The sequence below is a fragment of the Micromonospora globbae genome, from assembly GCF_003610785.1.
Taxonomy (GTDB): domain Bacteria; phylum Actinomycetota; class Actinomycetes; order Mycobacteriales; family Micromonosporaceae; genus Micromonospora; species Micromonospora globbae.
The window spans coordinates 458,961-516,318 of record NZ_RAQQ01000001.1 but is presented as its reverse complement, the minus strand read 5'-3'; the positions used below and the strand labels follow the sequence as shown (position 1 = coordinate 516,318).

Below are 57,358 nucleotides of genomic sequence, written 5' to 3'. Positions count from 1 at the left end.
CAGCACGTCGCGGTACACGCCGGCCTGGTGGTTGGGCTCATCGAAGGCGAACGCGCGGGCGGCGGCCGGATCGGGCAGGTCGAGGATGTGCAGACTGCCGGTGGCCGTGCCGTCGTCGGCCAGGGTCGGCCCGCGGGCGATCATCCCCGCCGCGTACCGGTCCATGTAGGACCAGTGCTCCTCGACCAACTCGTCCCGCAACGCCGCCGAGCCGGGACGGTCGCGGTGGTAGCACAGGAACTCCACGCCCCCAGTCTCGGCCGGTGACGGCGGCCGATGCGTACCGGGTCGCACGCGCCCGGCCGTAATCGGTCGAGGTCCGGGGGCGGCCCGGCTATCCTGCCCGCAACGTTGATCGACAGTTGGGAGCTGAGATGCGCCTCGACATGGTCACGGTCCCCGCTCCGCCGCGAGTGCGCACCGCCCACTGATCGTCCGCCGGCGCCGACCGCCGGCCCAGTGGTGCTCCTCGCCGCGCGGAGCGGTCCCACGACGACCGTTCCCCCTCTTCCCGGCTCGAGGAGCTCTCTTGCGTGCCCTTGCATCCGCGCGTCTGGGCGCGGACTTCACCAGACTCTGGACCGCCGCGGCGGTGTCGAACGTCGGCGACGGCGTCACGCTGGCCGCCGCACCGCTGCTGGTCGCCTCCGTCAGCGACGACCCCGCGCACATCGCCGGCGCGGTCGTCGCCCAGCAGCTGCCCTGGCTGCTGTTCGCCCTGGTCAGCGGTGCGTACGTCGACCGGCTCGACCGGCGCCGGCTGGTCGTGACGGTCAACCTGGTACGCGCCGTCGCCCTGGCCGGACTGGCCGCCGGCGTCGCGACCGGGACCGTCGGCCTCGTCGTCATCTACGCGGTGCTGTTCGTCCTCGGTGTCGGCGAGACCCTCGCGGACACCGCCACCGGCGCCCTTCTCCCGTCGGTGGTCGCCCCCGAGCACCTGCCCCACGCCAACGCCCGGCTCTACGCGGCCTTCACCATCGGCAACCAGTTCGTGGCCAAGCCGCTCGGCGCCTGGCTGTTCGTCGTCTCCGCCGCCGCGCCGTTCGGGTTCGACGCGTTCACCTTCGCCGTGGCGGCGGCCCTGGTGGCGGGCATCCGGCCGGTCGCCGGGGAGCAACCGGGCCTGGGGCCGACCGGCTCTGCCCGGGCGCCTCAGCCGCGGGCCTCGCTGCGCGCCGAGATCGTCGCCGGTGTGCGGTGGCTGTGGCGCCACCGGTTACTGCGGACCCTCGCCGTCAGCATGGGCGCCGGGAACGTGGCGTTCGGCGCCGCGTTCGCGGTGTTCGTCCTGTACTGCCGGCAGCGCCTGGGGCTGTCCGACGTCGGCTACGGCTTCCTGCTGACGGCGTTCGCGGTCGGTGGCCTGGTCGGTACGACGGTCGCCGCCCGGCTCACCCGAGCGCTCGGTGCCGTCGCCGTCCTCCGTGCCGGCCTGGCCATCGAGGCCGTGACGCACGTGGCGCTCGCGATCACCACCACGCCCTGGGTGGCCGCCGCCGTGCTGGTCGTGTTCAGCGTCCACGGCATGGTCTGGGGCGTCACCGTCGCGTCCGTGCGGCAGCGGGTGGTGCCCGAAGGTCTGCGCGGCCGGGTCGGCAGCGTCTTCGGGCTGCTGGACCTCGGCGGTGCGGCGCTGGGCGCGCTGCTCGGCGGTCTGGTCGCCGGCGCCTGGGCGATCACCACTCCGTTCTGGGGCGCCGCCGTGGTGATGGCGGCGGTCACCGTCCTCGCGTGGCGTCCGTTGCGGGCGGCCGCCGCCTGACGGCGCTGTCGGTCGACGACGGCCCGACAAACGGGAGGCGGTCGCTCATTTTCGTACGCATACTGGTCGGCGTGAAGCTTGCTGAGGCTCTTGCGCTGCGCGCGGATGCGGCGCGTCGTGTCGCGCAACTCCGTACCCGCGTCGTCGCCAGCGCGCGTTACCAGGAAGGTGAGGCCCCGGCCGAGGACCCGGCATCCCTGCTCGCCGAGGCGGGGGAGGTGTTCGGTGAGTTGGAGGAGCTGATCCGGCGGATCAACCGGACCAACGCCGCCACCTCGGTCGACGGTGGGAGCCTCACCGACGCGCTCGCCCGGCGCGACGTCCTGCGCCTGCGGCACGCCCTGGTCACGTCCGCCGCGGACGCCGCCGCGGGTGAGGGTCAGCGCGGCTTCCGACAGCTGCGTTCCGAGTTGAAGATGATCCCGGCGCTGCCGGTGGCCGAGCTGCGCCGGCAGGCCGACGACCTCGCCCGGCAGCTCCGAGAGGTGGACACTCTCATCCAGCGGACGAACTGGGAGGTCGACCTGCTGGACTGAGGGCAGGGTGCGGAGCAGGTAACCGACGTGGAGGCGTGCGCGAACCCGAGAGCCGGCGGGTGAAGTCCGGCTCACTCCTGGCGCGCCGGGGGCAGGCGCAGGAGTTCGACTCCCCGACACACGACGCACGCCCAGCACGGCACACAGGTGACGGCGCACAGGGCACGGCACACGACCGGGCGCAGATCCACGACGGCGAGGGCGGGACAGGGGACCTCCGCACCCACATCGAACGGGCTTCGAAGCTCGGCGGACGGCCTCCGGCGCCGGCGCTCGGCGAAGACCGAGCGCCGGCGCCGGCGGTCAGGCGTCGAGGCGGCCGGTGGCGGCGAGCCGCCTGTACCAGTGCGCGCTCTGCTTCCACGTGCGCACCTGCGTGTCGTAGTCGACCCGGATGATGCCGAACCGGCGGTCGTAGCCGTAGCCCCACTCGAAGTTGTCCAGCAGCGACCAGACGAAGTAGCCGCGCACGTCGGCCCCCCGCGCCCGGGCCTCGGCCACCGCGGCGATGTGCCGGCGCAGGTAGTCGACGCGGCGGTCGTCCTGGATCGTCCCGTCGGCCGAGACCACGTCGTCGAAGGCGGCGCCGTTCTCGGTGATCATCAGCGGCTGGGCCGGGTACTCGCGGTGCAGGCGCAGCAGCAGCTCGGTGAACGCCTCGGGGTCGATGTTCCAGCCCATGGCGGTGTGCGGGCCGGGCTGCGGCAGGAAGTCGACGTCCTCGGCCGCGACCCAGGGGCTGGCGTCGGACTTCCCGTGCCCGTCCGCGTCCGAGCGGGGGGACACCCCGTCCCAGGCGCGGACCAGGGTGCTGGAGTAGTAGTTGACGCCGAGCACGTCCAGCGGCACCGCGATGAGCTTCTCGTCCCCGTCGCGGACGAACGACCAGTCGGTGACGGCCGCGGTGTCGGCGAGCAGGTCGGCGGGGTAGGCGCCGTCGAGCATCGGGCCCAGGAACGCGCGGTTCGCCAGCGCGTCGATCCGCCGCACCGCGTCCCGGTCGGCGGCCGAGTCGGACGCGGCCCGGACGACGTGCAGGTTCAGCGTCACCGACAGCTCGGCGGCCGGCGCCAGCTCCCGCACCACGCGGCCGGCCAGGCCGTGGGCGAGGTTCAGGTGGTGGACGGCGGCCAGCGCGGCGGCCGGTTCGGTACGCCCCGGCGCGTGCACGCCGGAGGCGTAGCCGAGGTACGCCGAGCACCACGGCTCGTTGAGCGTGGTCCACGTGTGCACGCGGTCGCCGAGCGCCTCGACGACGCCGGCGGCGTACTCCTGGAAGCGCAGCGCCGTGTCCCGCGACGGCCAGCCGCCGGCGTCCTCCCGCTCCTGCGGCAGGTCCCAGTGGTACAGGGTGGCCACCGGTCGTACGCCGCGTTCCAGCAGGCCGTCCACGAGACGGGAGTAGAAGTCGAGGCCGGCCCGGTTGAACGGCCCGGAGCCGCCCGGCTGCACCCGCGGCCAGGAGATCGAGAACCGGTACGCGCCGAGGCCCAGGGCCGCGACGTGCCCGAGGTCCTCCTGCCAGCGGTGGTAGTGGTCGGCGGCCACGTCACCGGTGTCGCCGTTGAGCGTCCGGCCGGGTGTGTGGCTGTAGGTGTCCCAGATGGACGGCCCCCGGCCGTCCTCGGTGGCCGCGCCCTCGATCTGGTAGGCGGCCGTGGCCGACCCCCAGACGAAGCTCTCCGGAAAGACGTGTTCGGTCACTGTCGTACCCCCTGGACCTCGCAGCGGTGTCCCGCCGACACTCCCGACACCAGCTCGGCGGTGGCCGTGCCACCGTCGAACCGCACCTCGAACTCGGCGCCCGGCCCGCCCCCCGGCGACGGTACGCGGACCCGGGTGCGCTGGCCCTCCGCCGGCGCGTACAGCCGCAGCCGCACACCGTCGGCCCACTCGTAGTCGGGCCGGTCGTCGCGGTCGCCGAACGGGATGACCGCGCCGGGGCGGGCCAGCACCGGCAGGCTGTCGAACTCGTGCTTCTCGGTCACCCAGCCCGGTCCGGTGAGCTGCGCGCCGGTCACCAGGTGGGTCCAGGTGCCGGCCGGCACGTAGAAGGTCACCTCGCCGTCGGCGCTCATCACGGGCGCCACCAGCACGTCGGGGCCGAGCATGTACTGCCGGTCCAGGTACGCCGTGGCCGGGTCGTCCGGGAACTCCAGCAGCATGGGACGCATCATCGGCACGCCGTCGCGGTGCGCCTCCTCGGCGACCGCGGCGAGGTACGGCATGAGGCGCAGCTTGAGCCGGGTGAAGTGGCGCAGCACGTCGACCGCTTCGTCGTCGAACGCCCACGGCACCCGGTAGGAGCCGGAGCCGTGCAGCCGGGAGTGCGACGAGAGCAGCCCGAAGGCGATCCACCGCTTGAACACGGCCGGGTCCGGGGTGCCCTCGAAGCCGCCGATGTCGTGGCTCCAGTAGCCGAAGCCGGAGGCGGCCAGCGACAGTCCGCCGCGCAGCGACTCCGCCATCGCGCTGAACGTCGACTCGCAGTCGCCGCCCCAGTGCACGGGGAACTGCTGGCCGCCGGCGGTGGCCGACCGCGCGAAGACCACGGCCTCGCCCGTGCCGCGTTCGGCCTCCAGCAGTTCGAAGACGGCCCGGTTGTAGAGGTGGGCGTAGTAGTTGTGCATCCGCTGCGGGTCCGAGCCGTCGTGCCAGACCACGTCGGTGGGGATGCGCTCGCCGAAGTCGGTCTTGAAGCAGTCGACGCCCATGTCCAGCAGCGCCTTGAGCTTGCCCGTGTACCAGGCGACGGCGTCCGGGTTGGTGAAGTCCACGAGCGCCATGCCGGCCTGCCACTTGTCCCACTGCCAGACCGACCCGTCGGGCCTGCGCACCAGGTAGCCGTGGCGGCGGCCCTCCTCGAACAGGTACGACCGCTGGGCGACGTACGGGTTGATCCAGACGCACACCTTGAGGCCGCGCTCGTGCAGGCGTCGCAGCATCCCCTCCGGGTCGGGGAAGGTCGCCGGGTCCCACACGAAGTCGACCCAGTGGAACTGCCGCATCCAGAAGCAGTCGAAGTGGAACACCGACAGCGGCAGGTCCCGCTCGGCCATCCCGTCGATGAACTCGGTGACCGTCTTCTCGTCGTACGAGGTGGTGAACGACGTCGACAGCCAGAGCCCGTACGACCAGGCCGGCACGCGGGCGGGCCGGCCGGTCAGCGCCGTGTAGCGGCGCAGCACGTCCTTCGGGGTGGGCCCGTCGACGAGGTAGTAGGTGAGCGTCTGCCCCTCGACGCTGAACTGGGTCTGCGACACCACCTCGGAGCCCACCTCGAACGAGACGTGCTCCGGGTGGTCGACGAACACGCCGTAGCCCCGGTTGCTCAGGTAGAACGGCACGTTCTTGTAGGCCTGCTCGCTGGCGGTGCCGCCGTCGGCGTTCCAGATGTCGACGGTCTGGCCGTTCTTCACGAACGCGCCGAACCGCTCGCCCAGGCCGTAGACCGTCTCGCCGACGCCGAGCGCCAGCCGTTCGTGCACGTACGCCCGGCCGTCGGCGTCGGTGACGACTCCGATGCTGCGTTCGGTGGACGAGGTGAGGACGCGGTCGCCGTGCAGGAAGTCCACCCGCCACCCGTCGATCAGCGAGACCCGGGCGGTCAGTTCGCCGGTGGTCAGTGAGGCGCTGAGGCCGGTGACGTCGACGGTGACGGGGTGGTCGTCGGAGGTGGCCAGGTCGAACGTGGGGCCCTTGCGCACCCCGCCGAGGTGGTGGGCGATCGTGACGCCGACGACGCCGTCGGCGGGGGAGAAGAAGCGCACCGTGACGACCGGGCGGTTGAGGGTGTCGCCCCGACCGGTGAGCCGGCCCGTGGGGGCGTGGACGGTGAGACCGCGCTCGTCCGGCTCGACCGACTCGACCGTGCCGGGGCGCAGCACGGTGACCCCCGGTCGCAGTTGCCAGTACCCGTCGGTGAACTTCACTTCTCGGCTCCTGCCGTGATGCCGCGCGCGAGGGTGCGCTGGAAGATGAGGAAGAAGAGGATGGCCGGGACGAGGCTGATGAGCGAGCCCGCGTTCGTGGTGGGGGCGTCCATCAGCCGGTCGCCCTGCAGCGACGCCAGCGCGACCGGAATGGTCTGCGTGCTGTTGTCGATCAGCATGACCAGCGGGATGAGGAACTCGTTCCAGGTCCAGATGAAGAAGAAGATGAGCAGCACCGCGAGGGTGGGCCGCAGGTTCGGGAAGACGACCCGCCACAGGACCGTCCACCGGCTCGCGCCGTCCAGCGCCGCCGCCTCCAGCAGCGAACGCGGGAACGTGCTGAGCACCGACGCGAGCAGGTAGGTGCCGAACGCGCTCTGGATGACGGTGAAGATGATGATCACCGCGAGGCGCGTGTTGTAGAGGCCGACCTGCTTGGCGGCGTCGTAGAGCGGGTAGATGAGCGCCTCCTGCGGCAGCATGTTCGCCAGCAGGAAGAGCCCGACGATCCAGAGCCGGCCGCGGACCCGGCCGATGCCCAGGGCGTACGCGTTGAGCAGCGACACGACGACGCCGAGCACGGCGACGGAGCCGGCGATGAGCGTCGAGTTCCAGAGCTTCAGCGGGAAGTCGACCTCGCTCCAGTACGTCCGCAGGCCCTTCGTGTAGAACTCCGACGGCCAGCTCAGCGGCCCGCCCGTCGAGTAGTCCCCGGGTGACTTGAACGCGTTGAGCAGCATGAACGCGAACGGCACGAGCATGACGAGCGCGCCGAGGGTGACCAGGGCGAGGACGACCCAGCGGCTCACGCCGCGGTGGTGGCGGTCGCGGGCCGGCCGTGGCCGGCGCGCCGTGCTGCCGGCCGGAGTGAGCGTGACGGCCATGTCAGACCCCCCGGTCCTGGCGCTCGCTGCGGTTCTGCATCCAGATGAAGACCACGGCCACCACGATGATGATCAGGGTGAGCACCGTGGAGATCGCGGAGCCGTAGCCGACCTGGAGCTTCTTGAAGAACGTGTAGTAGGCGAAGTACGACGGCACGTTGGTGGCGTTCTCGGGCCCGCCGCGGGTGAGCGCGAACACCGGGCCGAACACCTTCAACGCGGCGATCGTGCAGGTCAGGGCCACCACGAAGGTCTCCGGCCGGATCTGGGCCAGGGTGATGGCCCGGAACCGGTGGAACCAGCCGGCCCCGTCGACCTCGGCCGCCTCGTACAGTTCCGGGTCGACGCGTTGCAGGGCCGCCATGAAGACGACCACCGGGTAACCGATCTGGACCCAGATCATCACCGCCATGACGCTGGGCAGGGCGGTCTTCGGGTCGCCCAGCCAGTCGTGGCGCAGCGCGCCGAGGCCGACCGCGTCCAGCAGGCCGTTGAACGCGCCGTCCGGCCGCAGGATCCAGCCCCAGACGATGCCGGCCACCACGACCGGCAGCACCTGCGGCAGGTAGAACGCCGCGCGCAGTGCGGCGGCGGTCCGCGGCCGGAACCTCCGCCCGATGACGTCGAAGAGCACGGCGGCGAGCACCAGGCCCACGAGGGTCGGCACCACGACCATCGCGACGATCATGGCGAGCGTGTTCCGGAACGACGTCCAGAACACCTCGTCCTCGAGGAGGTGCCGGTAGTTGTCCAGCCCGATGAAGGTGGGGTCGCCGACGCCGGACCACTTCGTCAGTGAGAAGTAGACGGTGCCCATGAGCGGTGCGCCGATGACGAGCACGAACAGCACGGCGCCGGGCAGCAGGTAGAGCCAGTACCCGGCCCGGCCGCCGCGGCGGCGCGGACGGCGGGTGACGGCTGTCTCGGGTGGCGTGGCGGGCCGTCGCGGGCCGGCCACGGTCTCGGGGAGTGCCATGGGAGATCCTTCCCGGCGGGGTGGACGCGCCGGCGGGGACCGGACGCGTCCACCCTGGGCCGTGTCACTTGCCGGTGATCTCCTTGACGCCGTCGGCGTACGGCTTGGCGATCGCGTCGAGCACCTGGTCGGGCGTCCTGGACCCGTTGATCAGGCCCTGGAACCCGGAGACCAGCACGTCGTAGTAGCCGGGCACCGGCCAGTCCGGGTAGAAGGCCAGGCCGTCCTGCTGGCTGACGGTGTTGAAGTTCTCGATGAGCTTCTTGTCCTTCGGGTCGCTGATCTGCGACGCGTCCGCGGCCACCGGGACGCCGCCGTTGTTGCCGATCAGCGCCTGGACCTCCGGGCGCAGGGTGATGTCGATGAAGTCGTACGCGAGGCTCTTGGCCTTGCTGTTGGCGGGGACCACCCAGAGGTTGCCCGACGAGCCGGCGTGGAGCTTGTTGCCCGGGAACAGGAACGAGTCCCAGTTGAACCTGATCTCGTCCTTGAAGCGGCCGTACCACCAGCTGCCGGAGACGATCATCGGGGCCTTGCCGGAGATGAAGGCGGTGCCCATGTCCTCGGCCTTCAGGCTGGCGGCGTCCTTGGCGACGTAGCCCTTGCGCACCCAGTCGGCGAAGGTCTCCGCGCCGTACTTCAGCGGGTCGGCCTTGAAGTCCACCGGGTTCTTGTAGAGCTGGTAGTCGTCGACGAACGCGCGGTCGGCCTTCGACAGCGCGAGCTGGTAGAAGAGCTGCCCGGCCGGGTACTCGGCGCCCGCCTCCGCCAGCGGGGTGACGCCCTTGCTGACGAAGGTGTCCATGGCCCGGGTCATCTCGTCGAGCGTCGTCGGGACGGTGACGCCGTACTTGTCGAAGAGGTCCTTGTTGTAGTAGACCATCACGAACTCGCCGTAGTTCGGCACGCCGTACCAGTTGCCCGAGCCCATGACGCCCTTGTCGTCGTACCGGGCGGTGGTCTGGAGGCTGGGGCTGAGCTTGTCGCCCCAGCCGCGCTTCTCGGCCTCGTCGGTGAGGTCGGTGAGCAGGCCCTGGGAGGAGAGCAGGCCGGCGGTGGCGTTGCCCTTGTTGTACTCCATGATGTCCGGGCCCTCGGACGAGTTGATGATCATGCCGGCGTTCTGCTGGATCTGCTCGAACGCCTTGCGCTCGAACTGCACCTCGACGCCCGGGTGCTCGTCCTTGAAGATCTGGATCGCCCGGTCCCAGGCGACACCCATGGCGCTGTTCGCGCTCTCGTAGTGCCAGAGCTTGAGGGTCTTGGCGTCGCTACCGTCGCCGCCCTCGTCGCCGCCGCACGCGGCGATCGTGGTCGTCGCGGTCGCGGCCAGCGCGACAGCGGCGACCAGCCTGCGGATTCGCCCCATTGCTATCCTCCTGGTGAGTATCGAGCCGGTACTTACCTGGCCCGTCGTCGCGTGGCAGCGCGGCGGCGGGCCGTTGCGTTCACGTGACCGGCGGGCCGGAGCCGGCCGGGTCGGTGCGGTCGCGCGCCCCGGCGGCCGGGCCGGTCGAGCCCCGGACCTCCAGCGCGCACGGGAGCAGTTGCTGGTGGGTGTCGCCGGCCCCCTCCAGGTGGCGGAGCAGCGCCTCCACGGCGATGCGGCCGAGCGCCGAGCCGGGGGACGTCATGGCGGTCAGGGCCGGGTGGGCCAGCTCGGCCACCTGCGGCGAGGTGACCATCGAGACCACCGAGACGTCGCGGGGCACCGCGTGGCCGCGGGTGGCCAGCTCGCCGAGGATGCCGAAGATGGCGTTCTCGTTCATGGCGAGCACGGCCGTCAGGTCGGGCGCCTGCGCGAGGGCCGCGGTGAGCGCCGCCCGCCCGCCGGCGGCGCTGTCCTCGGCGGGGATCATGATCGGTGCGAGGCCGTGGTCGGCCATGGCCGCCACGAACGCGTCCCGGGTGCGGACGGCGGGCCCGTAGCCGGCGGCGATGGTGGCGGCCGAGTGGTTCACGTAGACGATCCGGCGGTGCCCGAGGCCGACGAGGTGGTCGACGGCCTCCCGGACGGTCTGCTCGAAGTCGATGTCGACGTACGACAGGCCGGTGGTGTCGCCCGTACGCCCGATGAGCACGAGCGGGACGCCGGCCTCCTGGAGGGCGGCGACCCGCCCGTCCTCCACCTGGACCTCCATGAGCACGGCGCCGTCGAGCATGCGCTGGCTTGCGAGCCGGCGCAGGTCGTCGACGTCACCGGCGCCGACGGGAGAGAGCACGAGGTGGTATCCGGCGGCGCTGGCCGCGGCGGCGGCCCCGGTCACGAAGGCGGTCTCGGTGGCCCCGAGGCCCCGCTCGTCCATCGGCATGAGCAGACCGACGATTCGGCTCCGCCGGCTCGCGAGCCCCCGGGCCATCGCGTTGGGCTGGTAGTCCAGCTCGGCCATGGCGGCGAGGACCTTGTCGCGGGTGGCCTGGGAGATGGGCCGGGCGCCGGTGAGCACGTACGAGACGGTGCTGACCGAGACGCGGGCGAGGCGGGCGACGTCGTGCATGGTGGCCACCGCACACCTCCCTCGGCCGGCAGTGGAACCGCTCCCAGGCGGCTGTCGAAACGTTTCGACTAACCGTTTCGACGAACGGTAGGGCACGTGTTACGACGACGTCAATAGGTGTTGTCGAGGTGATGACGTCCGGGGCGTGACGGGTCCGCGTCGCCGGGTCGGGCCGCGTCTCCGGATCGGCAGTCACCCTCGGATCAGCCGTTCCCGGCGGCGACCGCGGGGCGGGGGCGGCCGGTGGCGGGAGTCGACGTCAGGTGGCGGGCGAGGGCCAGGGCCGCGAGGAGCGCCAGGAGCCCGCACACCCCCAGCCACCCGACGTGGTCGTACGCTCGCGCGCCGAGCCAGGAGCCCGCGCTGCCGCCGAGGTAGGCGCAGGTCATGTAGGCGGTGTTGACGCGGCTGCGCGCATCGGGGCGCAGGGCGTAGTTCCGTACCTGGTTGGCGACCATGCCGGACTGCATCCCGACGTCGAGCAGCAACGTGCCCAGCACCAGCGCCGCGAGGCCCACCGCACCGCCGAGACCGGCGAGCGCCAGCACGACGGCCGCGGCGACGACCCCGAGCAGGCACACGAGGTTCACCGCGTCGCTCCCGCGACGGTCCACGACGCGCCCCGCGAGCGGGGTGCACAGCATGGTCCCCGCGTTGACCAGGGCGAGCGTCCCCACGGCCGGCGCGCCCAGGCCGTACGCCGGACCGGTCATGAGCAGTGCGACGGCGGTCCAGACCGCGGAGAACCCCGCGAACACCATCGCCTGGTAGAAGCAGGAGCGGCGCAGGTCCGGTTCGGTACGCAGCACGCGCAGCGACTCGGCGAGCAGCGCCGGGTACCGGTGCCCCGACGGCGGTCGCGTACGGGGCAGGACGCGGGCCATGACCACCGCGATGAGCAGCACGGACACCGCTGCCATCAGGTACGGGGCCCGCCACCCGAACCAGTCGCCGACTGCGCCGGCCACGGTGCGGGACAGCAGCATGCCGCCGATCGAGCCGCTCAGCAGCGTGCCGCTGACCGCGCCACGCCGGTCGTCGGCGACGAGGCCCGCCGCCATCGGGCCGATGATCGGCGCGACCACGGTCGTGACCCCGACGAGAGCGCTCGCCCCGACGAGTGGCGGCAGCGCGGGCGCGCCACTCGCGGCGAGCAGGCCGAACCCGCTGAGACCGAGCAGGACGACGACCAGCCGGCGGTGCGGTAGCCGGTCACCGAGCGGCACCAGCAGGAAGATCCCGGCGGCGTAGCCGAACTGCACAGCGGTCACCACCAGGGCGGCCGAGTCGGCGTCGACGTGCAGACCGGCGCCGACCAGCGGGCTGATCGTCTGGGGGAAGTAGATGTTGCCGACGGCGACCCCGCAGGTGAGGGTGAGCAGCGCCAGCAGCCGGCGGCTCACCGGTGCGCCCCCGGTCCGGGAGGAACGCCCACGGCGGTCCACCGGCCTGGAAGCGACGTGGTGAACCCGGTGCCGCGCGCCGCACCCGTGACGATCGCCGTCGGGGGCCCGCCCGCGTTGCGGGTGGTCGTGTCGATGTGATCGGTCATGCCCCGAAGTCCACGGGACGGGCCGGCGATCCCCAACCGATGTAGCCTGTGCCTAAATGATCAGCTTCCTGCTCGGCGTCGAGGACCTCGCGGACACCCGCTTCGCGATCTCACCGATCCACGAGGCCGTGCTCAGTCTCCGGGTGTTGCGCGAGCCGGGCCTGTACGCGCTGCACCTGCCGTGGCGCCGGTCGGTGGTCGACCGGATCGACGCGTCGACGGCCGACACGCTGCTGTCCCTCGTCGGGCCGGACCGTGCGCTCCCGGACTTCCTCACACCCCGGCCGACCGAGTTCGCCGCGCCGTTCGAGGACGAGTTGGCCGTCGTGCGGCGGACCGCCCCCGACATCGTCCGCCGCGACGTGCGGGCCGCGTACCCGCGCGGGCGGCTGCCGGCCGCCCTCCGTGCGGTGACCGGCGCCGACGACGAGGCGGTGTGCGCGCTCCGCGACGCCATCTGCGACCACCTCCAGCGCTACTGGGAGGCCGCGATCAAGCCGGCCTGGCCGCGCATGCGGCTCGTCCTGGAGGCGGACATGACCTACCGCGCCCGGCAACTGGCCGTCGGAGGCGCCCGCCTGCTCTTCGCCGACATGCACCCGAACCTGTGGTGGCGCGACGGGGTCCTGTACATCGACAAGATGGTCGGCCGGCACCACGTGGCAGCGGCCGGCCGGGGACTGCTCCTGGTGCCGTCGATCTTCTCCCACAAGCCGGCGCCGCCCGTCGGCCGCGACGAGCCGCCGCTGCTCGCGTACCCCTGCCGCGGGGTCGCGACGCTCTGGGCGTCGGCGCCGGCCGCCGACGCGACCGCCCTCACCTCGCTCCTCGGGGCGCCCCGGGCGCGGCTGCTCCACCTCCTCGCCGAGCCGCTCCCCACGGTGGAGATCGCTCGCCGGCTCGCCGTGACGCCCAGCGCCGTCTCGCAGCACCTGCGGGTCCTCCACGCGACGGGCCTGGTCACCCGGGCCCGCGACGGGCGGCACGTGCTGTACCGGCGCAGTCCACTGGGTGACCAGTTGGCCGACCCGTCGGCGGGGCGGTGACCCGGTGGATCAGGATGCACGTGGCCGCCGACGTCGAAGGAGAGCCCGACATGAGTGACCCGGTCCTCGACCTCCGTGGCGTGACGTTCCGCCGCGACGGCAACCAGATCCTCCACGGCATCGACCTGACCGTCCGGGTCGGCGAGCACTGGGCGCTCCTGGGACCGAACGGCGCGGGCAAGAGCACGATCCTCGGCTTCTGCGGAGCGCGGACCCACCCCACGTCCGGCACCGTCGACGTGCTCGGACGCAGGCTGGGACGGGTCGAACTCCAGGAGTTGCGACGCCACATCGGGCACGTCGACCCGCGCCACCCCCTGCGCTCACCGCTCACGGTCACGGAGGTCGTGCTCACCGGGATCACCGGCACCATCGAGGTGCCCCTGCGGTGGGCGCCCACCAGGGAGCAGGCGGACCGGGTGGAGGCGCTCGTCGCCGAGGTCGGGCTGTCCGCGCGCCGCTCCGCCCCGTGGCCCACGCTGTCCCAGGGCGAGCGCGGGCGCGCCCTGATCGCGCGGGCGCTCGCCGCCGACCCGCGACTGCTGCTCCTCGACGAACCCACCACCGGCCTCGACGTCGCCGCCCGGGAACAGCTCCTCGAGACGATCGACGTGCTCGCGCACTCCGCGCCGGAGTTGGCCTCCGTCCTCGTCACACACCACCTGGAGGAGCTTCCGGAGACGACGACGCACGCCCTCCTCGTCTCGGAGGGCCGGACCGTCGCGGCCGGGCCGGTCGACGCCGCCCTGACGACCGAGACCGTCACCCGGGCGTTCGCGCACCCGATCATCGTCGAACGGGAGAACGGCAGGTGGAGCGCCCGAGCCGCCCGCCACCTCCAGACCACCTGACCCACCCGTGTCCCGGCCGGGTCGGAGCGGGCACCGCGGCCCAGGCGGCGCCGGGGGTCAGGGCAGGTCGAACAGGGTGGCGGTGTTGGCCCAGCACACCGCCCGCAGCCAGTCGTCGCCGAGGTCGAGCCGGGCCAGCCCGGCCAGCTGCTCCGCGTACGGGTAGGGGATGTTCGGGAAGTCGCTGCCGAGCAGCACCTTGCCGGCGAGGCCCAGGTCACGCAACCGGGGCAGCTCGTCGGCAGGGAACGGCACGAACCGGTCGAAGAACGACGTGAACGCCATCGTGGTGTCCAGCCGGACGTGCGGGTGGGAGGCGGCGAGGTCGAGGAACGCGCGGTAGTCCGGGGCGCCGAGGTGGGCCACCACCGCGGCCAGCGACGGGTGGCGGGCGAGGAGCGCCGCGAACGGTTCCGGCCCGGTGTGCGCCGTGCCGACGGGAGCGTGCCCGGCGTGCACCACCACCGGTACGCCGGCCTCGGCGAGCAGCCCCCACACGGGATCGAGCGCCGGGTCGGTGGGGGCGAACCCGCCGACCTGGATGTGCACCTTGAACACGCGGGCGCCGGCGTCCAGCGCCTCGGCGACGTACCGGGGAGCCTCCGGCTCGGGGAAGAACGTGGCCGAGGGGAGGCACTCCGGCGTGGTCCGCGCGAAGTCCAGCGTCCACCGGTTGAGGTCGGCGGCCATCCCCGGCCGGTGGGCGTACGCCAGCGCGGTGAACGCCCGCACCCCGAGCCGGCGCAGGTGGGCGACCCGGTCGGCGTCGCTCCACCGGTAGCGGATCGGCCACTCGGTGCCGACCAGCGGCCCGGCCGCGTCGAAGTACGCCCATACCCGGCGCAGCAACCGTGGCGGCAGGAAGTGGGTGTGCACGTCGGCCAGCCCGGGCAGCCCGAGTCCACGCCAGAACGCGGGCACCCCCGCGTCGGCGGCGTCGCCCGGGGACCCGTCGCGCGCGTCTCCGGCCGAGTCCGGAGCCGGCGCGGCGGTCATATCTCGATGTCGAACCGGTTCAGCACCGGACGCGCCACGAGCCCGGCCGCGGCGAGCACCGCCACGACGGTCATCACCGCCCGGAGCACGACCACCTCGGCCTTGCTGCCGGTGCGCAGCGCGATCTTGTTGGGCAGGCCGACCATCGTCCACATCCGACGTTTGATGGGGATCGGCCAGAGGATCGGTACGCCGGCCCTGGTGATCATGTCGCCGAGGATGTGCACGAAACAGCCCACTCCGACGGCCAGGCCGATCATCGGATAGCCGCGCCCGCCCGGCAGGTTCGCGTAGGTGAACCAGGCCGCGGCCAGCGACAGCAGGGTGACGACCACCCAGCCGGCGCGCTCGGCCCACTCGTCGAACAGGCCGCGCAGCGCGAGCCCGATCATGAAGAAGAGGATCCCGATGACGGCCCACTTGCCGTACGCGGTGCAGAGGGCCGTGGTGCCCCAGCCGACCAGCACGGTGAAGGGGATCGTGTGGGTCAGGGTGCGGTGGCCGTTGTTCCGTTTCGGATCCCGGCTCAGCTTCGTGGCGTAGTAGACGCCGAGCGACACCTTCTCCATGACCTCGGCGAAGAAGAGGCTGACCACGCCGAAGGTGCGCGCCACCGTGGCGCCGCCCTGGTTGCGGGTCACCTTGCCGGACAGGTCGAGGTCGGGGAAGAGCGCCCCGCCGGCGCAGACCGCCGTGCCCACGGCCAGCGCGAGCGGCGACTGATGGTAGTCGGCGAACTGGTCCAGCGCCCAGGACCCGGTCAGCCACACCGCCGCGCCGGAGAGCGCGTGCGAGGGACCCATCATGTCGGCTCACCCTCCTCAGGGATCTTGAGCGCCCGAGCGAGATCACTCTAGTCACATCCCGCGCCGGTGCGGAAACCCCCGGACATCCACTGAGGAGGGACTCAGAGCGCCGGTGTGAAGCTCTGCCGGATCATGGGGAAGTATGTCGCGTTGACCTGCCAGTCGAACTCTTTTGTCAACCATGAGACGGTGTACGCGCGGTCGGCCGAGGTGTTCGCGAGCAGCCGTGCGGTGTGGACCCGCTCGCCGGCCGGGTTGAGCCAGGCGCACTCCCAGACCGCCCCACCGTCGAAGATGTCCATGGGGGAGATGTCGACCCGGCGGTAGCCCGGCAGCGCCCCGTCACCGGTCAGCCGCCGCTCCTCGGCCCGCCACCACGCCACCGGGTCGGCGCGGGCGACGCTCGCCTCGACGCTGAGCACCCGGGTGCCGCCCGGTTCCCGGAAGCAGGTGACCGCGTCCTCGGTCCAGTGCAGCCAGGCGATCGGCGCGGCGATCTGGAAGCCGGTCGGATCCGTGTACCACGTCCAGCCCGGCACCAGCCGGAAGCGGGCACCGGGTGGCGGCGGCACCGACGGCACGGGGCTGGCCGCCGCGGGCGGGGCGGCCACACAGGCGAAGGCGGCCGCCGGGCGGGTGGGGCCGACGCCGGCACCCGTCCCCGACGGTTCCCTCTCGGACCGGTCGCGGGCGGCCATCGCCAGTCCCGTGCCGACGGCGGCCAGCAGCGCGGTCGCGGCGGCCGCGACGCCGACCGCGACGCGCTGGCCGCGCCGCGCTCGCGGTCCGGACCGCGCCGGCGCGGCCCGTTCCGCCGCCGGCCCGGCCGGGTCCGGAGCCGCCCGCCGGGTCGGGCCGGGAGCTGGCGGTCGGGTCGGGTCCGGAGCCGCCCGCCGGGTCGGTTCCGGTGTCGCCGTGGCGGCCCTGCGCAGCAGCGGTTCCGCCTCGACGGCGGTCAGCCGCCGCCACGGGTCGCGCTGCAACAGACCGGTGAGGACCGGGCGCAGCGGCCCGGCCCGGCGCATCGGGTCCGGAGGGTCGGTGGCCAGGGCGGAGAGCGTCGCCATGGCGCTGTCCCGGGCGTACGGGGGCTGGCCCTCGACGGCCGCGTAGAGCGTCGCGCCGAGCGACCACAGGTCGGTACGCGGGTCGGAGATCCCGTCGCGCGCCCGTTCGGGTGCCACGAAGTGCGGCGAGCCGAGGATCATCCCGGGGCCGGTCATCGCGGCGTCCCCACCGGTGAACGTGGCCAGGCCGAAGTCGGTGAGCACCACCCGCCCGTCCGTGGCCACCAGCACGTTGTGCGGCTTCACGTCGCGGTGGAGCACTCCCGCGGTGTGGGCGGCGCGCAGCGCGGCGAGCACGGCCAGCCCGATCCGGGCGGTCCGGGCCGGGCTCAGCGGGCCGTCGACGGCGAGGATCTGCTGCAGCGAGCGGGACTCGACGTACTCCATCACGATCCACGGGCTGTCCCGGTCGTGCACCACGTCGTAGATCCGCACCACGTTGGGGTGGCTCAGCCGGGCGGCGGTGCGCGCCTCGCGCAGCGTACGGCGCCGCAGGTCGTCGCGCTCGGCCTCGCCCAGCCAGACCGGCGGCACGACCTCCTTGACCGCGACGTCGCGGTGCAGCAGCTCGTCGCGGGCCCGCCAGACTCTGCCCATGCCACCGGTGCCGACCAGGTCGACCAGCCGGTACCGGCCCGCGATCAGCAGCTGGTGCACGCTCGCGTTCCCCCTCGGTCACCCCCGGTTACACCATAGCTACCGACCCTCGTTTCCTCATCAGTGCGCGTTCGGCGGTTCGTCGCGCCGCCGGGGGCGGGCGGAGTGGGGGCCACGGAGGCGGGCGGAGTGGGGGCCACGGAGGCGGGCACAAACCCGGTGAACGTGAGCGCCGGTGGCTGTTACGGTGCTGCCATGCGTACGTCCTCCGTCCCGGTCATGATGCCCCGCCAGCGGGGCTGTTGACGCGGGACGGATGACGTCACGAGGCCCCGGTCACGGGGCCTCGATTCACGTGCGGGTCGGAGCCCCGGCGCTTTTCCAGGAGGTTCCGATGCCCGACAGGTTCTATGTGACCACCACGATCCCCTACGTCAACGCCCGCCCGCACCTCGGGTTCGCGCTGGAACTCGTGCAGGCCGACGTGCTGGCCCGGCACCGGCGCCAACGCGGCGACGAGGTGCGGTTCCTGACCGGAACCGACGACAACTCGCTCAAGAACGTGCTGGCGGCCGAGGCCGAGGGCCTGCCGACCCAGGATCTCGTCGACCGCAACGCCGCCGCGTTCGAGGCCCTGCGCGAACCGTTGGCGCTGTCCTTCGACGACTTCATCCGCACGAGCCGGGACCCTCGGCACCGCTCCGGGGTGGAACGCCTCTGGCGCGCCTGCGCGGCGTCCGGGGATCTCTACCGGAAGCACTACGAGGGGCTGTACTGCGTGGGGTGCGAACAGTTCTACACGGAGGCCGAGCTTCGCGACGGGCGCTGCCCGGAGCACGACACCGCGCCCCAGCGCGTCACCGAGCAGAACTGGTTCTTCCGCCTGTCCCGCTACCAGGACCGGCTCCACGACCTGATCGAGAGTGGGCGGTTGAGGATCGAACCGGCGGCGCGCCGCAACGAGGTGCTCAGCTTCATCGCGGCCGGCCTCGACGACTTCAGCGTCTCCCGTTCGCAGACCCGCGCCCGTGGCTGGGGCATCCCGGTGCCCGGTGACCCCGACCAGGTCGTCTACGTGTGGTGGGACGCCCTGGGCAACTACGTCACCGCGCTCGACTACGCCCACCACGGCCCCGACTACCGGCGCTGGTGGGCGGACAGCCCCCGTCGGGTGCACCTGCTCGGCAAGGGCGTCGTGCGCTTCCACGCCGTGTACTGGCCGGCGATGCTGCTGTCGGCGGGCGAACCCCTGCCCACCGACATCCTCGTCCACGACTACCTGACCGCCGACGGCAGGAAGATCAGCAAGTCGACGGGCGTCGCCGTCGATCCCGTCGACCTCGTCGCCCGGTTCGGGACCGACCCGGTGCGGTGGTGGCTGCTGCGTGAGGTGCCGCGGGTGGGCGACGCGGACTTCACCGTCGAGAAGCTCGTCGACCGCGCCAACGGCGACCTCGCCGACGACCTGGGCAACCTCGTGAACCGCGTCGTCACGATGGTGCACCGCTACCGTGCCGGTCGACCCCCGACCGGCACCGGGGAGCCGGCTGACGCGCAGCGGCTGACGACCGCCTCCCGGCAGGCGCCGCGCCTGGTCGCGGCGGCTCTGGACGCCTTCGACTTCCGGGCCGCCACCGCCGCGATCTGGAGCGTGGTCGAGGAGGCGAACCGCTTCGTCGAGCACGTGCGGCCCTGGCAGCTGTCCAGGGCCGAGGGCGACGGCGATCTCGACGCCGCCGCGAACCTCGACGCCGCTCTGGACGTCCTCGTCCGGGCCTGCCGGGCCCTCGCCGAGCTGATCGGACCCTTCCTCCCCGACACGGCCGGACGGATCGCCGCCCAGTGCACCCCGTCGGCGGGGCGGCTCCCCGACCCGCGACCGCTCTTCCCGAAGATCACGGCGTCGGCGCGCTGACCCGCGACGGGCCGCCGGGGTGGCGGTGCCGCCTGCCACCCCCGACCGGCCGCCGGGGTGGCGGGTGCCGCCCACCACCCCGGCGGTGACGTCTCAGCTGGCCGCGCCCCCGCCGCCGAGCAGGTTCCCCTCGGGGATCGCGATGCGCGGTGGCGCGCCGGCCACCCGGGCGGCCGCGCGGCGGGCCTGCGACGGCCCGTGCTCGCGGGCCGCGCGGGCGTAGGTGGCCGCCGTCCGCGCCGCGATGGTGGCCCACCCGTAGCGCTCGCCGACCATGGCCCGGGCCTGCCGGGCGACCCGCCGCGCGAAGACCTCGTCGGCGAGGAGCTGGTCGACCGCCCCGGCGAGGGCGTCCGGGTCGCTGTGCGGGAAGGTCACCCCGGTGACGCCGGGCTCGACGATCTCGGCGAGGCCGCCGGTGGCCGCCACGGCGAGCGGCGCGCCGGCGGCGGCCGCCTCGAGGGCCACCATGCCGAACGGTTCGTAGAGGCTGGGCACCACGGTCGCGTCGGTGGCCCCCAGCATCGCGGGCAGCTGCGTGGTGTCGAGGAAGCCGGTGAACCGTACGGTGTCCCCGAGCGCGAGCCGCCGGGCCTCCTCCTCAAGTTCGCCCCGGTACGGGCCGTCGCCGGCGATCACCACCCGCAGTCCCGCGTGCCGCCGCCGCAGGTGGGGCACGGCGTGGACCAGGTGCTGCACGCCCTTCTCGTAGACGAGACGGCCCGCGTACCCGACCAGCGGGCCGTTCGCCGCGAACCGCGCCCGGGCCGAGGCGACCGCCGGCGGCCGGGCCCGCCAGGCGCGGTCGTCGACCCCGTTGGGCACCACGTCCACCTGCCCCGTAGGCAGGTCGAAGAGCGTGGTGACCTGGTCGCGCATGTAGCCGGAGCAGGCGATGACGCGGCCGGATTCGGTGGTGAGCCAGTGTTCGACGGCGTGGATGGTGCGGTTCATCTCGTCGGGGAGCCAGCCTTGGTGTCGGCCGGCTTCGGTGGCGTGGATGGTGGTGACGAGGGGGAGGTCGAGGTGTTCGCGGAGGGTGATGGCGGTGTGGGCGACGAGCCAGTCGTGGGCGTGGATGACGTCGTAGGTGTCGCTGGTGGTGGCGTGGAGGGCGGCGCGGGTGAGGGTGTGGTTGAAGGCCATGGTCCAGGCGAGGAGGCTGGGGGTGGCCAGGGGGAAGGTGACGGGGTCTTCGGTGGCGCGGATGATGCGGACGCCGTCGGTGTATTCCTCGGTGGGTGCGCCGTCGGTGTGGCGGGTGACGACGGTGACGTGGTGGCCGGCGGCGGCGAGGGCGGTGGAGAGGGCGTGGACGTGTCGGCCGAGTCCGCCGACGAGCACCGGCGGGTACTCCCAGGACAGCATGAGCACCCTCTGGTGCCGGGCGGGGTGGATGTCGATCACGTCGGCGTCAGCGGACATGCGGCCCCCTCTGAGTTGTCTCCGGGCGCGCGCCGACCGGCACCCCTGCCGGTGCCCGTCGTCGCGTCTGGGATCGACACCCATCCTGCCGGCAACGGGCTAACCAGCGGAGACACACTCGTTGCGCTCGTGTAAAGCGCTAGCGACCCGACCGGCGCACCCGCAGCAGCTCGGCGACCGACCAGGCCTGGAACGGGCAGCCCGTCGCCGCGTGCGGCGCCAGCCCGTCGGCGGTCTCGCTCACCGAGCCGAGACCGTACTCGGTCAGGTGGGCCTCCAGACCCACGAACAGCTCGTCGACGGGCACCTTCGCCCGCCGGCAGGCGTCCGCGTACGGGCCGACGAGCCACGGCCACACGGTGCCCTGGTGGTAGGCGCCGTCGCGCTCGGCCGGGCCGCCCCGGTGGCGGCCCACGAACTCCGGCGCGTCGGGGGTGAGGCTGCGCGGGCCGAGCGGGGTGAGCAGGGCGGCCGCGATTCGGCGCAGGGCCGGCTCGTCGGGCTCCAGCGGGGCGTACGGCAGGGACCAGGCCAGCAGCTGGTTGGGCCGCAGCGAGTCGTCGTCGTGGAACGCGCCCCCACCCAGAGGGTACGCGGGCGCGGGCGCGTCCACCACGTCGTACAGCCATCCCGGCGGGGCCGGGTAGCGCTCCCGGAACGCCGTGGTGGCCCGGGCGTGCATCCGGCGCAGCTCGTCGGCGTCCCGGCCGGACGCCTCCGCCAGCTCGGCGAGCCCCGCCAGCCCGTTGACCCAGAGCGCGTTGACCTCGACCGGCTTGCCGGCCCGCGGCGTGACCGGCACCCCGTGGACGCGGGCGTCCATCCAGGTCAGCGCGGCCCCCGGAGCGCCCTGGGTGAGCAGGCCGTCGGCCGGGTCGACGGCGATGCCGTACCGGGTGCCGGCCCGGTGCGCGTCGACCACCGCGAGCAGCGCCGGCAGCACCTCGGCGCCGAGGTCGGTGTCGCCGGTGAGCGCCACGTGCCGCTCCACCGCGTGCAGGAACCACAGCGTCGCGTCGACCGTGTTGTACTCCACCCGGCCCGTGTCGGCCGTGTTCGCGAGCATCCCCTCCGACAGCGTCGCCGCGTACGCGCGCAGCAGCTCCCGGCCGAGGTCGGCGCGGCCGGTCCGGAGGAACAGCCCCTCGTAGGCGATCATCGTGTCGCGGGACCACGTGCCGAACCACGGGTAGCCGGCGACCACGTCGACCGGGGCGTCGCCGGTGCGCACCACGAAGGCGTCGGCGGCCAGCGCCAGCGTGGCCTCGACGTCGTCGCGGGGCGCCGCCTGCGCCACCACCTGCCGGTTGCGCCGGCGGGCGATCTCGACCACCTCGGCCGCCGGTGGCGGCTCCGGGGCCGGGTCGTGCTTCCAGGCCAGCACCGACACGGTGTCGCCGGGGCGGTCCAGCGTGCCGGAGAAGCGGCCCGCGTACCAGAGGTCCTCCGTGGGCGGCAGCCCGCGCGCCGCCTCCTCGCGGTGGTGCACGCCGAGCCACCACTGCCCCTCGGGTTCCCAGTTCGGGCCGGCGAGCCGGAACGCGTCCTCCACCACCGCGCCGCCGGCCACCGGCTCGACGCGCAGGCCGGGGCCGTCGGAGCGCCGCTCGCCGTGCGCGTCCCGCCAGGTGCAGGCGGCGGCCAGCTCCAGCCGCACCGGGCCGCCGGAGACGAGCCGGTGCACCACGGCCACGCACGAGCGGCCGGGCAGCATCGCGAGCTCCCGCTCGATCACCATGTCACCGGCGCGCCACCGCCACCGGGGCAGCCCGTCGACGAGCGCGAACCGCTCGAGCAGCTCGAACCCGCGCGGGTCCACCGCGCCGGAGGCCCACTCGTGCGCGCCGAGGCGCACCCGCGCGCCGGAGGGGAGCAGCACCGCCGGGTCGAGGCTCACGAGGCCCACCCGGCGGACCGCCGGCCGCTCGCCGGCCACCACGAGCAGCCCGTGGTAGCGGCGGGTGCGCAGCCCGCTCACCGTGCCCATGGCGTACCCGCCGACGCCGTCGGTCACCAGCCACTCCCGGGTCGCCCCGCTGGTCAGGTCGGTGCAGACCTGGGGGCCGAAGCGAATGTCGATCAACTTTCCTCCACCGTCGGCGGCGTGCCGCACACCACCGAGAGAATGACCGCTGTGGTCAACTACCCGGTCGGCGTCGAAGATGTGCAGGTGATCACTGACCCTTCGCCCTCCGACGCGCCGGCCCCCGACGCCGAGCGGATCCGGCTCGCCCAGGCCGACGCCGGGGAGCAGGACTGGCGCGCGTGGGGCCCCTACCTGTCCGAGCGGGCGTGGGGGACGGTGCGGGAGGACTACAGCGAGCACGGTACGGCCTGGGACTACTTCCCGCACGACCACGCCCGGTCCCGCGCGTACCGGTGGAACGAGGACGGCATGGCCGGCGTGTGCGACGACCGGCAGACGTTCTGTTTCGCGCTCGCCCTGTGGAACGGCGTGGACCCGATCCTCAAGGAGCGGATGTTCGGCCTCGGCGGCGACGGCGGCAACCACGGCGAGGACGTGAAGGAGTACTGGTGGTACGAGGACTCCACGCCCACCCACTCGTGGATGCGCTGGCGCTACCACTACCCCCAGGCCGCCTTCCCGTACGACGAGCTGGTCGCCGTGAACGCGCTGCGCGGCCGGGACGACACCGAGTACGAGCTGGTCGACACCGGCATCTTCGACGACGACCGGTACTGGGCGGTGACCGTCGACTACGCGAAGGCGTCCCCCACCGACCTGTGCATCGTGGTGACCGCCGCGAACCGGGGCGACCGGTCGGCCACCCTGCACGTGCTGCCGACGCTCTGGTTCCGCAACACGTGGGCCTGGGGGCTGCCGGGCGCCGACCGGGTGCCCCGGCTCGTGGGTGAGGGGTCGCGGCTCGTCGGCGAGCACTGGGTGCTCGGCCAACTGCTGCTGGAGGGCGACGGGGAGCCGACCCCGCTGCTGTGCGACAACGAGACCAACGCCGAGCGGCTCTGGGGGCTGCCGGGCCGCTCCCGCTACCCGAAGGACGGCATCAACGACCACGTCGTCAACGGGGCGGACACGGTCAACCCGGCGCGGGAGGGCACCAAGGGGGCGCTGCACTACGTGCTGGAGGTGCCGGCGGGCGGGCAGCGGCAGATCCGGTTGCGGCTGACGCGTACCGCCCCGCCGCCGGCCGATGCCCCGCCGCCGCCCGCGGACCTCGGGGACGGGTTCGACGCGGTGGTGTGGGCGCGGCGGGCCGAGGCGAACCGCTTCTTCGCCGGGGTGATCCCGCCGGCGGCGACACCGGACGAGGCACTCGTGGCGCGGCAGGCGATCGCCGGGCTGATGTGGGGCAAGCAGTTCTACCACTTCGACGTCAGGCGGTGGCTGGAGGGCGACCCGGCGTCGGCGCCGCCGCCGGCGGGTCGCCGGCACGGGCGCAACAGCCAGTGGTGGCACATGACCAGCTTCGACGTGATCTCCATGCCGGACCCGTGGGAGTACCCCTGGTACGCGGCCTGGGACCTGGCCTTCCACTGCGTGAGCATCGCCCGGGTCGACCCCGGTTTCGCCAAGTCGCAGGTGCTGCTCCTGCTCCGCGAGTGGTACCTGCACCCCAACGGGCAGATCCCCGCGTACGAGTGGGCGTTCGGGGACGTGAACCCGCCGGTGCACGCCTGGGCGGCGTTGAAGGTGTTCGAGATCGACGGCGGTCGTGACCACGAGTTCCTGGCCCGGGTCATGCACAAGCTGCTGCTCAACTTCACGTGGTGGGTCAACCGCAAGGACACCGGCGGCAACAACGTCTTCGAGGGCGGCTTCCTCGGGCTGGACAACGTCGGGCCGTTCGACCGCTCCGCGGCGCTGCCGGTGGCGGGCGTGCTGGAGCAGTCCGACGGCACCGGCTGGATGGCGATGTACGCGCTGAACCTGCTCGACATCGCGATCGTGCTGGCCGAGCACGACCGTACGTGGGTCGACACGGCCACGAAGTTCTTCGAGCACTTCGCGTACATCGCGGCGGCCGCCTACGAGCAGGGGCTGTGGGACGACGAGGACGCGTTCTTCTACGACGTGCTGCGGCTTCCCGACGGCACGAAGGTGCCGCTGAAGGTCCGCTCGGTGGTGGGGCTGCTGCCGCTCGCCGCCGTCACCCGGCTGACCGCCCGCACCCTGCACCATCTGCCCGAGCTGGGCGCGCGGCTGCGCTGGTTCCTCACCAACCGGCCCGAGTACGCGGGCGTGATCGGCGCCCGCCGGCTCGGTCCGGACGGGCGGCAGCAGCGCCTGCTGTCCATGGTCGGCCCCGAGCAGATGGTCCGCCTGCTGGCGCGGATGCTCGACACCGACGAGTTCCTCTCCGAGTACGGCCTGCGGACGCTCTCCCGGGCGCACCTCGACGAGCCGTTCTCGGTCACCCTCGGCGGGCAGGAGTTCCGCGTCGGCTACGAGCCGGCCGAGTCGACCAGTGGCCTGTTCGGCGGCAACTCGAACTGGCGCGGCCCGATCTGGATGCCGACGAACTTCCTGCTGGTCAGCGCGCTGCGTGACTACGCGGAGTTCTTCGGCGACGACCTCCAGATCGAGTACCCGACCCGGTCCGGCGTGAAGCGGACCCTCGCCGAGATCGCCGACGACCTCTCCGCCCGGCTGATCGCCCTGTTCACCCGGGACGGCTGGGGCCGGCGGCCGATCTACGGGGCCTGCCAGCTCTTCCAGACGCACCCCGACTGGCGGGATCTGATCGCCTTCCCGGAGTACTTCCACGGTGACAACGGCGCGGGCCTGGGCGCCTGGCACCAGACCGGGTGGACGGCGCTGGTCGCCGACCTGATCCTCACCCTGCGCCGCTGACCGCCAGTCGACAATCCGTCACCGGGACGCCACGGCTCGTCATCGACGCCTATCGTCGGGCGGGTGTCGGGAACGCGTGACATGGGCGCTGAGCAGGGCGAACGCGACCACGTCGTCGCGGTCGCCCGCCGGCTCGCCGAGGCCGAGGGCTGGGCGGCGGTGAGCGTACGCCGGCTGGCCGCACGCGCCGGCCTGGCGCTCGCCGACCTCTACCGGCACTTCCCCGACCGCGAGGCGATCGTCGCGGCCGTCGCCGTCCGCGGTTTCGCCGACCTCGCCGAGGCGCTGGCCGCCGCCCGGGCCGGCGACGGCTGGCCGGCCGTGGTGACCGCCTACCTCGACTTCGCGTACGCCAACCCCGAGGTGTACGACGCCATGCTCACGCACACCCCCGACCTGACGCTCGGCGCCGTGGCGGTTCCGGCGTCCCCGCGTACCGCGTTCGCCGAACTGCGGGCGGCGCTCGCGCCGCTGGCCGCCGGGCGGGACCCGGACACCCTCGCCGAGGTCGGCTGGGGCGTGCTGCACGGCCTGGTGATGTTGACGCGCGGAGGGCGGCTGCGGCCGGGCGCGCAGGAGGAGCGGGAGGTGCTCGTCGCGCGGCGGTTGTTCGATGTCTCGTGAGGGGCCGCCGGACTTATCCGGTGGGCGTCGCCGGTCGCGTGAACTACAGTCCCGGCCCGGGACGGGAGCGGAGGGGGCACCGATGACGTGGAACGGGAACGGTCGCCGAGGGCACGTGCTCGTGTTCGACGCGGACGACACGCTGTGGGAGAACAACGTCGTCTTCGAGCGGGTGATCGACGACTTCCTGGCCTGGCTCGACCACCCCACCCTGGACCGGGCCGAGATCCGGGCCATCCTCGACGACATCGAGCGGGCCAACGCGGTGGCGCACGGCTACGGGAGCAAGGTGTTCCTGCGCAGCCTGGGGGAGTGCCTGGAACGGCTGCGCGAACGGCCGGCCACGGACGCCGAGCGGCGGGAGATCGACCGGCTGGCCGTGGCGCTGGTCGAGCACCGGGTCGAGCTGATGCCCGGGGTCGCCGAGGCGCTCGACGAGCTGGCCGGCCGGCACGAGCTGCTGCTGCTGACCAAGGGCGACCGGGAGGAGCAGCAGCGCAAGCTCGACGCGTCCGGGCTGCTGCACCACTTCCAGGCCGCCCACATCGTGCGGGAGAAGGACGTCGACACGTACCGGTGGCTCGCCCGCGAGCACGGCTTCGACCCGGCGGCGGCGTGGATGATCGGCAACTCGCCGCGGTCCGACATCCTGCCGGCCCGGGCCGCCGGGATGAACGCCGTCTTCATCCCGAACGAGAACACCTGGGTGCTGGAGGACGAGGAACTGGATCCGACCGACCACGGCGTCCTGCGGCTGGCCGCGTTCCCGGACCTGCTGCGGCACTTCTGACCTGCGGCGGGAAGGCCGCCTCGAACCGTAACAGCGACGATGGGAGCTGTTGCGTTACGTCGACTTGCCGCTTTTCGACCTTGACATCAATCACGCCGCGAAGAGCGCCGACGCGCCTTGTCCGGTCTCTCGGAACGCGCCTAACCTGAGCCGGCGCTCACGGCTCTTCGGGGTGAGACGGGAGCGCACGATGTCCGGTCGTGGGCACGTGGAGCTGAGTGCAGGCGGGCCGGCTCGCCGTGGTGGGTCCGGCGTGGACGACGTGCCACGTTCACGCCGTGTCAGCACGGTGATGTCCGCTACCACGCCGGACGGTGGGGTCAGGGCCGGGGAGTTGCGGACCCGGCCCTGACCCGCGCGCTGTGGCCGCCCCGCTGCCGAGCTCGGCGGCCCGGGACTCCACCAGGACACCGCCACGGGTGCGCCGCACGGGCGGCGGCGCGGCCCGGGTGGGCGGCCTCGTCACCTGCTGCGCCGGACGATCCGCACCCCGATCGCCACGGCCCCGATGACGAGCAGGCCGCCCAGCAGTTGGAGGCCCGGCGAGTCGTCGGCCTCCCCGTGCACGATGCCGGCCACGCCGAGCGCGACGACGAGAACGGCGGCGATGGCGAGGACGTACTTCATGTCGTCTCCTTTTCCTCGGCCGGACGGGCGCCGCGTCGGCGCGCCGGCCCGTCCGGGCGGGTTCAGTCGTCGACCCACTCGAGCAGGTCGCCGGGTTGGCAGTCGAGCACCCGGCACATGGCCTCGAGGGTGCTGAAGCGCACGGCCTTGGCGCGGCCGTTCTTGAGCACCGCGACGTTGGCCGGTGTGATGCCCACGCGCTCGGCGAACTCCGCGACGCTCATCTTGCGTTTGGCCAGCTCGACGTCGATGCGCACGACGATGGGCATCAGATCACCGCTTCCATGTCGGTGCGCAGGGTGGTGGCCTGCCGCAGCAGGGCGCGCATCACCACCATCAGCAGCCCGAGCACGGCGACGCCGACGACCAGCAGGAACAGCAACAGGGGCAGCCCGGGGTCGTCGGCCCGGAATCCGACGTAGAGGAACACGCCCACGAGGACCACCCAGGCGGCGGCGATGGCCCACACGATCGCGTCGACCCAGGCCAGGGCACCCTGGCTGAAGATGCGGTCGTGCTTGACCATGGTGAGCAGCTTCCAGGTGGCGACGATCACCACCTGGACGCAGATCACCCAGAACACCGTCACCGCCGTGGCCGGCCACCTCAGGTAGGCCAGATCCGGGGACTCCTTGGCCATGTGCGCGAACTGTCCGGGCAGCGACATGGTCTCGAACACGACCAGGATCCCGAACAGCAGCACGAGGAACACACGAAGAGGCGCTACCGCGCGATGCTCTGCAAGCATGTATCGACTATCACTCGGAACCTATCGAAAGTCAATAGGTTCGAGCTCGCAGCGCGCCCGTCGCCGGCAACCGGCGGTGGAGGTCGGCGGTGTCAGACGGCGGTGCCGCGGACGATCGCCACGGCGACCCGGCAGAACTCGTCCATGTCCGGGTTGAAACCGGCCGCGATGTCGGGGTGCAGGCCCGCCCGGGTCTCGTCGAGCAGCCGTTGGCAGACCTGCTCGACGGGTTCGCCCGCGTAGCCGGCGCGGACCCGTTCGGTGGCGGCCTGGAGCGCCGAGGTCAGCTGGTCCTCGAGCGGGCCGCGCAGCTTCCGCTGCACCGGATCGAGCCCGCGCGGGTCGAGCGTGACATGTGGCTCCGACATCGGCGCTCCCTTCGTCGGCGTCCGCGGTACCCGACCGCGGTCGTCGGTCAAACCACCTGTGGTACGGCCGCCACCCGCACCTGGTACGAGAAGTCCTCGGCCGGCTCCTCCACGTACGACAGGCGGCGGATCTGCCGGTCGTCGTCGTAGAGGGCGACGTCCACGAGGACGCCGAGGTGCGCCAGCCCGATGTTGGCCACCCGCTTCTTCTCCTGGAGCACCGCGCACACCCCGCCGAGCAGCGTGCTCGCGTCGGAGGTGCGGTGCCCCGGCGGGCAGCGCAGCACGAGGCCCACCTCGATCGGGCCGGTGAGCGGGGTCCAGCCCGTACGCTGGGCCGCCGCGCAGGCCGCCTCGAGCAGGGCGCGGACCCTCGTCGCCTGCCGGTGCCCGGCGGCGAAGATGGACAGCGCCTCGGTCTTCACCGGTGGCAGGCCGCTCACCTCGAACGTCAGGGTGAGAGCGCGGGTGTCCCGCACGACGGCACCTCCTCGTTGCGGACGATCCTGCCCAACCGGTCGACCGGTGGTGGGCGTTCCCGCGAGAACCAACCGATCGGGCAAGGTGGGGTCGGCCGGAGGCGTATCGACGTCGGCGGCGTACGCGCTGGCGGTGGAGCTACCGAGACGCTAATGCACGACGCCGGACCTGGGTAGCGTCGCCGCTCACTGCGTGGGACGCGCCGGGAAGGCGCAGAACTCGTTGCCCTCCGGGTCGGCGAGGATCCACCAGTCGATGTCGTCGTCCGGCTCGCGCAGCAGGGTGGCGCCGGCCGCGACCAGGGCGGTCGGATCGGGGCCGGCGAGGTCGACGTCCCAGTGCATCCGGTTCTTGACCGTCTTGCGCTCCGGCACCGGGTTGAAGATCCAGTACTCCCACGGGAACCCTCCGGCGCCGCGCAGGCTGACGTGTCCCTCCTCGCCGGGCTCCAGCGTGCCGCCCACCACCCCGGCCCACCAGGTGGCCTGCGCGGCCGGGTCGGCGGAGTCGACGATGAGCGCGATGGGGCCGGGTCGCGACCCCTCCCGGGCGGGGAACGCGCAGAACAGGTTCCCCTCCGGGTCGGCCAGCACCCACCAGCTGATCTCGGCGTCCGGCTCCCGGACCAGCCGCGCCCCGGCCGCCACCAGCGGCGCCGGGTCCTCCCCGGGCAGCCGCAGGTCCAGGTGGACGCGGGTCTTGACCGTACGCGGCTCGGGCACCGTGTTCACCCAGATCGACTCGGCCTTCGTGCGCCCGGCGGGCGGGTCGACGCGGGTGTCGCCGTCGCCCAGGTCGACCAGCGTTCCGTCGAGGATGCCGGCCCAGAAGGCGCCGAGCCGGTGGGCGTCGGACGCGTCGAGACAGAGGTCCTTGAAGCGTGCGCTCATGCGGACATCATGCCGGCGACCCCCGGCCACGCGGCTCGCCTCTGCCCACGTGTCGCGCCGGAGCTGGCCCGCGCCGCACGGGCCCGCCGGGTGACCCGGGACACACAGGCCACTGTTGATCGCGTCTCAGGCGCGGCCAGGTTTCGCGGCTTCGCAGGTCGGGCAGTGTTGGGGCCACGAAACGTCCGGAGCCGATCACTCGCTGGTCAGGGCCCCTGGCCGTCTCGCCGTGCGCCGGGGCACGGTGACCTTCCCCGGTACGGGCCGAGCAGAGGGGAGGGGTGATGAACGACCCTGACGAGGCCGTACGTCGACGCCGACCACGGGTGCGCGTGGGGGCGGCGGCCGCCGCGGTGGTGCTGGCGGCGTCCGTGGCGGGCTGCGGTGCCGGCGGGGACGGCGGCACGCCGACGATCAACCTGTACTACCCGCCGGAGCAGAACCTCCAGAAGGTGGTCGACACCTGCAACACGCAGGCGGCCGGGCGTTACCGCATCGTCTACCGGGTGCTGCCGCGGCAGGCCGACGACCAGCGGGTGCAGATGGTCCGCCGGCTCGCCGCCGAGGACAGCGGCATGGACGTGCTCGGCCTCGACGTGACCTGGACGCAGGAGTTCGCGAGCGCCGACTGGATCCTCGAGTGGACCGGGCAGGACAAGGCCGAGGTGGAACAGGGGACGCTCGCCGGCCCGCTGGAGACCGCCCGCTACGACGGCAAGCTCTACGGCGCGCCGAAGAACACGAACGTCCAACTGCTCTGGTACCGCAAGGACCTGGTGCCGGAGCCGCCGAAGACGTGGGACCAGATGATCTCCATGGCGCAGGACCTGAAGCGGCAGGGCAAGCCGTACCAGGTGCTCACCATGGGCGCCCAGTACGAGGGGCTGGTCGTCCTCTACAACACCCTGGCGGAGAGCGCCGGCGGCCGGATCCTCAGCGACGACGGCGGCAAGGCGGTCATGGACGAGGGCACCGTGCGGGCGCTGGAGCAGCTGCGGAACCTCGCCACCTCCGGCGTGACGTCGCCGTCGTTCAGCAACGCGACCGAGGACCCGGTCCGGCTGGAGTTCCAGGCCGGCGGCGGCGCGTTCCAGGTGAACTGGCCCTTCGTCTATCCGGCCATGCAGGAGGCGAACCCGGACCTGGCCAAGCAGGTCGCCTGGGCGCGGGTGCCCGGCATCGACGAGGACAACCCGAGCAAGGTCACCATCGGCGGGGTGAACCTCGCCGTCAGCGCGTACTCGAAGCACCCCGAGCTGTCCTTCGAGGCGGCCAAGTGCCTGCGCGACGAGGAGAACCAGAAGTTCTCCGCGATCAACGACGGCGTGCCGCCGACGATCGAGAAGGTCTACGACGACCCGGAGATGGACGAGGCGTACCCGATGAAGGAGACCATCCTCGCCGAGCTCAAGGAGCCGGCGGTGCGCCCGCTGACCCCGGCGTACCAGTCCATCTCCACCGTGATGTCCGCGGTCCTGTCGCCGCCCTCGCAGATCCGGCCGGAGCAGACCGCCGACGAACTGCGCGGGGCGATCGCCGACGCGCTCGAGTCGAAGGGGGTGCTGCCGTGAGAGAGCGATCCGAGCGGCTCACCGGCCGGAGGGAGGCGGCGTCATGAGTGTCAACGCCACCCCGACCGGGGCGGATGTCGCCGCCCAGGCGGAACGCGCCGGCGGACGCCACGCCGCGGTGCCGACGCAGCGCGCCGGCCGGCGCCGGCCGCCGCTGAGCGAGAACAAGAAGGCCGAGCGCCGGCTCGGCTGGCTGCTCTGCGCGCCCGCCGCGCTGGTCATGCTCGCGGTCACCGCGTACCCGATCATCTACTCGGTCTGGCTGTCGTTGCAGCGCTTCGACCTGCGCTTCCCCGACGAGCGCGAGTTCGTCGGGCTGGAGAACTACCTCACCGTGCTGACCAACGAGTTCTGGTGGACGGCCTTCGGGGTGACGGCCCTCATCACGGTGGTCACGGTCGCCGTCGAACTGGTGCTCGGCATGGGCCTGGCGCTCGTCATGCACCGCACGCTGGTCGGCCGGGGGATCGTGCGGACGGCCGCCCTGATCCCGTACGGGATCGTGACGGTGGTGGCCGCCTTCTCCTGGCGGTACGCGTGGACGCCCGGCACCGGGTACCTGGCCAACCTGTTCAGCGACGGCGCCCCGCTCACCGAGCGGGCCAGTTCCCTGGCGATCATCATGCTCGCCGAGATCTGGAAGACCACCCCGTTCATGGCGCTGCTGCTGATGGCCGGGCTGGCGCTGGTGCCCGAGGACCTCCTGAAGGCGGCCAGCACCGACGGCGCGACGGCGTGGCAGCGGTTCACCAGGGTGATGCTGCCGGTGATGAAGCCGGCCATCCTGGTCGCGCTGCTGTTCCGCACGCTCGACGCGTTCCGGGTCTTCGACAACATCTTCGTGCTCACCGCCGGCGGCAACGAGACCTCGTCGGTGTCGATGCTGGCCTACAACAACCTGATCCGGGGCCTCAACCTCGGCATCGGGTCGACGATGTCCGTGCTGATCTTCATCACCGTGGCGATCATCGCGTTCATCTTCGTGAAGCTCTTCGGCACCGCTGCCCCCGGCAGCTCGGACGACGAGAGGCGTTGAGATGGCTACCGAAACCACCACGCGGGCGAAGCTGCGGTGGGGTCTGCTGGACGCCGTCGTGGTCGTGTTCGCGCTGATCCCGGTGCTCTGGATCGCGTCGCTGTCGTTCAAGACCCCGGCCACGCTCACCGACGGGCGCTTCATCCCCCGGGAGTGGACGCTGGACAACTACCGGACGATCTTCGACACCGACCAGTTCGTCCGGGCCCTGGTGAACTCGATCGGCATCGCCCTGATCGCCACGGCGGTCGCCGTGGTGCTCGGCGCCATGGCCGCGTACGCGATCGCCCGGCTGGACTTCCCCGGCAAGCGGCTGCTCGTCGGGGTCTCCCTGCTGATCGCGATGTTCCCGCAGGTGTCGCTCGTGTCCCCGCTGTTCGAGATCGAACGGCAGCTCCACCTGTTCGACACCTGGCCGGGGCTGATCCTGCCGTACATCACGTTCGCCCTGCCGCTGGCGATCTACACGCTGTCGGCGTTCTTCAAGCAGATCCCCTGGGATCTGGAGAAGGCGGCCAAGATGGACGGCGCCACCCAGGGCCAGGCGTTCCGCCGGGTGATCGCGCCGCTCGCGGCGCCCGGCCTGTTCACCACGGCGATCCTGGTCTTCATCTTCTGCTGGAACGACTTCCTCTTCGCCATCACGCTCACCTCGACCGAACGGGCCCGTACGGTGCCGGTGGCGTTGTCGTTCTTCACCGGTGAGTCGCAGTTCGAGGACCCGACCGGGGCCATCTGCGCCGCCGCCGTGGTGATCACCATTCCGATCATCCTCTTCGTGCTCTTCTTCCAGCGCCGCATCGTCTCCGGCCTGACCTCCGGCGCGGTCAAGGGATAGGTGGTAACAGTGGCTGACATCGTGCTCGACAAGGTGAGCAAGCGGTTCCCCGACGGAACCGTCGCGGTGCGGGACGTCGACCTGGAGATCGCCGACGGCGAGTTCGTGATCCTGGTCGGCCCCTCGGGCTGCGGCAAGTCCACCACCCTCAACATGATCGCCGGTCTGGAGGACATCAGCTCCGGTGAGCTGCGCATCGGCGGCGAGCGGGTCAACGACAAGGCGCCCCGGGACCGCGACATCGCCATGGTGTTCCAGTCGTACGCGCTCTACCCGAACATGAGCGTGCGGGAGAACATGGCGTTCCCGCTGAAGTTGCAGAAGCTGGACCGGGAGACGATCAACCAGAAGGTCGAGGAGGCGGCGAAGGTCCTCGAACTGACCCCGTTGCTGGACCGCAAGCCGGCCAACCTCTCCGGTGGGCAGCGGCAGCGCGTGGCGATGGGGCGGGCCATCGTCCGGCAGCCCAAGGCATTCCTCATGGACGAGCCGCTGTCCAACCTCGACGCGAAGCTGCGGGTGCAGATGCGCACGGTCGTGTCCCGGCTGCAGAAGCAGCTCGGCACCACCACCGTCTACGTCACCCACGACCAGACGGAGGCCATGACCCTCGGCGACCGGGTCGTGATCATGCGCGGCGGCGAGGTGCAGCAGGTCGGCCCGCCGCAGGAGCTGTACGACCACCCGCGCAACCTGTTCGTGGCCGGGTTCATCGGCTCGCCGTCGATGAACTTCCTGCACGCCGCCGTGCAGGACGGGACGCTGCGCACCGCCCTGGGCGACGTGCCCGTCGGGGACCGGATCCGGCGCGAGCTGGAGTCCGCCGACGCGCCCCGCGAACTCATCCTCGGCATCCGTCCCGAGCACTTCGAGGACGCGGAGCTGGTCGACGAGGAGACCCGCCGGCGCGGGATGGAGTTCGAGGCGCCCGTCGAGATCGTCGAGTCGATGGGCTCGGACAAGTACGTCTACTTCACGGTCGAGGGGGAGCGGGCCAGCGCCGCCGAGCTGGAGGAGCTGGCGGCCGACGCGGGGGCCGACTTCACCGGCGGTGGGGCCAACCTCGTCACCCGGCTGTCGGCCGAGTCGCCGGTGACCGAGGGCGGGACCCGTCGCGTGTGGTTCAACCTGGAGAAGATCCACCTGTTCGACCCCACCAACGGCCGGAACCTGACCCTGCACGAGGGCCGGGCCGCCGGGGCGCTCGCCGACTGACGCGTACGGCGACGGGGCCGCGCGGGGTCGCCCCGCCGGTCCCGTCGCGGCGCGTCGGCGATGACCACCCCGACCCGCCCCACCGGCGCTCAGGCCGGCCAGTCGACCCGCAACGGCAGGCCGAGGAAGCCGGCGTAGCGGTCGAGGGCCTTCTCCACGCGGGGGCGGTCGAGCGCGGCCAGCGGACGGACGACGACCTTCACCTCGCGCCGGCCGACGGCGCGTTTCCAGGTGCCCACCACCCGGCCCGCCTGCACCACCGTGGGCTGGAAGACCCCGTTGTTGCCCGGGATGATCGCGTCGCGGTGGGCCGCGTCGAGCATCAGCGAGCGGTCCTTGTAGCCGAGCAGGTACTCGTCGAAGCCGGGCAGCACGAGCAGGTCGTCGACCGGTGCCCGGGACGCGTCCAGCAGCGCGGCGTCGACCAGCATCGCCTCCCCGTCGACCTCGACGGTCGCGAGCGCGTCACCCGCGGCGGCCACGCCCCGGCGCGCGTCGGTCAGGGTCAGCCCCGTCCAGCCGGCGAACTCGCGGGCGGTCACCGGGCCGTGGGAGCGGACGTAGCGGAGCGCGAGGGTGGCGAGCGCCTCGTCGCGGTCCAGCCGGCGCGGCGCCGGCACCCACTCGTCGAGCAGCACGAAGGTCTGCTCGGTGCCGACGTTCGGCGCGAGGCAGGTCACGCCGAGGACGCTCGCGTACCACAGCAGGTGGTAACCGCGCTGGCCGTCGGTGCCGATACCGGCGTCGTTGAGCGCCGCCAGGCACCGCGCCCGGGTGAGCCGCCCGCCGCCGGACAGCGCCGCGCCCAGCACCTCCACGGCCCGGTCCGCGTCCGCGGCGGAGAGGCCCAGCGCGGCCCGGCGGGTCGCCGCGCTCGCCAGCGACCGGACGCCGGTGAGCTCCAGCATCCAGCGGGCGTCGCGGGGCGGGACGAGGTGGACCGTGCCCCGCATCGGCCAGGTGCGCAGCGCCTCCCGCCGCTCCAGGGCGGCCTGCACGTCCGCCTGGGTGAGGGCGGGCAGCCGGGCGCCGAGCGACCAGAGGCCGCTGGCCAGGTCCTGCGCCTGCATGGCGCCGAACCACTCGACCACCTCGGCCACCGTCCCCGGGACCACGGCCGGGTGCGGACGCAGCAGCAGGCTCGTCATCCGCAGGGCGAGCGCCTCGCTCCCGGTCAGTCGCATGGAACTCCCTTCGCCGGATCCGGGCGTTCAGCCTAGGCCCGCCCCACGACAGATCCGGGGCGGCGGGAGCCGCCTCGACGCGGGCGGGACGCCCCGGGCGCGGACGGGGCGAGCGGTGGGAAGGCATAACAGTCGCGGCAGCGGGGATGCGACGCGCCAAGTGCGCGCGCCGCGCGTACGGAAGGGAGAGTCATGACTGCGTCCAGCGAACCGATGCGGGGCGCCGGCGCACCGGCGCGTCGGGACCGGGGCACCGCGGCCAAGACCAGCGCTGCCGCGACCTTCAGCCTGGTGTTCGGCGTCTCCGCCATGGTGTGCGTCCTGACCGCCATCCTCTCGTGGGCCGGGATCATCCTCGGCATCATCGGGATCATCCTCGGCGTCGTCGGGCTCCGGATGGCCGCGCGACCCGGTGTGACCGGACGCGGGGTCACCATCGGTGGTCTCGTGCTCAGCATCATCGCCCTGATACTCGGGCTCGTGTTCATCGCCGGCGTCACCACGGTCCTCAACAACGAGGGCGCGGTGAACCGGCTCCAGGATCAGGTCGACGACCTGCGGAGCCGGATCAGCTGACCGGGACGGGGACCTCCCGGACGGGCACGGGCACGCCCGCCCGTGCTCCCGATCGCGCCACGGCGGCTCGTGCCGACGCGGCGCGATCCCCCGTGTGGGGCCACCGCGGTGTCAGAGCCGGCGGTACATGACGAGCAGGTCGACGTAGCCCCGCGTCGGGTGGTGGAAGCCGTCCGGGATCCGCCCGACGACCTCGAAGCCCAGCGAGCGCCACAGCGCCACCGCCCTGGTGTTCGTCGCCACCACGGCGTTGAACTGCATCGCCCGGTAGCCGTCGGCGCGGGCCCGCTCCAGCACGTGCTCGGCGAGTGCCCGCCCGACGCCCCGGCCGCCGGCCTCCGGCGCCACCATGAAGCTCGCGTTGGCGACGTGCCCACCCGGCCCGAGCTGGTTGGGCACGAGCTTCGCCGAGCCGAGGACCGCGCCGTCGGGCGTGACGGCCACGACGGTGCGCCCGGGTGGCGGCACGAGCCACAGCCGCCGCGCGGTGTCCTCCTCGACGTCCCGTGGCCAGGTGTACGTGTCCCCGGCGGCGACGATCCGGCGCAGGAAGGGCCAGATCCGTGGCCAGTCGTCGGTGGTGGCGGGTCGGATCAGCATGCCTCCAGCATCGCGGTGCCGCGGCGCCCGCGGTCGGCGGGGTCGCCCGGACGGAGCGTTTGCCGGGGGAGTGCGGGGGTAGTCGCCGGAGCCGACACACGTGCGGAAGGGGACGTTCCGATGGCTGACCGGGTCAAGGTCGCGGTGATCTACTACAGCGCCACCGGCATCACGTACCAGATGGCGCAGGCGGCGTGCGAGGCGGCCGGCGACGCCGGGGCCGAGGTACGCCTGCGCAAGGTGCGCGAGCTGGCGCCGGACGAGGCGATCCGCTCGAACTCCGGCTGGGAGGCGCACCGCCTGGAGACCCAGGACGTCCCCGAGGCGCAGCTGGACGACCTCTCCTGGGCCGACGTGGTGATCTTCGGGACGCCCACCCGGTACGGCGTGATGGCCGCCCAGCTCAAGCAGTTCATCGACACCACCGGCCCACTCTGGTCGCAGGGCGTGCTGGTCAACAAGGTCTACTCCGCGTTCTGCACGACCGGCACGGCCCACGGTGGCCAGGAGGCCACGCTGCTCTCGCTGTTCAACGTCTTCTACCACTGGGGCGGCATCGTCGTGACCCCCGGTTACACCGACACCAGCCAGTTCATCGCGGGCAACCCGTACGGCGCGTCGCACACCAGCAACAACGGCGAGATCGCACCGGACGACATCGCGTTGACGGCCACCGCACTGACCGCCCGGCGCGCCGTGCAGATCGGCGCCGCCGTGAAGAAGGGGCTCGCCGGCTGAGCGGACGGCCGGTGGCCGGGCGGTGGCTCTCGGCCGCCCGACCACCGGTGCCCACGGCAGTACCCGCGTTGCCGGCCCGCTACGCGGCCCCCGCCGCGGAGTGTCCCGCGCCGCTGGCCGCCGGACGACCGGGCAGCAGCGGCGGCAGCAGCTCGGCCAGCACGGCCATCCCGTCCGGGCTCAGCACCGACTCCGGGTGGAACTGCACGCCGGCGAAGGACCGCCCGCGCAGCGCGTGCACCGCGCCGTCCGCGCCGTCGCGGGCCAGCTCGACCCGGCCGTACGCGGTGTCCAGCCCGTCGGTGTCGGCCCGGGCGGTGAACGTGGCGTAGAAGCCCACCCGCCGGCGCGTGCCGAAGATGTCGACCTCCCGCTGGAGCCCCTGGTAGGGGGCGTCGCGCCGGTGCGGCGGCAACCCGAGCAGCCCGGCCAGCAACTGGTGTCCCAGGCAGACCGCGAGGGTCGGGCGACCGGCGTCCAGCAGCCCGGTGAGCAGGCCGCGCAGGGCGCGCATCTTCGGGTCGGTCGCACTGCCCGGGTCACCGGGCCCGGGGCCGACCACCACGAGGTCGTACGCGTCGACCGGACCCGGCGCGTGCCACGGCCGAACGGTCACCGCGAGGCCGAGCGCCCGCAACTGGTGGGCCAGCATGCCGGTGAAGGTGTCCTCGCCGTCGACGATCAGCGCCGTGCGGCCGGCCAGCCCGGGCAGCCCGGGGGCGTCCGGCGCCCGCTGGTCCAGCCAGAACCGGGCCAGGGGCGCGTTGCGGGCGGCCAGCGCGGCGCGTACCTCCGGATCGTCGGCCAGGCGCGGCGCACCCTCCCGGCCCGGGTCCGCCTCCGGCCCGAGGCCCAACGCGGTTAGCACCCCGGCGGCCTTGGCGTGCGTCTCCGCCACCTCTCCGGCCGCCGTCGAGTGCCGCACGAGCGTGGCGCCGACCGACAGCCGCAGGGCGCCGGCCGGGGAGATCTCCGCGGTGCGGATCAGGATCGGCGCGTCGAGGGTCTGCCGGCCGGCGTCGTCGTGACCGAGCAGCGCCAGCACCCCGGAGTAGTAGCGCCGGCCGGTGTGCTCGTGCCGGGCGATCACGCGGCAGGCGTTCTCCATGGGGCTGCCGGTGACCGTGGGGGCGAACATCGTCTCCCGCAGCACCTCCCGGACGTCCCGGGTGCTGCGCCCGGCGAGCAGGTACTCGGTGTGCGCCAGGTGGGACATCTCCTTCAGGTACGGCCCGACGACCTGCCCGCCGTGCTCGGCCACCGAGGCCATCATCTTCAGTTCCTCGTCGAGCACCATGTACAGCTCCTCGACCTCCTTCGGGTCGGCGAGGAACCGCAGCAGCGCGGCCCGGTCGGCCGCCGCACCGGGGTGGCGGAACGTGCCGCTGATCGGGTTCATCATCACGAGGCCGTCGTCGACGCTCACGTGCCGCTCCGGGCTCGCGCCCACGAGGATCCGGGTGCCGGTGTGCACGACGAACGTCCAGTACGCGCCCCGCTCGGCGAGCAGCAGTCGGCGCAGCGCCGCGAGCGCGGCCACCAGGGGCGGACCCTGCACGGTCGCGGTCAGTGTGCGGTGGATGACGAAGTTCGCGCCCTCGCCGCGCCCGATCTCCTCGGCCAGCACCCGACCCACCGTGGCCGCGTACTCCTCGTCGCCGACGTCGAACGCCGCGCCGGTGGCGCGTACCGGGCCCTCGGGCAGGGCGGCCAGCGCCTCGGCCAGGGCGACCCGCTCGTGCCGGCCCACCAGCAGGCACTCCAGCGGCGCGCCGTCGTCGACGCAGGCGAAGCCCCGCTCGGTGATCTGCCGGTGCGGCACGAGCGCCAGCGTCCGTGGGCCGGGAGCACCGGCGGGCAGTGGGATGTCGGCGAGCCGGTCGACCGTGCGGACGGAACCGGTGAAGAGGTCCAACCCGTCGGCCTCGGCGCGGCGGACCAGCGCGAACGGGCCGGGGTCGACGCCGGCGTCGACGGCGGCGAGCAGGTCGTGCAGGTGGGTCATCGGGTTCTCCTGGGGCCGGGTGCCGCCGGCGGGGCGGCCCGGGGCCGGGAGGACCGGCGACCGCCTCGACGGGCGGCCGCGTGGGAAGCTACGCGCGGAAGATGGCCGCCGGGTCGGCGGGCCACCAGCAGGTCAGACGCGCGAGCATGGGCCCACCCTACGCGGTGCCGGACCCCGGCGGAAGCCGATCTCGCGTACGCCCTGCGACCGGCGCTCGACCGGCACCCGTAGCGGGTACCTTGACCGGCGATGAACATTCTCGCGCTCGACCTGGGCACCTCGTCGGTACGCGGGCTGGTGCTCGACGAGGAGACCCAGCCGGTGCCGGGCGCCCTGGCGCGGCGGAAGGTCAGCCTGGCCATCGGCGACGACGGCACCGGCACGCTCGACGGGCCCTCGTACCTCGCGTGCCTGGTCGAGTGCCTGGACGAACTCTCCGACGCCGGTCACCTGCGCGACGTCGAGCTGGTCGCGGTCTCCGGGCAGTGGCACTCGGTGATCCCGCTCGCCCGGGGCGGCGAACCGCTCGGGCCGGCGGTCACCTGGCTGGACACCCGGCCGACACCCCCGGCCTCGTCGCGGGGGCCCGTCGACGCGGACGACTACCACCAGCGCACCGGCACCTGGTGGCACCGGGGCTACTGGTCGGTGCGGCTGCCCTGGCTGCGGGAACGGGCGGGCAGCCGGGTCGCCCGCTTCACGGGCCTCGTCGAGTACCTGCTCGGTGAGCTGCTCGACGAGGCGCCGATGTCGATCTCCCAGGCCTCCGGGACCGGCCTGCTCGACCTGCGGACGCTCACCTGGGACGCCGAGGCGCTGTCGCTGGCCGGCGCCCGGGTCGACCAGTTGCCCGGGCTCGCGCCGATGGGCTGGCACGGGCGGCTGCGGCCGGAGCACGCGAAGCGGTGGGCCGCGCTGGCCGGCGTGCCGTGGTCGGCGCCGGTGGGTGACGGCGCGGCGTCGAACGTCGGCTCGGGGTGCGTCGACCCGAGCCGGGCCGCCGTGACGGTCGGCACCTCCGCGGCCGTACGGCTGCTCCAGCGGGTGCCCGCCGGGCAGGAGCTGCCCCGCCTGCCGGAGCGGCTGTGGCGCTACCGGGTCGACCACGACCACGTGGTGACCGGCGCCGCGTACTCCTCCGGGGGCAACCTGTTCGCCTGGGCCAACCGCGAGCTGAGGCTGCCGGTCGGCGCCGAGCTGGACGCGGCGCTCGCGCTGGTGCCCCCCGGTGGCGGCCGGCCGGCCGACGTCCGCTTCGGCGGGGACCGCCCGCCCGGCCTCGCCCCGGCCGGCTCGGGTGAGCTGCGCGGGTTGAGCTTCGGGACCACGGCCGTCGACATCCTCGCGGGGCTCATGCAGGGCCTGTGCGAGATGGTCGCGGAGGACCTCGGCGTGCTGGAGTCCACGGTCGACCGGCAGGTGTCCGTGGTGCTCGGCGGGGGAGCGATGGCCGCCTCGGTGTGGTGGCGGCAGGCGTTCGCCGCGGCGCTCGCGCCGCGGGACGTGTCGCACCAACGCAACCCGGAGATCGGGGCGACGGGCGCGGCGTTGGTCGCGTTGGGACGGTTCGAGGAGGCCGCCGGGTTGGCCGACATCGGCCGGACGGATGAGTTGATCTCACCGACCACGGCAGGTCCGTCTCGCCCGCAGGATCGATCCTGACCGCCCGGCGTTCGGGCCGTTGACACCACTCCCGGGCCTGGTTGGATGGACTGCGCTCCCCGGTCGCGGCGGACGCGCGGGGAGGAGGAGGCAGCGTGGGCGCAGGTGCGGACCCGACGCGCGGCGCGGTGTCCAGCCACCGCCGGCGTCGCTTCGACGTCCGGGTCGTGCCGCACCGGCGCCGCTCCCCGCTCCGGCCGCGCGACTGGCGCATGCGGACGAAGCTCGCCACGGTGCTCGTCGTCCCGTCGGTGGCGTTCCTCGTCCTGGCCGGCGTGCAGACCCGCTCCCTCGTCGGGCAGACCACGGTGCTCAGCGACTTCGCCGAGCAGGTCGGCATCGGCCGGCAGATCACGGCGGCCGTGCACCGCATCCAGCAGGAGCGGGACCGGTCGGCCGGCGAGCTGGCCGAACTGCGCCGGGCGGCGGGCGCGGCCGACCGGGACGCCGCGATCACGGCGCTGGAGCCGTTGCAGGCCGCCACCGACCAGGCCGTCGCCGACCTGCGCCGCGCGGCGCAGCCGCTGGCCGACGCGGACGCGTCCTGGCGGGTCGCGTACTCCGAGGTGCTGGAGGCGTACGACCAGATCGTCTACATCAGACCGGCCGTGCCGCCCGCGGTGTTGAGCAGCGACACCATCCTGGGCACCTACCACCGGGCCGTCGGCGCCCTGCTCGACCTGCTCGCCGAACCCACCCCCGGCCAGGACCGCCCGGCCCTCAGCGACGCGGTGCTGCGCTACGTGCAGCTGGCCCGGGTCAAGGAGCTGACCTCGCGCATCCGCGCCGAGCTGTACGCCGCCGCCCGCGCCGGCCGGTACGGGCCGGAGGACCAGATCGTCCTCTCCGACCTGCGGGCCCAGCAGCTCACCGCCCTCGGCGCGTTCCGGGTGGCCGCCACCACCGACCAGATCCGCCGGTACGACGAGATGTCGGTCGACGCGGCGTTCACGGCCGCCGCCCGGCTCGAGGAGCAGAGCCTCCCCACGGGCGGGGCGGCGCCCGCGGTGCTGCCCGCCGCGCAGTGGTGGGCCGCCAGCGAGGAACGGCAGGAGCTGCTGCGGCAGGCCGAGGCGGGTGTGCTGGACGACGCGGTCCGGCAGGCCGACGGCGCCGCCGCCGGCCAGCTGCGCACCACCCTGCTGGTGGTCGGCGGGATCGTGGCGGTGCTGCTGGTCGCCGTGCTCATCTCCCTCCTCGTCGGCCGGTCCGTCGCCCGGTCCATCCGGGTGCTGCGCGGCCAGGCGCTGCGGATCGCGCAGGTCGAGCTGCCCGACGCGCTGGACCGGCTGCGCACGGTCACCGGCGGCGTGCCGCACATCGAGGTCGCGCCCGCCGTCGTCCGGTCGCTCGACGAGATCGGGGAACTCGCGGAGGCCTTCGTGGCCGTGCACCGCAGCGCCGTGAGCGTGGCCGTCGAGCAGGCCATGATGCGGCGCAACGTCAACGCCATGTTCGTGAACCTCGCCCGGCGCAGCCAGGTGCTGGTGGAACGGCAGCTGGAGCTGCTCGACGAGCTGGAACGCGAGGAGGGCGATCCGATCCAGCTCGAGAACCTGTTCAAGCTGGACCACCTGGCCGCCCGGATGCGCCGCAACGACGAGAGCCTGCTGGTGCTCGCCGGCACCGAGTCCACCCGGCGGTGGCCCCGGCCGGTCGGGCTGGGCGCCGTCCTGCTCGCCGCCGCCGCCGAGATCGAGCAGTACCAGCGGGTCCGCCACGAGTCGGTGGCCGAGCTGCACGTCGTGGGGCACGCGGTGGGGGAGCTGGTGCACCTCCTCGCCGAGCTGCTGGAGAACGCCACCGCGTTCTCCCGGCCGGACACCACCGTCTCCGTCACCGCCCGGGCCGAGGGGGCCGGCGCGGTCGTCGAGATCACCGACCGGGGCCTGGGCATGAGCCCCGGTGCTCTCGCCGAGGCGAACGGCGTGCTCGCCACGCCGCCGGCCGCCGACGTGGCGACGGTCGAGCGGATGGGTCTGTTCGTGGTCAGCCACCTGGCGTCCCGGCTCGGCGTCCGCGTACGGCTGCACGGCGGGCAGGACGGCCTGGTCGCGGTGATCCGGCTGCCGGGCGCGCTGCTCGCGCCGGCGCCGACCGGGCAGATCGAGCCGGCCGCGACGGCACGGATGCTCACCGCCGGGATCGCCGGGACGGCCGGCGCGGTCGACCGGCCCGTGGCGGGACGCCGTCCCGCCGGGGTCCCCCGGCAGACCCGCCGGACGCCGGTACGCGCCGAGGACGTCCTCGCCCCGGCCGCCGCCCCGTCCGGAGGCGGCTGGTGGTCGCGGCACGGATCACCGGCGCCGGCCGTCACCGGCCCGGTCGTCCCGCCGCCGACGCCGGTGACCGGGGGCGTCAACGCCCGGGGCCTGCCGGTGCGCGTACCGATGGCCCAGCTCGCCGCGGTCACCGGGTCGGCGCCGCACCCACCGGCCCCGGCGGCGTACGAGCCGGACCCGGAGGCCGTCGGCGGAATGCTCTCCCGCCTCTACAACGGAGTACGGCGGGCCGAGGCGGAGGACACCACCGAGATACCCGTGCCGCCCACCGGCGGCGCCGGGGAGGGAGGACGACGACAGTGACGACGTTGAGTCAGGAGGCGCGGGACCTGAGCTGGCTCGTCAGCGCCTTCGCCCAGCGGGTGCCCGGGGTCGCCCACGCGGCGGTGGTCTCCTCGGACGGTCTGCTCGTGGCGGTCTCCGACCACCTGCCCCGCGACCACGCCGACAAGCTGGCCGCGGTGACTTCGGGGCTGATGAGCATCACCTCGGGCGCCGCCCAGATGTTCGACGGGGACGTGGTCAAGCAGACGGTGGTCGAGATGGGCCGCGGCTACTTCCTGGTGATGCAGGTCCGCGACGGGTCGATCCTCGCCACCCTCGCGGCGGCCGACGCCGACATCGGCGTCGTGGGCTACGAGATGGCCCGGCTGGCCAAGCAGGCGGGGGAGATGCTCACGCCGGCGCTCCGCGCCGAGTTGCAGCAGGCGCTGCCCCGCTGACCAGCCCCGGCCGGCCCGGGCCCCGGGCCGGCGTCGTGGCCGGCCCGGAGCGGGGTGCGGCGTTCGCGGCCGGTCCGGGATGCGGGCGACGTTCGTGGCCGGCCCGGAGCGGCGTGCGGCGTTCGCGGCCGCGGCGGGCCGGCGTCACCTGGCCGGCCCGAGGCGGGATGCGACGCGGGCCCGCCCTGACCGGGCCGCGGGTCAGAAGCCGTTGTCGGCGATGACCGTGCGGTACCAGTGCGCGCTGCGCTTCAGGACGCGGCGCTGGGTGGCGTAGTCCACGTAGACGAGGCCCCACCGCTGGTCGTACCCCTCGGCCCACTCGAAGTTGTCCAGCAGCGACCAGACGTGGAAGCTCTCCAGGGGCACCCCGGCCGCCAGCGCCCGGTGGGCGGCGGCCAGATGGTCGCGGAGGAACGCGACGCGGCCGGCGTCGTCCACGGTGCCGTGCGCGTCCAGGGTGTCCGGGGTGGGCAGGCCGTTCTCCGTGACGGTGATCGGGATCGGCCCGTAGTCGCGGGTGACCCGGGTGAGGATGTCGTACAGGCCCTCCGGGTAGATCTGCTGCCACTCCGCCTCGGAGGTCGGCCACCGCCGCACCGTGTCGCCGGCGGCCGTCACGTAGATCGGCGTGTAGTACTGCACGGCCAGCAGGTCGACCGGGGAGGAGATGATCTCCAGGTCGCCGTCCGCGATGCCGCGCACCATCCGGCTGTCCGGCCCGAGGTCCGCCAGGACGTCGTCGGGGTAGCGGCCGGTGAGGACGGGGTCGAGGTAGAGGCGGTTCTCGTAGCCGTCGTAGAGGCGGGTGGCCGCCGTCGCCTCCGGTGAGTCGTCGGCCGGGTAGCAGGGGTGCAGGTTGAAGGCCGGCCCGATCCGTCCCGTGCCGTTGGCGCGCAGCGCCCGTACCGCCAGGCCGTGGGCGAGCTGGAGGTGGTGGGCCACGAGGTAGGCGGCGTCGGGGTCCTGCCGGCCGGGCGCGTGGTGGCCGGAGAGGTAGCCGTTCTGCACCACCGTCTTCGGCTCGTTGATGGTGAGCCAGACGGGAACGCGGTCGCCGAGGGCGCGGAACACCGCCTCGGCGTAGTCGGCGAAGCGGTACGCCGTGTCGCGTGCCTCCCAGCCGCCGGCGTCCTGCAGCGCCTGGGGCAGGTCCCAGTGGAACAGGGTGGCCATCGGGGCGATGCCCCGCTCGTGCAGGCCGTCGACGAGCCGCCGGTAGAAGTCCAGGCCGCGCTGGTTGGGCGTACCGGTGCCGTCGGGCTGGATCCGGGGCCAGGCGATGGAGAACCGGTAGCTGCGCAGGCCGAGGTCGCGCATGAGGTCCAGGTCCTCGCGGTACCGGTGGTAGTGGTCGGCGGCGACCTCACCGGTGTCGCCGTTGCGGATACGCCCCGGCGTCCGGCTGAACGTGTCCCAGACCGACTCGCCCCGGCCGTCCTCCTTGACCGCCCCCTCGATCTGGTACGCCGAGGTGGCCGCGCCCCAGCCGAAGTCGGGTGGGAAGCGCAGCGGCGGGCGCTGCGGAGTGGACATCGACATCGGTTCTCCTCGTGGACGCGAAGCTCCCGCCGAGGACGGGAGCGCTCCCAAGCATAGGGCAGCCCGTCGAGCCGCCCGCACCGTGCCGGCGGGAGCCGGCACCGCACGCGCGACGGCGCCCGCCCGACACGCGGTGATCATGACGTTAGCGGGGACGAAGGGGACAGAAGGGCCCGGTAACCTCATGATCACCGGGCCGAGGCGGGCCGAGGCGGGCCGAGCGGGGTGAGCGGGGTGAGCGGGGCGAGCTGGGCCGGGGCCGACCGGGCCGAGTCGGGCGAGGCCGGCGGGGCCTGGCTGGGCGGGGGCCTGGCTGGGCCGGGGCCTGGCCGGGCCGGGCGGGAGCTGGCCCGGGGCAGCGGCCGGGCCGGCCGGGGGTGGGGTGGGCGGGGTGGTCGGGGCCGGCCGGGCGGCGTTCGCGCCTGTCCCGTCGGCCTCTTTTCCCATCGTGTGACGGGGTTTAGTGTGGGGACGGGGGAGGGCAACCCCCGTCCCCACCGTTGCTGCACACGCACGGGCGGAATGGGCGTCCTGCCGTGCGTGTCGCGCGGGAGCCGGGCCACGCGAGTGGCTTTCGGATCCACCTCCCTCCGTTGTGGCGGGCGAGGCTGGCGGCGGCGTCCGGGCTGGCGCACCGTCAGCCTTCGGGCTGGTCCCCGGCCGTCGGGTCAGGACGGTCCGGCGATCTTGTTGTTGCACCGCTGTCGATGGAAGCGCTCCCATCGACGATGCTTGCGACTGTAACGCCCGTCACCCGTTTGCAAAAGACCCCGAACGAGATCGAAACATCCCGATCGCATGCTTGTCGTGGGAGCGCTTCCATGACAGACTGTCGTCCCAGCGCGAACGAGGAGCCAGCTCGCGCGCACGCGGGTCGCCGAAGGGCAGCCGGCACGACCGGCTCGGTCGAACGCACGCACCCGGAGGGCGCCCGCAGGGCAAGTCCCTCCGCTACCCCGGCCCGGGCCCGGGGCGACCACCCACTCCCGGGCGCCGTGGAACGCCGCACGCCACCACCCACCGCGGCACGGCGCCTCGCCGGGGCGAACGCCCCGGCCTGGTCCGAGGAGACACCGCGCATGAGACACCCGGCACAACGCCGCCGGCTCGCGATGATCGTCGCCGCCGTGCTGGCCGTGGGCGGGGCCACCGTGCCCGCCGGCGCCGCCCAGGCCGCGCCCGCCTGCGACGTGGTCTACGCGACCAACGACTGGAACACCGGCTTCACCGCCAACGTGACCATCCGCAACCTCGGCGACCCGATCAACGGTTGGACGCTGCGGTTCGCCTTCCCGGGCGACCAGCGGGTCACCCAGGGCTGGTCGGCGCGGTGGAGCCAGAGCGGCAACCAGGTCACCGCCACCAACGAGGCCTGGAACGGCAGCCTCGGCACCGGGGCGAGCACGACCATCGGCTTCAACGGCTCCCACACCGGCAGCAACCCCGCGCCGACCTCGTTCTCGGTCAACGGCGTGACCTGCGGCGGGGCCGCGCAGCAGCCGCCGACGGTCGCGCTGGACGTGCCGGCCGGGCCGTTCGAGGCCCCCGCCGACGTGCCGCTCACCGCGACGGCCAGCGACCCGGACGGCACCATCAGCAAGGTCGAGTTCTACCGCAACGGCCTGCTCGTCAACACCGACACCACGGCGCCGTACGCCTACACGCTGGAGGATCTGCCGGCCGGCTCGTACACCGTGCAGGCCAAGGCGTACGACAACGCCAACCTCACGGCCACCGCCGAGCGCTCCTTCACGGTGACCCCGGCGACCGGGCCGGTCCTGGTCGCCACGCCGTCCGCGGTCAGCGTCTCCGAGGGCGGCAGCGCCACGGTCAACCTGAAGCTCAGCGCCGCGCCGAGCGGCAACGTGCCGGTCACCCTGACCCGGTCGGGGGACACCGACATCACCGTCTCGCCGGGCACCGTGACGCTGACCCCCACCAACTGGAACACCGGCGTCACGGTGACCGTCGCCGCGGCCGAGGACGCGGACACCGTCGGCGGGACGGCCACCATCACGGCGTCCGCCACCGGGTACGCCCCGCTCGCGATCACGGCGACCGAGGTCGACAACGACAGCCCGGGCGGCGACAACGCGTACGTGAAGCGGTTCCTCGACCAGTACGGCAAGATCAAGAATTCGGGTTACTTCAGCCCCGAGGGCGTGCCGTACCACTCGATCGAGACGCTCATCGTCGAGGCGCCCGACCACGGGCACGAGACGACCTCCGAGGCGTTCAGCTTCTGGCTGTGGCTGGAGGCCCAGTACGGGCGGGTGACCCAGAACTGGGCGCCGTTCAACAACGCCTGGACGGTCATGGAGAAGTACATCATCCCGTCGCACGCCGACCAGCCCACGGCCGGCGCGCCCGGCACGCCGCAGTACGCCGCCGAGCACGACCAGCCGAACCAGTACCCGTCCCGGCTGGAGCCGTCGGTGCCCGTGGGTCAGGACCCGCTGCGCGCCGAGCTGCAGTCCACCTACGGCACCGGCGACATCTACGGCATGCACTGGCTGCTCGACGTGGACAACGTGTACGGCTACGGCCGGTGCGGCGACGGCACCAGCCGGCCGGCGTACATCAACACCTTCCAGCGCGGCACCCAGGAGTCGGTGTGGGAGACGGTGCCCCAGCCGTCCTGCGACACCTTCGCCCACGGTGGACGGTACGGCTACCTGGACCTGTTCGTCTCCGAGTCGAACGCCCCGGCCAAGCAGTGGAAGTACACCAACGCGCCGGACGCCGACGCCCGGGCCGTGCAGGCCGCGTACTGGGCGCTGACCTGGGCCAAGGCGCAGGGCCGGCAGGCCGACGTGGCGGCCACCGTCGCCAAGGCCGCCCGGATGGGCGACTACCTGCGGTACGCGATGTTCGACAAGTACTTCAAGAAGATCGGCAACTGCGTGGGGGCCAGCACCTGCCCGGCGGGCACCGGCCGGGACTCCGCGCACTACCTGCTGTCCTGGTACTACGCCTGGGGTGGCGCCTACGACACCAGCCAGAACTGGTCCTGGCGGATCGGTTCCAGCCACAACCACTTCGGCTACCAGAACCCGTTCGCGGCCTGGGCGCTCACCAACACTCCCGAACTGCGGCCGCAGTCGCCGACGGCGGTGTCCGACTGGACGAAGAGCCTCGAACGGCAGCTCGAGTTCTACACCTGGTTGCAGTCGGCCGAGGGCGGCATCGCCGGCGGGGCCACCAACAGCTGGGGCGGCCACTACGGCCAGCCGCCGGCCGGCACGTCCACGTTCTACGGCATGTACTACGATGTCGACCCGGTCTACAACGACCCGCCGTCCAACCAGTGGTTCGGCATGCAGGCCTGGTCGATGCAGCGGGTCGCCGAGCTGTACCTGCAGACCGGCAACGCCCGCGCCAAGGCGCTGCTGGACAAGTGGGTGCCGTGGGCCATCGCCAACACCACGCTCGGCACGAACTGGTCGATCCCGTCGGACCTGCGCTGGACCGGCCAGCCGGCCACCTGGAACCCGACCAGCCCCCAGCCGAACACCAACCTGCACGTCGAGGTGATCAGCACCGGCCGCGACGTCGGCATCGCCGCGGCGTACGCGCGGACCCTCATCGCGTACGCGGCCAAGTCCGGCAACGCGGCGGCGAAGGACACCGCCAAGGGGCTGCTCGACGCGCTGCACGCCGCCAGCGACGCCAAGGGCGTGGCGACGCCGGAGAAGCGGGGCGACTACCGGCGCTTCGACGACGTCTACGACGCCGCCACCGGGCAGGGTCTGTACGTCCCGCCGGGCTGGACCGGGACGATGCCCAACGGTGACGCCATCGCGGCGGGCAAGAGCTTCGTCGACATCCGCTCGTTCTACAAGCGCGACCCGGACTGGCCGAAGGTGCAGGCGTACCTCGACGGCGGACCGGAGCCGGAGTTCACGTACCACCGGTTCTGGGCGCAGGCGGACGTGGCGATGGCGTACGCCGACTACGGCAACCTCTTCCCCAACGGCTGACCCTGTCCCCGGGGTGGGCGTCGCGCCCACCCCGGAGTCGCCGGGCCCGGAGGGCACGCCGGGCCGGGCGACGGACGGCCCGGCACCCCACGGCCGGGCCGGGGTGGGCCGGCCATCCGGCCGACGCGGCGGATCGGCCGGCCCATCCACTCCGCGGGGGCGGATCCGGCGTGAAAACGGGCTGAAAAAAGGGCCGTCGCGGGATCACGTGGCGGGCCGGGACGGAGTAACGTACCTGACCGAGAGAGGCCGCTCCCCCCGTGGTGGCCTCTCTCCTTTATGTCGGCCCCGGCTGCGGGGCCACCGGCGCGACCGGGTGCCGCAGCCCCGGGTGACCGGCCGGCAGCGACCGGCGCACCACGACCCAGCTCACCGCCAGCGCGGCGGCCACCAACGGCCAGGTCAGCGCCACCCGGGCCACCACCAGCGCGACCACCTGACCGCCGAGGTAGAGGGGCACGAACACCGCCAGACGCAGCACGTACGTGGCCGTCCAGATCCAGCTGCCCCGCCCGTACGCCCGCAGCAGCGCCGGATCCCGCCGCCACCGGCCCCGTTGCCCGAGCGCCGCGCCGACCACGACCCCGAGCAGCGGCCAACGCAGCACCACGCTGACCGCCCAGGCGAGCGCGCTCGCCGCGTTGGACAGCAGTTGGAGCAGGAAGAAGTCGGTGGCCCGGCCGGTGCGCAGCGCGATCAGCGCGGCCACGCAGACCGCCAGCAGACCGATCAGCACCGAGCGCGGCCGGTCGCCCCGGCGCAGGCGCCACAGCGCCACCCCGCTGGCGGTCACCACGGCGGCGAGGACCCCGGCCCAGAGCGACTCGTCGCCGAGCAGCCAGCCGGCGGCGAACGCCACCGGCGGCAGGGTGGCGTCGATCGCGCCGCGCCGGCCGCCGAGCAGGTCGGCGAGCGACTCCGCCGGGGGCGCGGCCGGTCCGGCCGCGTCGGCCCGCCGATCGTCCCCGGCGGGAGCCGCCGAGGTACGCGCGTCGTGCTCCGGTGTGCCAGTCACCGTCCCTCCTCACGTCCGTCCCAACCTATCCGTCCCCGGGCCCGCGGACCCGCCCCCGGGCGGGTCCGCGGGCCCGGGGAGGCCTCCCGCCGGTCGCCGCGGACCGCTCGCTAACGTGGGCGCGTGCGCGCGACGGCGAGGGGTTGGACGGTGGTCTGGCTGGTCGTGTTCACGCTCGTCCAGGTGGCCGCGTTCGTCGTCCTGTGGCGGGTGGCGGTCCACACCGGGCTCGGCCAGTGGATCGACACGGTGGCGTTGACGGGCAACCGGATCGGGCGGGACCGGATCGACGAGCCGGTCGACCGCATCCTCAACGCCATGTCGGTGGTCTCCCTGCTCGCCGCCACCGCCGTGATCGGCTTCATCGCGCTCATGCGCGGGCGGATCGCCCTGGCGATCACCGCGACGCTGCTCATCGCCGGCGCCAACGTGAGCACCCAGCTGCTCAAGCACGGCCTGTCCCGCCCCGACCTCGGCATCGACCTGACGCGCGTCTACGCCGGCAACAGCCTGCCGAGCGGCCACGCCACGGTGGCGGCGTCGGTGGCCGTGGCGCTCGTGCTCGTGCTGCCGGCGAAGGTGCGCGCGTTCGGCGCGTTCCTGGGCGCCGGCTACGCGGCCGTCGCCGGTGTGGCCACCCTGTCCGCCGGCTGGCACCGGCCCAGCGACGCGGCGGCGGCCTTCCTCGTGGTGGGGATCTGGGCGGCGCTGGCCGGGATGGTGCTGCTGATCAGCCAGCGGGAGCGGGCGCGCGCCTCCGACGCCCACCGGGTCGCCGCCACGGTCCTCGGCGTCGCCGGCCTGATCGGCCTGGCGATCTGCGGGCTCGCGCTGGGCTGGTTGGTCGACCTGCGCGGCGTCGACCCGGAGGAGCTGGGACGCCGGGCGCTGTTCGTCGGCTACGCGGGCAGCGCCGCGGGCATCGCCGGCACGATGGCCGTGGTCATGGCGCTGGTCCTCGCCGTGGTGCACCGGCTCGTGCCCCGGCACCCGGGCTGACCGTTCAGCGGGAGAACCTGCCGACCATGGTGCCGCTGGCGACCTCGTGACCGGCCACCGCCCGGTGCACGTCGTCGGCCTGCGGCGCGGCGGGAAGCTCCAGCGGCCCGTCGAGCGCGTACAGGCGGAAGAAGTACCGGTGCGGGTCGTCGCCGCGCGGTGGCTGGGGACCGCCCCAGCCGACGTCGCCGAACCCGTTGGGCCACTCCCGGGCGCCCTCGGGCACCGCGCCCTCGGCCAGCCCGCCGGAGACCGGCCGGATGCCGGTGACCAGCCAGTGCAGGAACGGCGTACGCCCCGCGTCCGGGTCCTCGACCAGGAGCAGCAGTTCGGTGGCCCCGTCGGGCACCTGGGACCACTCCAGCGGCGGGGAGATGTTGCCGCCCTCCCGGGAGAAGCGAGCCGGCAGCAGGTCGTGGTCGTTGAACGCGCTGCTGCGCATCATGATCCCGGCCATGGTGGCGTCCCCCTCACTCGCGTGCGCCACCGCGTACCCGTCGGGCCGGTGCCGAAACGGCCGGGCCGCCCGTGAGAGGGTACGGGCGACGGCGACGGAGGGGAGAAGGCATGGACACGGTGCGGGAGGCGTTCCGGGACGAGTGCGCCCGCCTGGGCGACGTGCTGCGCGGCCTGTCCGAGGCGGACCTGGACCGCCCGACCGACTGCCGGCCGTGGCGCGTACGGGAGCTGCTCGCCCACGTCCGCACCGGCGTCGGCCGGCTCGCCGGCATGCTGGCCGCGCCCGCTCCGCCGCGGGCCGAGGTGGACGCGGCCGGCTACTTCGGCGCGGCGAAGTTCACCCCGGAGGTCGACGCGGCACGTGTCGACAGCGGCCGGCGGGAGGCCCGGGAGCTCGACGGCCCGGCCCTGGTCGCGGACTTCGACCGGGCGTGGCGGGCCACCGACGCGGCGGTCGCCGCGGCGCCACCCGACCGGGTGGTCCGCACCCGGCACGGCGACGCGATGAGTCTCACCGAGTTCCTGCGTACGCGGGTCGTGGAGGTCGGCGTGCACGGGCTGGACCTCGCCGCGGCGCTGGACCGCGAACCGTGGCTCACCCCGACCGCGGCGCGGGTGGTGGCCGAGCTGCTGACCGGTGGGCGGCCGGTCCCGCCCGAGCTGGGCTGGGACCGGCTCACGCTCATCCGCAAGACCACCGGCCGGTCGCCGCTCACCGACCGGGAGCGGTCGGTCGCCGAGGCGTCCGGCTTCCGCTGGCTCTCCTTCGCCGCCTGACGGACGATCAGGAGGCGGTGCGGGGGGTGGGGATGTGCGGGGCCGCGCGGCGCAGGTGCTCCAGCACCACCGGGTCGATGCGCCCCGGCACGAGTCGCTCCTCCAGGTTCTCCATCCCTGCCCAGGAGACCAGCGCCTCCTCCGGGCCGGCCGGCCCCACCGGGTGGCCGAGCGCGGCCAGCAGCGTGCCGACCTCGGCGGCGACCGCGCCGGTGAGGTCGAGCAGCGTGGCCGGGTCGGGCCGGGTGAACAGCAGTGTGTGGACCGCGAGCAGCCGGTCGAGCTCGGTGACCGGGTTCGGGTGGTCGTCGACGCGGAGGTCCACCACGACGTCGCTGTTGCCGCCGTACCCTCCGCCGCGCTGCACCACCAGCAGCCCGGCGCTCTGCCGGCCGCGCCGGTCCCCGCCGGCCTCGTCGCCGGCACGCAGCGCGGCGAGCAGACGCCGCGGGAACGGCAGCGCCGGGCCGGCCAGCCAGGCGTCCCGCATCGCGTCGATCACCTGCGGGCCGACCAGGATGTTGCCCTGCGCGGCCCAGCCCTCCCCGGCCTGGCCGCCGGCCCAGTCGTGGCACTTCGCGCCGGTGAACGTGGCCCCGGGCCCGGTGGCGGCGACCACGCCCAGCTGGCGGTGGTCCCGCTCGCCGTCGGCGGCCACGAGACCCGCCACCACGTCGGCGGCCGGCACGCCGGTGCGCAGCATGGTCAGCCCCTGCGGCCGGTAGGCGAGGTTGGCGCTGGCCTGGGTGGCCAGCGCCCCGACGTCGGCCTCGGCGGCCGGCACGAGGGCGCCGGCGGCGAGGAACTTGCTCGCGACGGCCACGCCGTGCAGTCGGCCGTCGTCCGAGCGGGCCACGATCGAGAAGGTCACCGGCAGAGAGTAGCCGGGGAGCGGCCCGGGTGTCGTACCCCCGCGAAGGCGGGTCAGAACGGCGGCGCGGCCGCCTCCGGTGGGCGGCCGTGTGCGCGGCGGGCGTCCGCCACCGCCACGGCCGCCAGCACCACGACCGCCGTGGTACTCGCCACGAGCGCCGCGGCGTGCACCAGCAGCGGTGTCGCCGCCAGCAGCACGAGGACGGCGATCCACCGCGACGGCGACACCCGGCCGAACACCTCGAACTCGAACCTGGCCCGCCCGGCCAGGAAGAGGACCGGCCCGCCGATGACCATGGCCAGCCACGCCACCGGCGGGTGCTCCATCGGGTGGCTGATGACCAGTTCGTAGCCGATCGCCACGGCGGTCAGCCCGACCACCATCACGAGGTGGGTGTCCGCCGCCGACCGGCCGATGTTCGCCGGATGCCGTGCCTTGCCGACGGCCTCGCCGAGGATCTGCCCGGCTCGCTGGATGTAGATCCGCCACAGCAGGATCGACGTCGCGAGCGCGAGCGCGAACGCGGCGGGATGGCCCTCCGCGTACGGCCCCGTGCTGTAGGCGAGGCCGGCGACCAGGATCGTCTCGCCGAGCGCCACGAGGAAGAACTGCTGGTAGCGGTCCGCCAGGTGCTCACCCGCGATGTCCCAGCGGGAGATGGTGGAACGGCCGAGCCCGGGCACCGGCCAGCCGAAGCGGGCGGCGAGGTACTCGACCGACAGGGCGGCCGTCCAGAGCACCACCTTCGGGTTGGTGGGCAGCAGCGCGCCGGTGATCCAGAGCACCCCGGTCGCGGCGAAGACGATCGTCATCCGCAGTTTGAGGCGGCGGTACCGGTGCGGGCCGAGGGCGACGAGCAGGATCAGCGGCCGGGACACCTGGGCGATCACGTACGCCGAGGCGAACATCAGCCCGGTCGCCGTGAACGCCCGAGGGATGGCCACACCCATCACCATGCTCGCGACCAGCGCGGTGATGATGATGCTCTGCACGCCGGCGTGGCGCGGGTCGTACCGGCTGGTGACCCAGGCGGTGCCCTGCCAGACCGACCAGAGCCCGAGGAGGAGCAGCAGCGTCTTGCCCCCGCCGGTCACGGCGCTCCACCCGTGCGCGGTGCCCTCGTCGACGGCGAGATCCTCGAATGCGCGGGCCGAGATCCGGGTCAGCGCGAAGACGTAGACCAGGTCGAAGAAGAGCTCCAGGAAGGTGGCCTGTCCCGGGTTGTCGGTGGCCATCGCCGGGCGGATCCTCCCGCCGGTGGCCATGGTCAGCCAGGTCCGTCCACGATTCGCTCCATTCCGCAGTCGTAGCACCGCCGGTGCGCCCGTCCGTCGGCAACCGGAAAACCCGGGCCGTCTCCGCACCGGACCCGGATCTTGCCCAGGAGCGTAGTTACCGGGCAGTATCGACCGATGACGACGCGATGGGGCATGACGGTGCCGCTGGGCGGGGTCTCCCTCGCCGACCACGCCGCGGTCTACGCGGCCCTGGAGCGGGCCGGCTTCACCGACCTCTGGTCCTCCGAGGTGGCCGGGGCCGACGCGTTCACCCCGCTGACGCTCGCCGCGACCTGGCAACCCCGGATGCGCCTCGGCACCGCCGTGGTGCCGGTCTACACGCGCGGTCCGGGTCTGCTCGCCATGAGCGCCGCGGCGCTGGCCGAGGTGGCGCCCAACCGGTTCGCACTGGGCATCGGCGCCTCGTCGCCGGTCGTGGTGGGCGACTGGAACGCCGTGCCGTACGACGAGCCGTTCCGCCGTACCCGCGACGTGCTGCGGTTCCTGCGCGCCGCGCTGGCCGGGGAGACGGTCGACGGCGCCTTCGACACCTTCGCCGTGCGCCGGTTCGCCCTGGAACGCCCGCCCGCCGCGCCGCCGCCGGTCATGCTCGCCGCGCTGCGCCCCGGCATGCTGCGGCTGGCCGGCGCCGAGGCCGACGGGGTCATCCTCAACTGGCTGGCGGCCGGCGACGTGCCCCGGGCCCTGGCCGAGGTGGGCGAGCGTCGCGCCGGGTTCGACGTCGTCGCCCGGATCTTCGTCTGCCCCACCGAGGACGCCGCGCACGCCCGGGCCCTGGGCCGCCGACTCATCACCAGCTACCTCACCGTTCCGGCGTACGCCGCGTTCCACCGCTGGCTCGGGCGCGGGGACGCGCTCGCGCCGATGTGGAAGGCGTGGGCGGACGGGGACCGCCGCGGCGCGCTCGCGGCCGTGCCGGACGAGGTGGTCGACGCGCTGGTGCTGCACGGCTCGCCCGAGCAGGTCCGGGAACAGGTGCGCCGGTACGCCGACGCCGGCGTCGACGTGCCGGTGCTGGCGCTGCTGCCCACACCCGAGCTGAGCGCGGCCGGCCCGGAGGCGCTCGCGGCGCTCATCGCCCGGCTCGGACCGACCGGGCAGGAGCACTGACGTGAACCTCACCGACCGGATCGTGGTGGTCACCGGCGGGGCCGGCGGCATCGGATCGGCGCTGGCCCGCCGGTTCGCCGCCGAGGGCGCCGCCGCCGTCGTGGTGGCCGACCTGGAGGCCGACGCGGCCCACGCCGTCGCCGACGGCATCGGCCCGGTCGCGCATCCCGCGACCGTGGACGTCACCGACGAGGACCAGGTCCGGTCCCTCGTCGCCGACACCGAGCGGCGGTACGGGCGGATCGATCTGTTCTGCGCCAACGCGGGCGTCACCACGGGCGGCGGCATCGAGGTCGACGACGCGGCCTGGGACCGCGCCTGGCGGGTGAACGTGCTCGCCCACGTCTACGCCGCGCGGGCGGTGCTGCCGGGGATGCTCGCCCGCGGCGGCGGCCACCTGCTGCACACGTGCTCGGCGGCGGGCGTGCTCACCGCCGTCGGCGACGCGGCGTACACGGCCACGAAGCACGCGGCGGTGGGTTTCGCCGAGTGGCTGTCGATCACCTACCGGGACCGGGGCATCCGGGTGAGCGCGCTCTGCCCCCAGGGCGTGGACACGCCGATGCTCGCCGACGGGCTGGCCGCCGGGCACCTGGGGGCGCGGGTGATCGCCGCCTCCGGGGCGATCCTCACCGCCGACCAGGTGGCCGAGGCCGCCGTGGCCGGGC

49 protein-coding genes (2 of these 49 only partly in view) are annotated in these 57,358 nt (G+C 73.5%); 22 read left to right on the top strand and 27 right to left on the bottom strand.

Annotated elements, in window-relative coordinates; genetic code table 11:
* Nucleotides 1-246, bottom strand: the start of a protein-coding gene (locus D7I43_RS02240; RefSeq protein ID WP_120326632.1) for a YciI family protein. The gene continues 303 nt to the left of window position 1, outside the view; 246 of the gene's 549 nt are visible here — the first part of the coding sequence; the start codon lies at nt 244-246; its stop codon lies off the left edge, out of view.
* A 283-nt stretch (nt 247-529) separates the two neighbouring features.
* Between D7I43_RS02240 and D7I43_RS02235 the strand changes: the two genes are divergently transcribed.
* Both D7I43_RS02235 and D7I43_RS02230 read left to right on the top strand, forming a co-directional pair.
* Complete coding sequence (locus D7I43_RS02235) at nt 530-1,765, top strand: MFS transporter (protein WP_120326631.1); 1,236 nt, start codon at nt 530-532, stop codon at nt 1,763-1,765.
* A gap of 71 nt (nt 1,766-1,836) precedes the next feature.
* The gene (locus D7I43_RS02230; RefSeq protein WP_120326713.1) at nt 1,837-2,301 is read left to right on the top strand and encodes a DIP1984 family protein; all 465 of its coding nucleotides are present in this window, start codon (nt 1,837-1,839) and stop codon (nt 2,299-2,301) included.
* A gap of 303 nt (nt 2,302-2,604) precedes the next feature.
* Here D7I43_RS02230 and D7I43_RS02225 read toward each other — a convergent pair whose 3' ends face one another.
* From D7I43_RS02225 to D7I43_RS02195, 7 genes are all read right to left on the bottom strand, one after another.
* Nucleotides 2,605-4,005: a GH1 family beta-glucosidase gene (locus tag D7I43_RS02225; protein WP_120326630.1), complete on the bottom strand. Its 1,401-nt coding sequence runs from the start codon at nt 4,003-4,005 to the stop codon at nt 2,605-2,607.
* On the bottom strand, nt 4,002-6,233 hold the full coding sequence (gene yicI / locus D7I43_RS02220) for an alpha-xylosidase (protein ID WP_120326629.1): 2,232 nt from the start codon (nt 6,231-6,233) through the stop codon (nt 4,002-4,004). Before yicI ends, D7I43_RS02225 begins: the two co-directional genes overlap by 4 nt.
* A complete protein-coding gene (locus tag D7I43_RS02215; RefSeq protein WP_240032749.1) occupies nt 6,230-7,042 on the bottom strand; it encodes a carbohydrate ABC transporter permease in 813 nt (270 codons plus the stop codon). Before D7I43_RS02215 ends, yicI begins: the two co-directional genes overlap by 4 nt.
* Before the next feature lie 76 nt (nt 7,043-7,118).
* A complete protein-coding gene (locus D7I43_RS02210; protein ID WP_120326627.1) occupies nt 7,119-8,093 on the bottom strand; it encodes a carbohydrate ABC transporter permease in 975 nt (324 codons plus the stop codon).
* 64 nt (nt 8,094-8,157) lie between these two features.
* Complete coding sequence (locus D7I43_RS02205) at nt 8,158-9,462, bottom strand: ABC transporter substrate-binding protein (protein WP_120326626.1); 1,305 nt, start codon at nt 9,460-9,462, stop codon at nt 8,158-8,160.
* A 79-nt stretch (nt 9,463-9,541) separates the two neighbouring features.
* On the bottom strand, nt 9,542-10,591 hold the full coding sequence (locus D7I43_RS02200) for a LacI family DNA-binding transcriptional regulator (protein WP_240032767.1): 1,050 nt from the start codon (nt 10,589-10,591) through the stop codon (nt 9,542-9,544).
* Nucleotides 10,592-10,794: 203 nt separating this feature from the next.
* Nucleotides 10,795-11,994, bottom strand: a complete 1,200-nt coding sequence (locus D7I43_RS02195; protein WP_120326624.1) for an MFS transporter — start codon at nt 11,992-11,994, stop codon at nt 10,795-10,797.
* A gap of 205 nt (nt 11,995-12,199) precedes the next feature.
* Here D7I43_RS02195 and D7I43_RS02190 point away from each other — a divergent pair, with 205 nt between their 5' ends.
* Both D7I43_RS02190 and D7I43_RS02185 read left to right on the top strand, forming a co-directional pair.
* Nucleotides 12,200-13,189 (top strand): ArsR/SmtB family transcription factor, encoded by a 990-nt coding sequence (locus tag D7I43_RS02190; RefSeq protein WP_120326623.1) that lies wholly within the window; start codon nt 12,200-12,202, stop codon nt 13,187-13,189.
* Between the two features lie 50 nt (nt 13,190-13,239).
* Nucleotides 13,240-14,040, top strand: coding sequence for an ABC transporter ATP-binding protein (locus tag D7I43_RS02185; protein WP_120326712.1), 801 nt, complete (start codon nt 13,240-13,242; stop codon nt 14,038-14,040).
* Nucleotides 14,041-14,097: 57 nt separating this feature from the next.
* Here D7I43_RS02185 and D7I43_RS02180 read toward each other — a convergent pair whose 3' ends face one another.
* From D7I43_RS02180 to D7I43_RS34020, 3 genes are all read right to left on the bottom strand, one after another.
* On the bottom strand, nt 14,098-15,036 hold the full coding sequence (locus D7I43_RS02180; RefSeq protein WP_120326622.1) for an amidohydrolase family protein: 939 nt from the start codon (nt 15,034-15,036) through the stop codon (nt 14,098-14,100).
* Complete coding sequence (locus tag D7I43_RS02175; protein WP_120326621.1) at nt 15,033-15,842, bottom strand: metal-dependent hydrolase; 810 nt, start codon at nt 15,840-15,842, stop codon at nt 15,033-15,035. Before D7I43_RS02175 ends, D7I43_RS02180 begins: the two co-directional genes overlap by 4 nt.
* A 101-nt stretch (nt 15,843-15,943) precedes the next feature.
* Nucleotides 15,944-17,506: a serine/threonine-protein kinase gene (locus D7I43_RS34020; protein WP_120326711.1), complete on the bottom strand. Its 1,563-nt coding sequence runs from the start codon at nt 17,504-17,506 to the stop codon at nt 15,944-15,946.
* A 394-nt stretch (nt 17,507-17,900) separates the two neighbouring features.
* On the opposite strand from D7I43_RS34020, the gene metG reads away from it, so the two are divergent.
* On the top strand, nt 17,901-19,421 hold the full coding sequence (gene metG / locus D7I43_RS02165) for a methionine--tRNA ligase (protein ID WP_120326620.1): 1,521 nt from the start codon (nt 17,901-17,903) through the stop codon (nt 19,419-19,421).
* Nucleotides 19,422-19,514: 93 nt separating this feature from the next.
* Here metG and D7I43_RS02160 read toward each other — a convergent pair whose 3' ends face one another.
* Nucleotides 19,515-20,846, bottom strand: coding sequence for a glycosyltransferase family 4 protein (locus tag D7I43_RS02160; protein ID WP_120326619.1), 1,332 nt, complete (start codon nt 20,844-20,846; stop codon nt 19,515-19,517).
* A gap of 139 nt (nt 20,847-20,985) precedes the next feature.
* On the bottom strand, nt 20,986-22,929 hold the full coding sequence (locus D7I43_RS02155) for an amylo-alpha-1,6-glucosidase (protein WP_120326618.1): 1,944 nt from the start codon (nt 22,927-22,929) through the stop codon (nt 20,986-20,988).
* 42 nt (nt 22,930-22,971) lie between these two features.
* On the opposite strand from D7I43_RS02155, the gene D7I43_RS02150 reads away from it, so the two are divergent.
* The 3 genes from D7I43_RS02150 to D7I43_RS02140 all read left to right on the top strand — a co-directional run bounded on the left by D7I43_RS02150 (nt 22,972) and on the right by D7I43_RS02140 (nt 27,094).
* Complete coding sequence (locus D7I43_RS02150) at nt 22,972-25,680, top strand: MGH1-like glycoside hydrolase domain-containing protein (protein ID WP_120326617.1); 2,709 nt, start codon at nt 22,972-22,974, stop codon at nt 25,678-25,680.
* 63 nt (nt 25,681-25,743) lie between these two features.
* Nucleotides 25,744-26,304 (top strand): TetR/AcrR family transcriptional regulator, encoded by a 561-nt coding sequence (locus D7I43_RS02145; protein ID WP_240032748.1) that lies wholly within the window; start codon nt 25,744-25,746, stop codon nt 26,302-26,304.
* 82 nt (nt 26,305-26,386) lie between these two features.
* A complete protein-coding gene (locus D7I43_RS02140; protein ID WP_120326615.1) occupies nt 26,387-27,094 on the top strand; it encodes an HAD family hydrolase in 708 nt (235 codons plus the stop codon).
* Nucleotides 27,095-27,556: 462 nt separating this feature from the next.
* Here D7I43_RS02140 and D7I43_RS32970 read toward each other — a convergent pair whose 3' ends face one another.
* The 6 genes from D7I43_RS32970 to D7I43_RS33385 form a co-directional block, all read right to left on the bottom strand.
* Nucleotides 27,557-27,721, bottom strand: coding sequence for a hypothetical protein (locus D7I43_RS32970; protein WP_192902040.1), 165 nt, complete (start codon nt 27,719-27,721; stop codon nt 27,557-27,559).
* A 62-nt stretch (nt 27,722-27,783) separates the two neighbouring features.
* Complete coding sequence (locus tag D7I43_RS34015; protein WP_120326614.1) at nt 27,784-27,990, bottom strand: helix-turn-helix domain-containing protein; 207 nt, start codon at nt 27,988-27,990, stop codon at nt 27,784-27,786.
* Nucleotides 27,990-28,469, bottom strand: coding sequence for a DUF2975 domain-containing protein (locus D7I43_RS34010; protein WP_120326613.1), 480 nt, complete (start codon nt 28,467-28,469; stop codon nt 27,990-27,992). The genes D7I43_RS34015 and D7I43_RS34010 overlap by 1 nt, the downstream gene beginning before the upstream one ends.
* Nucleotides 28,470-28,561: 92 nt before the next feature.
* Entirely contained in the window at nt 28,562-28,837 is a 276-nt protein-coding gene (locus tag D7I43_RS02125; protein WP_120326612.1) for a hypothetical protein, read from the bottom strand.
* A gap of 47 nt (nt 28,838-28,884) precedes the next feature.
* Nucleotides 28,885-29,316 (bottom strand): RusA family crossover junction endodeoxyribonuclease, encoded by a 432-nt coding sequence (locus D7I43_RS02120; RefSeq protein ID WP_120326611.1) that lies wholly within the window; start codon nt 29,314-29,316, stop codon nt 28,885-28,887.
* A gap of 186 nt (nt 29,317-29,502) precedes the next feature.
* Entirely contained in the window at nt 29,503-30,207 is a 705-nt protein-coding gene (locus D7I43_RS33385) for a VOC family protein (protein ID WP_120326610.1), read from the bottom strand.
* A 284-nt stretch (nt 30,208-30,491) separates the two neighbouring features.
* On the opposite strand from D7I43_RS33385, the gene D7I43_RS02110 reads away from it, so the two are divergent.
* Genes D7I43_RS02110 through D7I43_RS02095 form a run of 4 tightly spaced genes read left to right on the top strand, consistent with a single transcriptional unit; the run spans nt 30,492 to nt 34,867 of the window.
* Entirely contained in the window at nt 30,492-31,778 is a 1,287-nt protein-coding gene (locus tag D7I43_RS02110) for an ABC transporter substrate-binding protein (protein ID WP_120326609.1), read from the top strand.
* A gap of 43 nt (nt 31,779-31,821) precedes the next feature.
* On the top strand, nt 31,822-32,814 hold the full coding sequence (locus tag D7I43_RS02105; RefSeq protein WP_120326608.1) for a carbohydrate ABC transporter permease: 993 nt from the start codon (nt 31,822-31,824) through the stop codon (nt 32,812-32,814).
* 1 nt (nt 32,815) lies between these two features.
* Nucleotides 32,816-33,652: a carbohydrate ABC transporter permease gene (locus tag D7I43_RS02100; protein WP_120326607.1), complete on the top strand. Its 837-nt coding sequence runs from the start codon at nt 32,816-32,818 to the stop codon at nt 33,650-33,652.
* Nucleotides 33,653-33,661: 9 nt separating this feature from the next.
* Nucleotides 33,662-34,867, top strand: a complete 1,206-nt coding sequence (locus tag D7I43_RS02095) for an ABC transporter ATP-binding protein (protein WP_120326606.1) — start codon at nt 33,662-33,664, stop codon at nt 34,865-34,867.
* 89 nt (nt 34,868-34,956) lie between these two features.
* Here D7I43_RS02095 and D7I43_RS02090 read toward each other — a convergent pair whose 3' ends face one another.
* Nucleotides 34,957-36,051, bottom strand: coding sequence for a winged helix DNA-binding domain-containing protein (locus D7I43_RS02090; RefSeq protein WP_120326605.1), 1,095 nt, complete (start codon nt 36,049-36,051; stop codon nt 34,957-34,959).
* 192 nt (nt 36,052-36,243) lie between these two features.
* On the opposite strand from D7I43_RS02090, the gene D7I43_RS02085 reads away from it, so the two are divergent.
* Nucleotides 36,244-36,627 (top strand): hypothetical protein, encoded by a 384-nt coding sequence (locus tag D7I43_RS02085; RefSeq protein ID WP_120326604.1) that lies wholly within the window; start codon nt 36,244-36,246, stop codon nt 36,625-36,627.
* Nucleotides 36,628-36,738: 111 nt separating this feature from the next.
* Here D7I43_RS02085 and D7I43_RS02080 read toward each other — a convergent pair whose 3' ends face one another.
* Complete coding sequence (locus D7I43_RS02080) at nt 36,739-37,227, bottom strand: GNAT family N-acetyltransferase (RefSeq protein ID WP_120326603.1); 489 nt, start codon at nt 37,225-37,227, stop codon at nt 36,739-36,741.
* A gap of 120 nt (nt 37,228-37,347) precedes the next feature.
* Between D7I43_RS02080 and wrbA the strand changes: the two genes are divergently transcribed.
* Nucleotides 37,348-37,965, top strand: coding sequence for an NAD(P)H:quinone oxidoreductase (wrbA, locus tag D7I43_RS02075; RefSeq protein ID WP_120326602.1), 618 nt, complete (start codon nt 37,348-37,350; stop codon nt 37,963-37,965).
* 79 nt (nt 37,966-38,044) lie between these two features.
* Here the strand turns inward: wrbA and D7I43_RS02070 are convergent, their stop codons facing one another.
* A complete protein-coding gene (locus tag D7I43_RS02070) occupies nt 38,045-39,970 on the bottom strand; it encodes an anthranilate synthase family protein (protein WP_120326601.1) in 1,926 nt (641 codons plus the stop codon).
* Between the two features lie 249 nt (nt 39,971-40,219).
* Here D7I43_RS02070 and D7I43_RS02065 point away from each other — a divergent pair, with 249 nt between their 5' ends.
* From D7I43_RS02065 to D7I43_RS02055, 3 genes are all read left to right on the top strand, one after another.
* A complete protein-coding gene (locus D7I43_RS02065) occupies nt 40,220-41,632 on the top strand; it encodes an FGGY family carbohydrate kinase (protein WP_120326600.1) in 1,413 nt (470 codons plus the stop codon).
* 95 nt (nt 41,633-41,727) lie between these two features.
* Nucleotides 41,728-44,217 carry a sensor histidine kinase gene (locus D7I43_RS02060; RefSeq protein ID WP_240032747.1) on the top strand — a complete coding sequence of 830 codons (2,490 nt, stop codon included), beginning with the start codon at nt 41,728-41,730 and terminating at the stop codon, nt 44,215-44,217.
* Nucleotides 44,214-44,636 carry a roadblock/LC7 domain-containing protein gene (locus D7I43_RS02055; protein ID WP_120326599.1) on the top strand — a complete coding sequence of 141 codons (423 nt, stop codon included), beginning with the start codon at nt 44,214-44,216 and terminating at the stop codon, nt 44,634-44,636. Before D7I43_RS02060 ends, D7I43_RS02055 begins: the two co-directional genes overlap by 4 nt.
* 201 nt (nt 44,637-44,837) lie before the next feature.
* Here D7I43_RS02055 and D7I43_RS02050 read toward each other — a convergent pair whose 3' ends face one another.
* Nucleotides 44,838-46,178 carry a GH1 family beta-glucosidase gene (locus D7I43_RS02050; RefSeq protein WP_120326598.1) on the bottom strand — a complete coding sequence of 447 codons (1,341 nt, stop codon included), beginning with the start codon at nt 46,176-46,178 and terminating at the stop codon, nt 44,838-44,840.
* A 1,079-nt stretch (nt 46,179-47,257) separates the two neighbouring features.
* Here D7I43_RS02050 and D7I43_RS02045 point away from each other — a divergent pair.
* Nucleotides 47,258-50,158 (top strand): glycoside hydrolase family 48 protein, encoded by a 2,901-nt coding sequence (locus D7I43_RS02045; protein ID WP_120326597.1) that lies wholly within the window; start codon nt 47,258-47,260, stop codon nt 50,156-50,158.
* 277 nt (nt 50,159-50,435) lie between these two features.
* Here the strand turns inward: D7I43_RS02045 and D7I43_RS02040 are convergent, their stop codons facing one another.
* Nucleotides 50,436-51,062 (bottom strand): DUF3159 domain-containing protein, encoded by a 627-nt coding sequence (locus D7I43_RS02040; protein ID WP_240032765.1) that lies wholly within the window; start codon nt 51,060-51,062, stop codon nt 50,436-50,438.
* Nucleotides 51,063-51,296: 234 nt separating this feature from the next.
* Here D7I43_RS02040 and D7I43_RS02035 point away from each other — a divergent pair, with 234 nt between their 5' ends.
* Complete coding sequence (locus D7I43_RS02035; RefSeq protein WP_120326595.1) at nt 51,297-52,172, top strand: phosphatase PAP2 family protein; 876 nt, start codon at nt 51,297-51,299, stop codon at nt 52,170-52,172.
* A 4-nt stretch (nt 52,173-52,176) separates the two neighbouring features.
* Here the strand turns inward: D7I43_RS02035 and D7I43_RS02030 are convergent, their stop codons facing one another.
* On the bottom strand, nt 52,177-52,659 hold the full coding sequence (locus D7I43_RS02030; RefSeq protein ID WP_204985125.1) for a YbhB/YbcL family Raf kinase inhibitor-like protein: 483 nt from the start codon (nt 52,657-52,659) through the stop codon (nt 52,177-52,179).
* Between the two features lie 80 nt (nt 52,660-52,739).
* Here D7I43_RS02030 and D7I43_RS02025 point away from each other — a divergent pair, with 80 nt between their 5' ends.
* Entirely contained in the window at nt 52,740-53,408 is a 669-nt protein-coding gene (locus tag D7I43_RS02025; RefSeq protein WP_120326594.1) for a maleylpyruvate isomerase N-terminal domain-containing protein, read from the top strand.
* Between the two features lie 7 nt (nt 53,409-53,415).
* Here the strand turns inward: D7I43_RS02025 and D7I43_RS02020 are convergent, their stop codons facing one another.
* Together D7I43_RS02020 and D7I43_RS02015 are read right to left on the bottom strand one after the other, a co-directional pair.
* Nucleotides 53,416-54,279, bottom strand: coding sequence for a DUF1028 domain-containing protein (locus D7I43_RS02020; protein WP_120326593.1), 864 nt, complete (start codon nt 54,277-54,279; stop codon nt 53,416-53,418).
* Nucleotides 54,280-54,332: 53 nt separating this feature from the next.
* The gene (locus tag D7I43_RS02015) at nt 54,333-55,517 is read right to left on the bottom strand and encodes a low temperature requirement protein A (protein WP_240032746.1); all 1,185 of its coding nucleotides are present in this window, start codon (nt 55,515-55,517) and stop codon (nt 54,333-54,335) included.
* A gap of 195 nt (nt 55,518-55,712) precedes the next feature.
* Between D7I43_RS02015 and D7I43_RS02010 the strand changes: the two genes are divergently transcribed.
* Nucleotides 55,713-56,690: an LLM class F420-dependent oxidoreductase gene (locus D7I43_RS02010; protein ID WP_120326591.1), complete on the top strand. Its 978-nt coding sequence runs from the start codon at nt 55,713-55,715 to the stop codon at nt 56,688-56,690.
* Between the two features lies 1 nt (nt 56,691).
* Nucleotides 56,692-57,358, top strand: partial view of an SDR family oxidoreductase gene (locus D7I43_RS02005; protein ID WP_120326590.1) — the 5' portion only. 125 nt of this gene lie beyond the right edge of the window; 667 of the gene's 792 nt are visible here — the first part of the coding sequence; it begins with the start codon at nt 56,692-56,694; the stop codon falls past the right edge of the window.

Coding starts and splice junctions, on each gene's coding strand:
- D7I43_RS33385 (WP_120326610.1), bottom strand. CDS start 30,207: ATGAGCGCACGCTTCAAGGACCTCTGTCTCGACGCGTCCGACGCCCAC.
- D7I43_RS02080 (WP_120326603.1), bottom strand. CDS start 37,227: ATGCTGATCCGACCCGCCACCACCGACGACTGGCCACGGATCTGGCCC.
- D7I43_RS02110 (WP_120326609.1), top strand. CDS start 30,492: ATGAACGACCCTGACGAGGCCGTACGTCGACGCCGACCACGGGTGCGC.
- D7I43_RS34015 (WP_120326614.1), bottom strand. CDS start 27,990: ATGCCCATCGTCGTGCGCATCGACGTCGAGCTGGCCAAACGCAAGATG.
- D7I43_RS02010 (WP_120326591.1), top strand. CDS start 55,713: ATGACGGTGCCGCTGGGCGGGGTCTCCCTCGCCGACCACGCCGCGGTC.
- D7I43_RS02200 (WP_240032767.1), bottom strand. CDS start 10,591: ATGCACGACGTCGCCCGCCTCGCCCGCGTCTCGGTCAGCACCGTCTCG.
- D7I43_RS02125 (WP_120326612.1), bottom strand. CDS start 28,837: ATGTCGGAGCCACATGTCACGCTCGACCCGCGCGGGCTCGATCCGGTG.
- D7I43_RS34010 (WP_120326613.1), bottom strand. CDS start 28,469: ATGCTTGCAGAGCATCGCGCGGTAGCGCCTCTTCGTGTGTTCCTCGTG.
- D7I43_RS02175 (WP_120326621.1), bottom strand. CDS start 15,842: ATGATGGGTCCCTCGCACGCGCTCTCCGGCGCGGCGGTGTGGCTGACC.
- D7I43_RS02065 (WP_120326600.1), top strand. CDS start 40,220: ATGAACATTCTCGCGCTCGACCTGGGCACCTCGTCGGTACGCGGGCTG.
- D7I43_RS02085 (WP_120326604.1), top strand. CDS start 36,244: ATGACTGCGTCCAGCGAACCGATGCGGGGCGCCGGCGCACCGGCGCGT.
- D7I43_RS02160 (WP_120326619.1), bottom strand. CDS start 20,846: ATGTCCGCTGACGCCGACGTGATCGACATCCACCCCGCCCGGCACCAG.
- D7I43_RS02050 (WP_120326598.1), bottom strand. CDS start 46,178: ATGTCGATGTCCACTCCGCAGCGCCCGCCGCTGCGCTTCCCACCCGAC.
- D7I43_RS02185 (WP_120326712.1), top strand. CDS start 13,240: ATGAGTGACCCGGTCCTCGACCTCCGTGGCGTGACGTTCCGCCGCGAC.
- D7I43_RS02190 (WP_120326623.1), top strand. CDS start 12,200: ATGATCAGCTTCCTGCTCGGCGTCGAGGACCTCGCGGACACCCGCTTC.
- D7I43_RS02090 (WP_120326605.1), bottom strand. CDS start 36,051: ATGCGACTGACCGGGAGCGAGGCGCTCGCCCTGCGGATGACGAGCCTG.
- D7I43_RS02180 (WP_120326622.1), bottom strand. CDS start 15,036: ATGACCGCCGCGCCGGCTCCGGACTCGGCCGGAGACGCGCGCGACGGG.
- wrbA (WP_120326602.1), top strand. CDS start 37,348: ATGGCTGACCGGGTCAAGGTCGCGGTGATCTACTACAGCGCCACCGGC.
- D7I43_RS02105 (WP_120326608.1), top strand. CDS start 31,822: ATGAGTGTCAACGCCACCCCGACCGGGGCGGATGTCGCCGCCCAGGCG.
- D7I43_RS02015 (WP_240032746.1), bottom strand. CDS start 55,517: ATGGCCACCGACAACCCGGGACAGGCCACCTTCCTGGAGCTCTTCTTC.
- D7I43_RS02100 (WP_120326607.1), top strand. CDS start 32,816: ATGGCTACCGAAACCACCACGCGGGCGAAGCTGCGGTGGGGTCTGCTG.
- D7I43_RS02210 (WP_120326627.1), bottom strand. CDS start 8,093: ATGGCACTCCCCGAGACCGTGGCCGGCCCGCGACGGCCCGCCACGCCA.
- D7I43_RS34020 (WP_120326711.1), bottom strand. CDS start 17,506: ATGGGCAGAGTCTGGCGGGCCCGCGACGAGCTGCTGCACCGCGACGTC.
- D7I43_RS02140 (WP_120326615.1), top strand. CDS start 26,387: ATGACGTGGAACGGGAACGGTCGCCGAGGGCACGTGCTCGTGTTCGAC.
- D7I43_RS02045 (WP_120326597.1), top strand. CDS start 47,258: ATGAGACACCCGGCACAACGCCGCCGGCTCGCGATGATCGTCGCCGCC.
- D7I43_RS02205 (WP_120326626.1), bottom strand. CDS start 9,462: ATGGGGCGAATCCGCAGGCTGGTCGCCGCTGTCGCGCTGGCCGCGACC.
- D7I43_RS02150 (WP_120326617.1), top strand. CDS start 22,972: ATGACCGCTGTGGTCAACTACCCGGTCGGCGTCGAAGATGTGCAGGTG.
- D7I43_RS02025 (WP_120326594.1), top strand. CDS start 52,740: ATGGACACGGTGCGGGAGGCGTTCCGGGACGAGTGCGCCCGCCTGGGC.
- metG (WP_120326620.1), top strand. CDS start 17,901: ATGCCCGACAGGTTCTATGTGACCACCACGATCCCCTACGTCAACGCC.
- D7I43_RS02070 (WP_120326601.1), bottom strand. CDS start 39,970: ATGACCCACCTGCACGACCTGCTCGCCGCCGTCGACGCCGGCGTCGAC.
- D7I43_RS32970 (WP_192902040.1), bottom strand. CDS start 27,721: ATGAAGTACGTCCTCGCCATCGCCGCCGTTCTCGTCGTCGCGCTCGGC.